This window comes from Myxosarcina sp. GI1(2024), assembly GCF_053543375.1.
This window is the reverse complement of the sequence record NZ_JBKGTY010000003.1, coordinates 793,185-836,084: the sequence shown is the minus strand read 5'-3', so window position 1 is coordinate 836,084 and position 42,900 is coordinate 793,185. Positions and strand designations below refer to the sequence as shown.

Below are 42,900 nucleotides of genomic sequence, written 5' to 3'. Positions count from 1 at the left end.
TTATCTTTTACCCTCTATTTTCTTCCGTTCAGGTTTCAAAATGAGAATTGCTGAGAAGAGGCGTTTAACCATTGGCTGACGGCGAGCGATATTATAGAAGCTGCCAGAGATTTAGAAGTCGAACTGCAAAATTGGTATGTTTTAGATGATTCTACTGAATGCTATAAGGGTTTGCTAAGAACTTTAGAGTTTGTCGGTAATAATGCCCGACATATTCTGGTAAGGAATTTGGGAAGATGCGAAGAGTGGGAGAGCTTCGAGCGGTTTGTTACGCCTGAGTTAGTAAATGAATATCGGTTACGGATAATCGACTTGCCTAAATTGAGATTTGATACGGCGACGACGGTGTATAAAAATGCCTTAAGTTTTACCGCAGCGAGGAGATATTCGGAATTTAGTACGGCTCAGTTAGCGGGATTGAGGGGATATTTAAGACGGGTGTATGCCGTGTTGGAAGATGCTGGGTTTAACGTTGAGAATTTGAGGGCAAGTTAGTGAGTTATGTGAGGAATCAAACTCTATCTGAAAGGCAGGATGAGTTACGAACTTTGATAGACGAGCGGTTAAAAAATGAGGAGCCAGAAATTCGGCAACGGGTATATCAGTGGCTGAATGATAATCAATATTTTACAGATAATGAGTTGTTTGATTTTTACTGCTGCGTAGCTCAGAATTTGGCGGCTGTGAAAATACTAGGTGGTTCGGGAGAGAAGATATTAGCAGCGAAGCAAGAATTAGAAAGAGCAAGTCAAGAATATACAGAAAAAGCGATCGCGGTTTCAACTCAGGTAACTCGACAACTGGAGGAGCAGATACATAAAATAAGGGGAAAACAAAATAATTTAGAGCAAATGTTCGGTGCGGTGCTTGAAGCAATGGCTAAAGAACACGCAGACTTGAAGGCTATTTCTACAGGGTTAGTCAACGCTACTGCTACTTCACTCTCTCGGCAAAGACAACTGTTAATGGAAACTGAAGCAGCTAGAAAGTCAGCTTTCTACTCGGTTGTTATTTCCTGGATAATTCCAGTAATAACTTTGCTAGGATGGTCGCTCTTACTCTTTTTAAGTGACAAATTTTAAAAAATCAATAGTTTGATTCAGAAGTATGGGCAAATAGATGAAAAAAAGTAGAACGTTTTGTCTTAATTTGAAAAGTATTAATTGGTCGAAGGGAACAATTTAGCAGTTCTTGCATAGCGGGTACAGCTGCTCTAGATAGAGAAGTACCTTAGTCATGATGCATACAATCGAACATAATTCTATCATGCTACCGATGTCGGAGTTTTACCGTCATTTATTTTGGCAAAAAAATGAGTAGGGCTGAAGCCCTTCAGACATAACTATATTTACTCGCCAACACTGAATACAATCACTTTTGCTATTTGTCTCCATTTGCGTTGATTGGTATCTAGCGTCGAGCTTTGGTAGCTTGAAAAAATTTATATAAGCTTGGGCGGTTGCCTTTCTACTCTAAAAAGTCTGAAAGTCTGATTTGAGCTATTAATATCGAATGTATTACACAATCATGAGAGACTGGATTGTGAAAAAATCTTTTTCTTGCAGCTTATCGCTAGATGAATTCAGAACAGGTTTTAACAATCGTAGAACGGCTGTTGCAAAAAACACTCAGTCAGATCGAACAGCAAGTGTTGGTTTTGTCTTGGGAAGGTCAATCTTATAAAGACATTGAAGAGAGGACTGGTTATGTAATTGGCTATCTACGGGATATTGGCTCTGGGTTATGGAAAGAGCTTTCTGATGTACTAAACCAAAGAGTGACAAAAAGAAACTTGTCTTTGATATTAGAACAAATCGAACGCGATTACGCATCTGCGTACCCTTCGGATCGCAATTTGGTATTGAGCAATACCAAACTACCAACCGTCAGCAGCAATTTGAAACCAGAATCTAGCGATACTCTTAAAGATCTGAGTTTTCCTAGCGCACCAGTCCCCTTTAATTCTCGCCTGTATATCAAACGTCCTCCTTGCGAAGAATTAGCTTGTGCGGAAATTGCCCGCCAAGGTTGCTTGCTGCGAATTAAAGCACCGCAGAAAATGGGCAAAAGTTCGCTACTCAATCAGGTGATCGCTCAAGCTAATAGTTTAGGCTATCAAATTGCTTATCTAGATTTCAAAGATGCGGAAGAAGCGGTTTTTAGCTCGATAGGATGTTTGCTGCACTGGTTTTGTGCTGCTGTTTGCCAGCAGTTAAACCTGCCTCCCAACTTAGATTATTACTGGGATGAAGACATGGGAGGTAAAGTAAGCTGCAAAATCTTTTTTGAAAGCTATATTTTAGAAAATACCAAACGTTCTTTGGTTTTGACCTTTGACGAAGTAAATCGCATTTTCGAGCATCCTCAAATTGCTATAGACTTTCTACCGCTGCTGCGCTCTTTTCACGAACAGTCTCGCCGCAGTACGACTTGGCAAAAGTTACGCCTGGTTTTGGTTTATTCTTCAGACATTTATATTCCCCTTAAAATCGACCGCTCTCCTTTTAATGTCGGTTTATCTTTAAAACTCCCTTGGTTTAATGAAGCTCAGGTACTCGACTTAGCCAAAAGATATGGGTTGAATTGGCAGGGCGATCGAGAAGTAAAACAATTGATGTCGTTGATTGGCGGACATCCCTACCTCGTCAACATAGCACTGTATTTTCTCGGTAATAAGATTATAGATCTGGAACGGCTGCTACGAAATGCACCTACACCAACTGGTATTTATAGTCAGCATTTGCAGAATTATTTAATTTCGCTACAGCAAGATCCTCAGTTGATGGCAATTATGTATCGAGTAATAAACAGTGACGAACCAATAGAACTAAGCCCTTTAGCTGCCTACAAACTAGATAGCATGGGATTGATAGTGTTAGATGGTTTTTTAGCAAGTTCTAGTTGCGAACTGTATCGAATCTATTTTCGCAGAGTCATAAAAATCTCCGAAGATAATTAGTTGTTGCCTCAATCTGAAAAATATACATATTTAGTATTGTCGAACGCCATCAGCAAGTTTATAGGCGATCTCAATCTTAATGTCAAACCCATATAATATATCTGCAATAAAAAAGTAGCTAATAAAACAAAAATCTATATTATTACTTTGTTTCTGACTTTTATAACTTCAAACACTAAAGCAAATATAAAAAACAAATTTAAAACGTTATTCACAATTCAAAAAAGTAATAAAGTAAGATATTTTAGGATTTTATAAATAATTTCAATCTGACAAACGAAAAAGTAAAGAAAATATAAAAAACTATTTAAAATAAACTGCAAAAATAGTAAAGTGAGAACCATCGCTCTTTATCTCATATCTTAAGCTTTAAAGTACATGACTTTTAAGTTTTAATAAGGTTTCAAATCTCAAATAGCCTGTATTCAAGTTATGTTTGTTGTTTTCAACAGCACTTATCATAGCTATAAAGTACAGATAATGCAGTAGAGGATTGCTCTAAAACTCAAAACCCAAAGCTTTACTCAAACGAGGTGTATTTCGCGAAGCGCGAGAATTGCTATATATTTTCTCGAAGAATTTTAAACAATGCCTCGATTTAAATATTTTAGTAGCGAAAATGTAGAATTTACCGAGCTATCACATCACAAGGATTAGGGAGTATCGTGCGGATTAATTTCTAGCCAGATAATCGCAAATTTGTTAATAACTATAACTGCTTATTGTCTATGTTTTTATGTCTGGAATATTTTCTTTTTTCAACCAAAGGAAGCTTAAAAAAATGAATAAAAATAATCGTTCCGCAAACGATTCTCAAAATAATGATTTAGTTTATGTTCAAGACTGTATTCCTGGAAAAAACAGTAAACTTTATACCCTCGATCTTAAGTCGGGACGAGCTTCTCTAATTGGCGCGATCACTTCTGAAGTTTACGATCTGGCTGTGGTCGGTTCGCAACTGTATGGCTTACAGCAAGGGAAAAATACTCAGCTAGTAAAAATCGATCGCACTACGGGAAAAGCTACTACGGTAGGAGAGATTGGCTTTAACGTCGTCGGCTTGGCATTTAATACACAGCGCGAAACTCTCTATGCTTCAGCCGCCAAACAGCTAATTGCGATCGACCTCGAAACGGGTAAAGGCAAACCTGCGGTAACGGTAAGTAAAAACGAACTTGGCTGCGGCGAAGTTGCTTTTGACAGTAATGGCAAAGCCTATATTACTCTCATCGGTTCTGACAAAAAGAAACTATTAGCCAGCTGCGACCTAGACAGTGGCACAGTCACACTTATTGGCAATACTGGCTTTCCCAATCTCGCCAGCATGGAATTTATCGACAACGTTCTCTATGGCGTAACGGGTAACTTCTTCAATTTGGGTAAAGACGGTCGCCTGATTCGCATCAATACTCAGACAGGCAAAGGCACTGTAGTTACTAAAACTTCTCCTCTCGGTCGCTGGGCGGGAATAACCGTTTATCAAGCCGCAACAGTAAGCCAAACAGCAGCTACTTCAGATAAGTCTAACCAAACATCAACCACAGCAAGAGAAACTATGCAGCTATTAACTATCGATACTAAAGACAATTGTTACGTTATCGACCCCAACGGTATGAACGATCTGCAACTCAACGTTGCCAGTAAATTCACTCTCGAAACAGGAAATTATGAAATTAAGATCGATAGCGGTCGCTACAGCCACAGCCAAAGCGATGCAGGTGAACCTTTTGTCTTACTGTGGATCTATGGAGTCGATGGTAGTACCTTTGTCAATCAAAGTACGGGTTACGAAACGGGGGCAACCTGGACGACATTGAACGGATATCGCGATCGCCTGCGGTTAGAAGTCAAGCAAGAGGCGGTTCTATGTGCCTTATTTTTCGCTATCAACAGCTCGGATCGCAGCGGTTCGATTAAACTCGATATCAACAGCGATCGCTTGTCATTCAAACCGCAACAGTTAACTGTTGACAGTCAACAAAACTCCTACGGACTCGATGAAAAACATCTTTCCAGTCTAAAACAATGGGATCGTAACTTTATTGAACTCAACCCTGGCAACTATCGCGTCAAAATTCGCGAAGGCAATGCCACTTATTGGTCGAACGAACAGAAATTTGAGTTAGAACCCTGGAGTTTAATCTGGGTTAAAGGCGGTAAATTCGTTCCTAAACTTACTGGAACCGAAGTGGCTGAAACCTGGTGTTCTTTAAATGGCTTAAAAGATGAATTTATTCTCGAAGTTAAAGCCAAAACTACCATATCGGGATTCTTCTTCGATACCTATAAAGAAGATAACGAAGGACAAATTATTCTGGCGATCGAGCCTGTAAGCGCAGAGGTAATTACAGAGAAATACCAACAGCAGCAAATTACCGCTACTACAGGTATCAGTGGTACTAGCGATCGCCTCGTAGAAACTACTAGCAGTCGGGAAATTGCCAGTCAGACTAGCGGCAGAACTACTGTAGCTACAGGAGGTAGCAGCAATTTTAGCTTCAGCTTTAACGAAGCGCAAATGGAACAGATGTGGCAGCAAATGGCAGCCAAGATCGAAACTTCGGTAACTGTCACTGACGAACAGGATGAGAAAAAAGAAGCCTATTATTGGGATAACTTAGAAAAGTGGCTTCTTAAAGGCTACCAAACCCAAGCTAAAGATCTGGCGATGCAGGTGGCACGAGTCGAGTTTATGATGAAGTCCATAACTCAACAGATGGAAGCCAGCTTTAACCAAAACTATCTAGCCTGGTCGAACTACTTCGATAGTCGTCTAGAAGAACTAATCGACACCAGAATGATGGATATGGTAGCAGAACAGGTTAATTTAAAAGTAAGCGATCGCTCTACCGAAATTAAAAACCAAGTCGTTCAGCAGCTACAAAGTGATATTGATAAACGGGTTGAGTCGGTAGTCAATCTCAAGATAAGCGATCGCTCCACGGAAATCAAAAACCAAGTATTCCAACAGCTTCAAGAAGATATCGACCAGCGCATTAATACCGTTGTCAATCTTAAAGTAGAAAACCAAGCCACAGAAATAAATAACTCAGTCGTCCAACAGTTGCAGAACGAGATGGACAACCGCATCAATACTGTAGTTAATCTCAAAGTAGAAAATCAATCACAAGAGATAAACAACCAGGTCATCCAGCAGCTACAAAGCGATATTGATAAGCGGATCGATTCTGTGGTCAATCTTAAAATTACCGACCAAACCCCTAATATTAAAAACTTAGTTATCCAGCAGCTACAGGCAGACGTAGATAAACGCATCGACTCGGTAGTTAACCTCAAACTTGCCGACCAAACTTTAGAAATTACCGACTTGGTGACTAAACAGCTACAGTCGGATATGGATAAACGGATCGATGCGGCGGTTGACGTAAAAATTGAAAATCAAAGCCAAAACATTAAAAACTTAGTCGTGCAACAGATGCAAACCGACTTAGATCGACGCATCAATACCGTAATCGATAGCAAGACCGATAATAACGTACAGGTAGTAGTTAACAACGTCATCAATAATGTAGATGATCGCATTGATGTCAAACTAGAAAACAAAATCCTCAACTTCCGCGATAATGTCACCTCCATCGTCCAGAACGAACTCAACCAAAACTACACCAACTCAATTAAAACTACAGTTCTCTCAGATATCAAAAAACAGCAGTTCTTCCTCGATATGCAGTCGATTAAAGCCGAGGTTAATAATTTCTACTCTCGTCTGGGACAGTTTGAAACTCAGCTATACCTCCGCATCGAACAGGGAGACACTCAGCTTTACAACTGGACTCTAGAACAACTGACTGCATTACAAGGCTGTTTGAGCGATCGCCAAACTCTGGCAGAAATGTTCCAATCCTTTGCCACTAAGCTTAAAGACGAACTAGATAATGCTCCCTGCGTTCAACCTAATCGTTTTACCTCCTGGACGAGAACTGAAGGACAAGAGCGTATATCACCCGCCCAGCCGCAACAGTTACCAGGAAACAGTTAGCAGCGAAACGGACATCTGGTGCGCACCTATGTCCTTCACCAAACATTGGTAAATGCCAAATGATAGGTAGTAGATAATAAATTTGCTACCTATCACCTAGAAACCTCTCAAAACATTAAGATTCGTTCTGCCAATCTTCCTCTAAGTTCTTTCTGGTGACTTCAATGCCAATTTTTTCTAAAGAGGCAAACAATTTACTTGCAGCTTTAATTGCTAGTTTGCGATCGCCATTTTCGCAAGTAAGCCTGATTGTTATTTCGTTGTTGTTTAATTCGGCATTAAAGTTAATTTGTCGCTGGTTCATGGATGAAATTTTTAGGACAACTCAGTTGGTTGGAGAATCAAGGGCAATCGGTTCGATTTTAATCTCTAATTTTTGCCATGACCACAAATTTTCTGACAATCCAATCGTACTCGAAGCGCGATCACCAGTACCAAATTACCTTTAATCTATAAAACTATGGCTATACAAAAACTAAAAATTAGCGAATACGTTGATAATATTCAACAATATACAAATGATGTCAATGAAGATGTAGTTAAGGGCATTGTCAAACATTTGGGTATTGCTTTAAGTAGCCGAGATGCTTCCTTAGTTTCCTGTGGCGATAAAACCGAGTTAGACCGAGTTCGAGAAAAATTTCTGAAAAAGAAGCTACAACTTACTGCCAGTAATGAAGATTTAGAGCGGGCTATTAGTGAAGTTTGTACCACCATGAAAAATACCAAAAATAAGTCTCGCGTTACTTTCTACTATTTGCTTGCCGAAAACTTTGACAAATTATCTTTGTTTGAATAATTGAGGAAAATACAATTATGATTGTCAGTTTTAATTCTTCACAAACTAACCTTGCTATTAATATTGTATTTTAACGATTTTTCTTACTTTATGTCTTTTTCATTTTGCTTTTAGTATATAAATAAATTTAAAGTCATAAAATCATAAGTTCAAATTTAGTAGTTTCAATAAACTGAAATTATTGTAAGATATATCCCATCAAAAACCTCGTAAGAAAAATTCCAAAAAAATGAAAACTAATTTATGTTTTCAACATTTTTAACCACCAACATAAAATTTTAATAATGACATCAAATACAGTAAGGCAATTTTAACAGTAAGGCAATTTTATACCGATGCTATAAAACAATCTGAAACCAAACAAAATTTTGTAGCTAATTCGGGAAAGCAAGTAAGATCGAACAATCTTCCCGATCCTGTAAAACAAGCTTATAGCTTCTATAAAGCAAATGTTGAAGATGCAGATTGGGGCAGTGTTAAAGTTTATCAAACTTCTGTTGATACGGTTCCAGTTTATGCTGTTTATCCGAGTACGGATGGAGACGACGGCTACTTAGAAATATACGGTGAAACTGGTGAAGAATTAGCTTGCGGCAAACATAATACTAAAGTAATTGATTGGAGCGATCGCGCCACAGTTCGTAGTAAGGTAAGTTAATTTTTTTTGAATTAAATTACACTAGCAAGCTGGTAAAGCGATCGCATTTGCTACTAAATTGATTTAACTTTCTGGTAACTCTTGAAAATGCTGTTAAAAGTCAGACACTTTGTTACTTCATCCTCGCATTTTAACTGTAACGTTTACTTAATTAAAAATGTAAAAGAACAATTTAAATGTTCGATGTAACTAAGCTACCTGGTATTCAACAATTATGGTCGCAGACTAAAGGCAATCCTAAGATTTGTGTAGCAATTTTAGATGGTTTAGTAGACCAAACTCATCCCTGTTTTGAGGGAGCTAACTTAAAACAGCTATCAACCTTAGTGCAGGGTAAGGCTAGTCTCAAAGGCATCATGTCTACTCATAGAACTCACGTTACTAGCGTTATTTTTGGTCAACCCAATTCCCCCGTTGCTGGAATTGCACCAAAATGTAAAGGATTAATCGTTCCTGTATTTTCCGACCGAAGGCATAGTCTGTCTCAACTCGATCTCGCTCGCGCGATCGAACAAGCAGTTGAAGCTGGCGCACACATTATTAATATTAGTGGCGGACAACTAACCGATGACGGAGAAGCAGAAGATTTCCTCAAGCGTGCGGTACGTCTATGCCATGAAAATAATGTTCTAATCGTGGCGGCGGCGGGTAATAATGGCTGTGAGTGTTTGCACGTTCCAGCAGCACTGCCAGCAGTTTTAGCAGTTGGGGCAATGGATTGGCAGGAGCAGCCCCTAGACATCAGCAACTGGGGTAAAACCTATCAAACCCAAGGAATTCTCGCACCAGGGGAGAATATATTGGGAGCCAAGCCAGGAGAAGACACGATAAGACTGAGTGGAACTAGCTTTGCCACTCCTATTGTTACTGGTGTTGCTGCTTTGTTGTTGAGTCTGCAACGTCAACACGGAGACATCGATCCCCAAAAGATACGCACTGCTTTGTTAAAGACTGCCATACCCTGCAATTTTAATTTAACAGGCGATCGCCGACGTTGTTTGGTAGGAAAGCTAAATATTACTGGCGCACTTAAATATTTAACAGGAGAAATTATGTCGAAAGAATTACAAACTATTGAAGCTTCTGGTTGCGGTTGCAACGACAACGATAAAACTGAAACTGAAGTTTTAGCTAATACTGCAATCAATAATTCCGAATCAGAGCAAGGTTTGGAGGAAGTTAAATCGGCTCAACCCCTGGTAGCTGCTTCGGCTGTTACTAAAACTCAGACGACTTTCAAGCCCTCGGCAAATTTTGTTAGTGCTAGTCAAGCACCGAGCGACATATCCGAAGCGAGCTTAGTATATGCTCTCGGTACACTGGGATACGATTTTGGCAGTGAGGCACGGCGAGACTCTTTCAAACAATATTATGTCTGCTGTAGAACTAGAACCAGGCATTTTAGTTCCAGCCAATCCTTATGATGCTCGGCAGATGGTGGACTATCTGGGGGATAATCTTTCCGAAGCCAAATCTTTAATTTGGACTTTGAATTTAGAACTAACTCCCATTTATGCGATCGAGCCTGTAGGTTCTTTTGCCCGTGATGTTTATGAAGTGTTTCAAGAGTTTTTAGCAGGACAGGTTCAAGCAGAAGACAACGAGGAATATATCGAGCGCGTCAGTATCCCAGGACGCATCACGGGACGGACGGTAAGGCTATTTTCTGGGCAAATCGTTCCCGTAATCGAACCCGAAAGTCCTCGCGGTATGTATGGCTGGAAAGTTAATACCCTGGTTGGTTCGGCTCTCGAAGCAGTACGAACTCAAGAAGGAGATGCTGACGAACAGCAAATGCGTAGATCTCTTAACAGTTTTCTCAACCGCGTTTATTACGACTTGCGTAATTTAGGACAAACATCACAAGACCGCGCCCTCAACTTTGCGGCTACCAACGCTTTTCAAGCTGCTTCGACTTTCTCCGAAGCGCTGGCAGCAGGAATGGAATTAGACAGCATTAACGTCCAAAAAAGTCCTTTCTGTCGTATGGATAGCGATTGTTGGGACGTGCAGTTAAAGTTCTTCGACCCAGAAAACGATCGCCGCGCTAAAAAAGTGTTCCGCTTTACTATCGACGTGAGTGACCTAGTGCCAGTTACTTTGGGCGAGGTTCGATCTTGGTCTACTCCCTATTAATTTTCAATCGAGCTAAAAACCATGAGACTACCAAAACTAGCACCCCCAGTTAAAAGACCCGATCTGATTTTTCCCCATCGGGCAGTAGATATCGTCAATGGTCGGGGTGAAGACCTGATTCACATTCGCATGGACTTAATGCACGGGGCAAATTTTAATGACCCTCCCCAGTTTCGCTATCCCAGCTTCCAGCGAATTATGTCTTCTTGTTGGGACTACCGTTAGTTATTAATCTGCGATCGCTCGCCATATTTTTAACACCCGAATGGTTAATTTTTAGGAGCACAACCAATCATGCCAGAAGAAAAAAAGGAAACTCCAAGCCGTCGCAAAACTCGTGCCAAGAAAAGTACCGCAGAAACTCAACCAGAAGCAGCAAAGGCTTCAGAGCCATCAAAAGTAGCGGAGCGAAAAAAACCTAAAGTTCTAGCAACTGGCTTAGAAGACTACGGCAAGTGGAAAGCCATGTTTAAAAACTATAAGCGTAAAGACGATCTCCCCTTCCGTCGGGGTCGCATTTGGTCTTAACGTCAAGCCTAATTTCAAGGAAATAATATGTCTAGCTTTCACATTTTTGGTCGCATTACCGACCGCAGTTCTGGTTTGGGGCTTCCAAGCCTCCGAGTAGAGATTTGGGATCGAGATGTCAAACATGACGATCTTTGTGGCACTGCGGTTACTGATGCTAAAGGCAATTATCAGGTAGATTTTGACGAATCGGCTTTTAAAGATTCCTACAAAGATACTTTACCCGATGTTTATGTTCGAGTTTTTCAAGAAGATAAATTAGTCGAGAATACCAAAGATGCCGTGCGCCAAAATGTTCCTCCAGGAGATACAGAAATTAACCTGGAGTTGGGAATTGCTACCAATCTGTCCGAAGCAGAGGTTGAGGAACAACTTCCTAGTAAGGTGCACTCTCGACCCAAACCAACCATACTCGCCACTGGCTTAGAAGACTATGGCAAGTGGCAAGCCATGTTTAAAAACCACCAGCGTAAAGACGATCGCCCTTTCCGTCGGGGTCGCATCTGGGCATAGCCCGATAAAAGCATTATGAAACCGTCAACTATCCCCCAAATCCAACCTCATTACCACATAGAGGTTGTCGAACCCAAACAAGTATACCTGTTGAGCGAACAGTCTACCCATGTGCTGACTGGACAGCTTTACTGTCAAATTTTGCCATTGCTTGATGGAGAGCATACCCTGGAGCAAATCGTGCAAAAGTTAGAGGGGGAAGTCTTACCAGAACATATAGACCATGTCATAGATCGCCTGAAGCGTAAAGGCTATTTAACTGAAGGGCAATCCAATTTGTCTCCGCCAGCGGCAAGATTTTGGAGTGCTTTGGGTATCGCACCGACTCTGGTAGCACAGTGTTTGTCAACGGCACGAGTGGCTCTGACGGCTGTAGGAGAAGTAGATACGGAACCTTTGGCTGATGCCTTGACTGCGGTAGGAATTCAAACTCAGGTGGAAAATGGTCGTCTACTAGAGTCCCCAGCATTAAGAGTGGTGCTAACGGATGACTATCTGCGACATGAATTAGCAGAAATCAACCAGCAAGCCTTACAAAAAGGTCAACCTTGGTTATTGGTTAAGCCAGTGGGGCAGGTACTTTGGTTAGGATCGATTTTCCTACCAGATAGAGGCTGTTGGGATTGTTTGGCGCATCGACTGCGAGGCAACCGCGAGATCGAGACTTTGATTTTGCGACAACAGGAAAAGCCGAATGGATGTTTGCCTAAAACACAGGTAATGTTGCCTTCGACGCTTCAGACGGGGTTGCAGTTAACAACGACGGAAGTAGCCAAGTGGTTAGTCAGACAACAGTTAGAAACTAGCTTCCCCACTTTAGCAGGAAAAATTGTTACTTTTGATTGTCTTACTCTAGAGCTTAAAACACACGCCCTACCCCATCGTCCCCAATGTCCTGCCTGTGGCGAACCGAAACTGCTGCATCATCGAGGCTTTGAACCAGTGCGTCTCAATCCTTGCCCGAAGCAGTTTACAGAAGATGGCGGTCATCGGACGGTAGCTCCCACTCAGACTGTTGAGAAGCATCGGCATTTGATTAGTCCCATTACTGGAGTAGTAACGGAGTTAGTTAGAATATCTGACTCAGCCAATCCGTTAGTGCATACCTATCGCGCCAGTCATTGCTTTGGTAACGCTACTTCACTTAAGGGTTTGCGACACGCTTTACGCTATAAAAGCTCTGGCAAGGGAAAAAGCGATCGCCAGTCTCAAGCTAGTGGTTTTTGCGAGGCGGTAGAACGCTATTCTGGTATCTTTCAAGGAGACGAACCCAGAATTAGGACAACTTTAGCCGAATTGGACGGCGCGATTCATCCCGAACGGTGTTTGCTGTTTAGCGATCGCCAGTATGCCAACCGCGAGACTTTAAACCAACAACAAACAGTGGCTCACGATTGGATTCCCCAACGGTTCGATCCCAGTCGGGCGATCGATTGGACACCAGTATGGTCGCTGACAGAAGAGGTTCACAAGTATCTGCCTACGGCTTTTTGTTACTATGCCTATCCCCTACCCAAAGAGCATCGTTTCTGTAAAGCAGACTCCAACGGTGATGCTGCTGGCAATACATTAGAAGAAGCAATTTTACAGGGCTTTTTAGAACTAGTAGAACGTGATAGCGTAGGCTTATGGTGGTACAACCGCCTCCAGCGTCCCCAAGTCGATCTGGCTACCTTTAACGAGCCATACTTTGTAAAACTACAAGAATTTTATCGTCAAAACAACCGCGAACTTTGGGTGTTAGACGTAACTGCCGATTTAAAAATTCCTGCTTTTGCTGCGGTGTCTCACCGTACCGATGGCGGAAAAGAGCGAATTATTGCTGGATTTGGTTGTCATCTCGATCCTGCGATCGCAATTTTGCGTGCGCTTACAGAAATCAACCAACTCGGTTTGGAGTTGGACAAAATTTCGGCAGAGGAACTAGGAGAATTCCAACAATGGATGCAAACGGTAACGCTAGAGAATCAGCCATATCTCGCACCAGATCCTAACATTCCAGCCAAAGTAGCCAGCGACTATCCCCAACGCTGGAGCGACGATATTTATACAGACGTAATGACCTGTATGGAAACTGCTCGACAAACGGGGTTAGAAACTCTGGTGTTAGACCAGACACGCCCCGATATTGGCTTGAACGTAGTCAAGGTAATCGTACCTGGAATGCGCCATTTTTGGTCGCGGTTTGGGAAAGGGCGACTCTATGACGTACCCGTGAAACTTGGCTGGCGAAATACACCGTTACCAGAAGATTGGATGAATTCAACCCCAATGCCCTTTTAGCTTTAGCAGCAACTACCATTCGCTTCAAAACATAGTGCTGCTAGATAAGCTTCTTTCTAAGAAGAGGTTAGACCCACCTCGAAGCGGTCACATTAAATTAACATCCACTTTGGAGAAATATCTGATGAACAAAAAAAACATCATCCCCCAACAGGCACAGCCTGTAAAACGAGTTACTCAGGGAACTAAAGCCGACTTACTAGCTGAGTTGTCTGAAGAAAACCTCGGCAACATAGCAGGCGCGAGTGCTTCTATGAAAACAGCCGACATGACTCTGGCTTGTTATTGTGCTTGTTCCTATGACGGAGACGACGCAGAATAATTGCTACTCCGTCTTAATCTGCTGTTCGAGAATTTTTAAGCTCTCATGATTTTTTGGCAAGAACCTGAAGCTCAACTATAACTGGCAGCAGAGTTACTTGAGTAATGTCCACTCGTGTAGTTCGAGGATGATGTTACTCAAGTATATCGCTTCTTAAATAAGCAAAAAAAAGGAGAAACTCAATGAATAAAAAAAACATCATTCCCCAACAGGCACAACCCGTAAAACGAGCTAGGCAAGGAACTAAAGCCGATTTGCTAGCTGAGTTGTCTGAAGAAAACCTCGGCAACGTAGCAGGCGCGAGTGCTTCTTTGGTTACAAATAACGTAACCTTGGCTTGCTATTGTGCTTGTTCTTATAACGGCGATGAAGCGGAATAGTTGCTATCTTTTTGTCTTACCAATACCAGCAGCTTCAATGTCGTTATTTTCGAGCAATAACTTGAGGTTTAACTATACCTGGTAGCAAATAGAAAACTCTTAAGAGTTTATAACTGGTGCGTTAGTGTAATTAGCTAACGCGCCAAAACCATCAATAATTTTGAGATTTGACGAGCAACTCGCATCAGGATAAGTCATTATGCTAGATCTTGGCAATTTAGAAGTAAAGGCACTGGCGATCGCCACTCCAATAGTAGATACAGCAGATTTAAGCCTCATCAAACTCGATTGGAGTCAAGCGGTAGTTAGTCTATCTCGCTTTGCCTATCAACGCCAAGTAAATAGTGGCATGGTGTTAGAGTCTCCCTTATCTAAATTTCTCGTCAGATTGTTAGACTGGCGGGCTAGTGGTTTACTGGCTCTTTTGGCTCAATCCCAGCCACTTAACGCCCTCAACTCCTTTGCCGATCTATCACCTGAAGTTATCCAACAGTTCGTACATTTGCTCTGGGCGACTGGGTTTCTTACTACAAAACCAGAACCGCAATCGCTTCAGCTTTGGGAATTTCACAATCTTGTATTTCACAGTCGCAGTCGTTCGGGTCGCCACGATTATCCACTGACTCATGAGGAGCGTTTTACCGATTTACTGCCTCAGTTTCCCACAGTAAAACCACCCATGAGCGACAAAGTTGTCTCTTTGCCGCGTCCTAATTTAGCAATTATTACTCAAGGAGATTTAACTCTGACTGAGGCGATCGAAACCCGACAGTCAATTAGGGAATACGACGACACCCATCCCATCACCATAGAACACTTAGGCGAACTGCTCTATCGTACCGCTCGTGTCAAAGACATTTATAAGTTAAACGGCTCGCAACTAGACTGTGAGCTTACTCATCGTCCCTATCCCAACGGCGGTAGCCTTTACGAACTAGAAATTTATCCCGTAGTGCGTCACTGTGAAGGACTTGAATCGGGTATTTACCATTACGATCCTCTCAATCACCAGCTAGAAAAGTTTACTGACCAAAATACCCAGGTCGATTCGTTAATTACTCACGCTTACAAAATTAATTACTCACGCTTACAAAACCAGTGGCGAACGCGATAAGCCTCAAGTGTTACTGGTAATCACAGCCCGTTTCGGAAGACTTTTTTGGAAATATGCCTTTGGGGCTTATGCCTTAATAGCCAAGCACGTTGGCGTGCTGTATCAAAATCTCTATCTGGTATCGACCAGCATGGGGTTGGCTTCCTGTGGATTAGGCAATGGGGATAGCGAAAGCTTTGCCCAAGCTACAGGCTTAGACTACATTCAAGAATCTTCCGTTGGCGAGTTTATGATAGGTTCTTTTCCCCGTCCCAATACTCAGGCAAACTTGGATACCGATACCTTTAAATCTAAAAGCAAAACTGGTGCTAAAAACCCACCAACACTACATCCTCACGATCTTGACGATCGCCTCCCTGGACTTGCTAATTTACGCGATCGCACTTTAGGCGATCCTCGTGTCACAGTTGTGATTCTCGACAGCAATCCCGACGACACACTATCTTGCTTCGGGGGAGCGAACATTTCTAAAGTCTTTCCCCACTGGCACAAACCTCCAGAGCCAATTTCTGCCCAAGCTTATGCCATTTACCGAGACATTGACAATAGCGATCTAAACAAAGAGGAAAAGCTGGAAAAAATACGAGCGATGCTTCCCGAAACTATAATTAATCGCATTAAGGGTGATTGCCACGCTTCCCACATCACCAGCACCATTGTCGGACAACAAAATACTCCCGCCCCTGGTCTAGCTCCCCATTGTCGGGTTATCAATATTCCCATCAATACTACAGGTGACAATGATGAATTTATTTCAGTTCTCAACTTAACTCGCGCCTTCGAGCTAGCTATAGAATTAGGAGCAAACATCATTCATTGTGCTGCTTGTCGTCCTACCCAAACTGGTAAAACACAAGATTTATTAAAAGATGCAGCAAAAAAATGTCTCGATCGCAACATATTAATCGTCGCTCCAGCAGGAAATGATAAAGGCGAATGCTGGTGTATTCCCGCAATGTTACCAGGGGTTTTAGCTGTGGGAGCGATGAAAGATGATGGTACACCCTTCGATTTTAGTAACTGGGGCGGTAACTACCAACTTGAAGGTATTCTAGCTCCTGGCGAGAAGATTCTAGGCGCGCAACCAGGTACGGAAGAACCCAAACGCCTCACGGGAACCAGTATGGCTGCACCAGTAGTAACGGGAATTGTCGCGCTGCTGATGAGCTTGAAACTGCAACAGGATAAACCGATTGATGCTGAAGCAATTCGTGCTGCTCTGCTGAACACGGCAATTCCCTGCAATGCTGATGAAATAAAAGAACCAGAACGCTGTTTACGGGGTAGGCTTAACCTTCCTGGTGCGATGAATTTACTATTCGAGCAACCCTCCGTCACTATTTCGTTTACGGGAGATCGCGTCACTCGCATTGTTGAAAACGATCTGGTAGAAGCCTCTGGTAAAACTGAGGATATAAATAATGCAACTGCAATTAATCCCAGCCTGCCAATTTTTAGTTCTAGTATGCCTTCAAGGGGCAGTAGTTTATCAAATCCAGTTGGTGATGAGGCGATCTGTAAGGTAAGCGATAGCATAAATCAGGTAGAACCTGCTTCAGCACCTATTTCTCCAACACAAATTACGCCTGCTTCGGTTCCATCTAGTCAAGATGGAGTAACACCTAGCACCGCCCACACTGGACAAATCTACGCTCTCGGTACACTCGGTTACGACTTTGGTAGCCAAGCCCGTCGCGATTCCTTCAAACAGCTTATGTCTGCCGTCAATTTGGATAGTCTGTTAGTTCCAGCAAATCCCTATGATGCACGCCAAATGGTAGACTATCTCGATCGGAACCCTTCTGAAAGTCGCAGTCTGATTTGGACTGTAAATATGGAGCTAACTCCTATTTATGCGATCGAACCCCAAGACCCCTTCGGAGCGGAAATTTATGAAATGTTACTGTTGCTGCTAGCAGGACAAATCGAGGCAGAAGATAGTGATGAATTTGTCGAGCGAGTTAGCATTCCCGCACACTCAACTTCGCGCACCGTAGAGTTATTTTCTGGACAAGTAGTACCCGTAATCAAGGTACACAACGTCCGAGGCATCTATGGCTGGAAGGTAATACATTAGTAGAGGCGGCACTGACAACGGTAGCAGAAACAGACAGGATAGACGATATAAGGCGGTCGCTAACTAGTTTCTTAAATCGTGTTTACTATGACTTGCGTAATTTGGGACAGACTTCGCGCGATCGCGCTTTAAACTTTGCTGCTACTAATGCCTTTCAAGCCGTTTCCGTCTTTAGCTCAGCGATCGCCGACGGACGGGAGTTAGACACCATCCAAGTAGAGAAAAGTCCTTACTGTCGTTTGAATAGTGATTGTTGGGATGTGAAACTCAAATTTTTCGATCCCGAAAATAGTCGTCGGGCGCGTAAAGTATTTCGTTTCACCGTTGATGTGGCAGATTGGATTCCTGTAACACTAGGGAAAGTGAAATCATGGTCAGTACCAAATTAAACAAAATTCTTAATGAGGGAATTAGATCGTGATATTAGAAACAATCAAACAATTTTTTGACAATGCTCTAAAAAGATCTGACGATGGGACAAATTTCGAGCGCTCTTTAGGAGAGCGAGTTGAAGTAAGTAAGCTACCTACTGAGGCAAAACAAGCCTATAGTTTCTACAAGGAAAACGTAGAAAATGCCGACTGGGGAAGTGTTAGAGTCTATCAAACTTCAATTACAGTTCCAGTTTATGCCGTTTAAGATGACGGCTATTTAGAAATATACAGTCAAACTGGTGGAGAAGTGGTTGGCGGTAAACATGATACCAAAACCATTAATTGGCGCGATCGCGCCACCTAATTCTGTTATCTGACATCCCATAAAACAAAACTTTTATTAATTAAAATTTCTGACTTTTCCGATCTTTCTGACTTTTTAGGTAATTCTTTATTTGAGATCGAATTGTCAGACAATTAAATTTTTAACAAATTTTTTTTACTTTCAAGAGAAATAATTACGTATACTTACATACAAATAGACTTACCTTTAGATTTGTATGCTACTAAAGCTGCTCAAAACTTTTTAGCTGTACGGCAAGCGAATAAATATTATTTTTATTTGGTAAATGTCAAGACAGTTAATCTAGGTCGAACTTAATATCTGGTAGAAAAATCGACAAAACTCAAGAAAGCTCGTATCGAAAGGCATTCTTTGGGCAGTTTTCGATTGTCATATATTTCAACCTTGCTTCAACTAGCGATCGCCAAAATACAAAACACCGTCCAACTAAAAACTATGGTTCTTACCAAAAAACCAGCCAAGCCAAATCCTAAAAAATTTCGGCTTCGGACAACATTAATAATTCCTTTTGTTTTACAAATTATTGCTGCGGTAGGTTTAGTGGGTTATTTTTCCTATCGTAATGGCAGTCAAGCAGTTGAAGATCTTGCCAACCAGCTAACAGAGGAAGTAGCAGATCGCATTGAAGAACACGTGAATAAATATTTTGACAAACCCCACAATGCACTGCGGGTTCTTGATGATGGAATAAAAAGTGAAACTATCGATCTAGAGGACTTCGGGCAGTTGCAAAGCTACTTTTGGCAGTTAGTAAGAGCAAATGACTTTGAGAGTTACCACTCTTACGGCAACGAAGAAGGTGAGTTTGTTGGTGTAGAATACCGCAAAGACCGCAGCTATCAACTCAAGATTCGCACACAAGCTACCGAACCCATTCGTAAGGTTTATGCTTTAGACGGCTTGGGCAAACCAGAAGAGCTACTCAAAGAATCTGAATACGACCCCCGCGATCGCCCCTGGTATCTAGCAGCTAAACAGGCAGGTATAGCAACCTGGAGTCCGATCTATCCCTTCTTTTCGCGTCGCGACACAGATGCGTCATTAGGAATGTCGGCAGTTAGACCAATTTTCGATCGCAACGAGCAACTTTTAGGAGTTTTGTGTATTAATCTCACTTTAATTAGAGTTACTGATTTTTTTCAAAACCTGGAAATTAGTCCTAATGGTCAAGGCTTTATTATCGAGCGTTCGGGGGATCTAATAGTTAGCTCGACCAATACACCTACATCTCAACGCGATGGTGAGGGAGAGGATGCGGAAATTCTGCGCGTCTCTGCTTTGGAAAGCGAAAACAAAGTTTTACGGGCGACGGCAGAAACTATAGTAGAGAATTCTGGAGGTTTTGCAGCAGTCAAAGAGCGGGAGCAGCTAAAGTTTCAAATTGACGGCAAGCAACACTACGCTCAAATTCTTCCTATTCGAGATGGACGCGGGATTGACTGGCTAGTAGGAGTTGTCGTACCCGAAGCCGACTTTATGGCGCAAATTTATGCCAATACTCGCAATACTATTTTGCTGTGTCTGGCAGCTTTAGGAGTGGCGATCGCTATTGGTATTTTGACCGCACGTTGGATTAGTCGTCCTGTTTTGAGAATTACCGAGGCTTCCGAACAAATGTCAGGGGGAAAGCTCGATCGGCGAGTTAAAGAGTCAAGCCACATTGTCGAGATGGAAACGCTGGCGCGATCGTTTAACAGCATGGCGGCACAGCTTAGAGAATTGTTTAATAACTTAGAAGATAAGGTACAAGAACGAACTGCCGACCTTGCCAAAGCTAACCAAGAAATTACTACTCTCAATCAAAAACTAAAAGCTGAAAACCTGCGTATGGGTGCAGAATTAGATGTAGCACGACAGCTACAGCAATTAGTCTTACCCAAACCCGAAGAACTAGAAGATTTGGAGGGAATTGAGATTGCTGGCTTTATGGAACCTGCCGATGAAGTCGGCGGCGATTATTACGATGTCTTACATACCGAAGGTGTAGTTACTATTGGCATCGGCGACGTTACAGGACACGGACTAGAAAGTGGCATCTTAATGCTGATGACCCAAACTGCCGTCCGTACCCTCCAAGAAATTCGCGAAAGCGATCCCGTGAGGTTCTTAGATACTCTCAACCGCACCATCTATCGCAACGTCCAACGGATGAACACCGATAAAAATCTCACCTTAGCGATTCTTAACTACGCCGAAGGCAGAGTCAGCATTAGCGGACAGCACGAAGAAGCAATTGTAGTGCGTGCGGGGGGCAACATCGAACGCATCGACACGATGGATTTGGGTTTACCTATTGGACTCGATGATGATATTGCCGATTTTATCGACCATACATTAGTAGAGTTAAATCCAGGGGATGGGGTCGTAGTTTATACAGATGGCATACCAGAAGCCTTTGACATGGCAAAAAAACAATACGGTATGGATAGGTTTTGTCAAACTATTGCTAAAAACTGGCATCTTTCTGCCAAAGAAATCGAGCAAGCAATTATCGAAGATGTCAGAGTTCACATCAATAAGCAAAAGGTTTTTGATGACATCACCTTAGTAGTTCTCAAGCGACAACCTACTGCTGTTGAAGAGCAAGTACAAGCTACTGCCGTTGGGGAAGTTTAGAAGTTAGTTAAAATGCCAATTTTTCAAAAATTAATAGCATGAACAAAATATTTGGTGATTATTTTGAAGAACTTTCTGACGAATTGGATTCTTTAGAAATGACTTTTACACCGAGCGATCGCTCGATTAAAAAAAGATGGAAAAATAATCGTTTGTCGGCGCAATTTATTGCCGAATATTTCTCCGCTTTTTTACCAATAGATGAAAACGATACTAAAGATGCAAGGCGAATTGAAGAAAGTAAAAGTGCGATTACGTATGTGGCCAACGAATTGTTAGAAAACGCCATGAAGTTTAACGACGATCGGAGTAATTTTAAAGTTAGACTCGGTATCTATTTTTTGGAAGATATGACTATTGAAGATACAGAGATTATGGCTTTACTATTTGCTACCAACAGTGTTACGCCTCAAAATGCAGACAAGTTTCAAGCATTTTTAGCCGAATTACTCGCCGCCAATCCTGAAGAGTTTTACGTTACTCAGGTAGAGAAAAGTTTGGAAGACGAACACGGCGAAGCTTCTGGGTTGGGTTTTTTGACGATGATTAATGATTATGCAGCCAAATTAGGCTGGAAATTTGAGACAATAGGAAACCGCACGCCAATCCATACAGTCACCACTATGGCGAGAATAACGATATAAGTCGCTTTTGACTAAAATAGCTAGCTTGAAGCAATTTAAACAATAGTAGTTTAGTAACCAATAAACATGGCAATAGAAGAAATTAAAGCAGAAGATTACTTCGTACAGCACGATCCAGATACATCTACCGTAAAATTTTCAGGGTTATTGAGTCTGGGAGGACCAAAAGAATATGCACCCATAGCCGACTTATTAAAAAATATTGCCGATTCCGAACCTCCAGAAATAACTCTCGATCTCAGAGAACTAGAGTTTCTTAATAGTTCGGGTATTAGTATGTTATCTAAATTCGTTCTAAGCTTACGTAAAAAGAAAAACGTGCAGCTAATAATTTTAGGCTCGAATGATATGCCCTGGCAGGGAAAATCTCTTAAAAATCTGCAAAAGTTTCTGCCTAGTTTGAAGTTAGAAATTGAATAAGCAACTGCGCGAACTATATGTTTTTGGAAAAGATTTTTATCTGGGAATTAAATAGCTGGACTGGTGTAGCTCTTTATTCGCTGCTAGCTGCGATCGCCACGATTATACTTTACTTCATCTCTTTTTATATACTGCGATCGCTGTTTCGTAAATTCGAGCAAGATATTGCTTTAGTTACTCTTAATGTCTCTACATATCCCGCTCTAGCGGTTTTTTTGCTTTCTAGCCTCAAGCTAGTTTTTAGTAGTTTAGCCGATTTAGAGATAATCAAAGATCTCGAACAGCTATTCACCGCAGGTCTAATTATTGCCGTTAGCTATTGGGCGATCGAACTCTTTACTAAAGTTGTTATTTATTACCTTAAAGATTACACTCTCCAAACCGAGGTAATGTGGGATGACGTACTATTACCTCTACTCGATGCAGTTATCCCTATCGTAATTGTCGTTCTTGGTAGCGGACTAGTTCTCAAATCTTTTGGAGTCGATCTTACAGGTATTTGGGTGACTTTGGGGGGAGCTACTTTTGTCATCGGCTTTGCAGTTAAAGATATTCTGGCAAACTTTTTTAGCGGTATCGTCTTGCTAATCGATACTCCTTTTCAGTTTGGGGATGTGCTGCGTCTTGAAGATGGTTCTATTGGAATGTTACGCAAAATTGGCGTTCGGGTAACTCAACTTTATATGTTCGATAATCATTGTGATATGTACATCCCCAACAGTGTTTTGCAGAGTCAAAATATTACTAATCTTAGCCGCCCTACCTCTTACTATTACTGCTCCGTTTCGGTTGAAATTCCCGTAGAATGCGATTTAGATCGCGTTCAAACAACGATGAAAAGAATTATTTTGGCACATCCCGATACACTAGGAAATATCGATCGCAAGCTAGAGTTTATCGACGATTTTTATCATGGCGGATTAGATGGAATTGATTTTACCGAACAACAAGAGATTGGCAGAGCCAGATTAGAAGCAGAGCAAGAAGTTAATTTTAAACTAGAAGAAATTTCCGCTTATCTAGAAGCTTTAGTATTGACAATTCAGTTTGCCGAAAAAGGAGGATTGACACAAGACGAAATTACCAATATTCAGCAAGAATACCGAGAAATATTATACTTATTTGGTTTAGAAACTGGAACAGAAGAAAATCTCCAAGAAGTCAAAGAAGATGACAGCTTAATCGAACTAATCAGAGAATGGTATCGTACTAATTTAAAAGATCCCAATTTACTTGACGACGACCAATCTTTGATCTCGGAAGAATGGGAACGCAAAATTAATTTACTAATTAAAAGAGTTCAACGTTTGTGGCAAAAAATTTCTAATCCCCAAAGAGAAGAAACGCGATTGGATGACTACGTTTTAGATTTGATTCAGTGGCTCAAAGATAAATTTAAACAGCCTAGAAGTAAATGGCAAGAACCGCAGGTAAAAATGATTGAAATGGAACACGATGAAGGTAGTATTTATGTCAAATTTACTCTTAACTTTTACGTTGACGATATTAAGTTAGAAAACGGCAAACGGGGAAGCCGTTTAAAAAGTCAAGTTTTTCAAGAAGTAATACGCTACTTCAAACAAATTTATCCCAATTTAGAAGAAAAACTAGAGAAGCATTTGGCATCTACTTAGTTTTAATAATATTTGAGCTAATTACTTTTGTTGTAGAGACACATCGAACCAATTATTCCTCCACTCATTAAATTATGTTGTTTTTTCATGACAATTCATATCTATAATCGCACATTGATTTTGGCTGTTACGCCAGGAATAACATCTAAAATTTAATCGACATGATATTATGATTTTTCTTTGTTAAATAGCTGTATTCAAAGCAACATAATATCAACGAGTTTCTTATGGAAAATAGACAACTCTTAGCACAGACAATGGCTTGCCTTCTCTGTACTACGCCAGAGACTACTTTAGGAAAACTTCTTAATTTTTGCCTAGCTGCCAAAGTTGAAGCCACAAACTCCCACAAAACACCTCTAGCTTTTGCCGAAGAATTGCTCGACCATCCTGAGAAGCTTTCTAACTGGATTTCCGACATAATCGATAGCGATGATGACTATAGCACCGATAAAATGGTTGCCGTTTCAGAGATGCGCCTCAAAAATCCTCAAAAATTTATGGAACTTTTATTTGAAGAACTTCAAGCTGTCAGGATTAACGAACCTGAATGAGCGATCGCTTTTTAGATTATTTTCCTTCTTCTCCTAGTTTCTCATCATTCAGTAGGGCGAATCACGATTCGCCACTACTCCTGCATCCCCGCGTATAGTAATCTGGCAAATAATCTCGCGCCGTCGTCATTTTTGAGTTCGTGATAATCAGGTGGTTGTCGTTCTCCAATTACCCGTAAATCGCGCAGTAGTTCGGGATGAAACTGACAGGTAAAAGAACGGCGAATTATCTTGCTTTCAAAGTCTTTATAGTTAATGCAGGTAGCAGAACATTCAGTTACTATCTCATCTGTTTCCGTTGAAGCAGTGGAACAAAGAATTTCTACAGCAAAAGGAAGTTGCATCAGCCAGGATAGAGAACTTCCTGCTAAAATATGACGATAGGGAATAATCGTATCGTGAATAAGACGATAAGCCCAGTTAGCTAATAAAATTGCTTCTTCATTCACTTCATCGGAGTGGAACATGGAAATATTTAGTTCGTGTTCGTATTCGATGGAAGTATCGATTACCCCTTCAAATTCATCGGCAGTTACTTCGTGGGCGGTAATTAACTCCTGGGGAATGCTTGAGGTTTCCCAGTCGGGGGATTGATAGTGCCATAGCTGGCGGTGTCCGATTTCTTTAAATTCATTTTCTCCCACGGCAAATTCGGGATGATCCCAGTTGTCAGCAGTTTGTCGTCCGTTTTTCTTGGTAACGAATAGAGAATTTCCCACCGCTTCAATTTGCTGACAAACTTTTTTGAGAGTATGCAAAGCGCGATTATCTTTGTCTCTGTCTAAAGACTCTAATTCTAGAACTTGTTTGACTGCTTTTTGAATCAAGTTAATGTGTGCCTGTGCTGCTAGCTGATGTCCCAAACAGATAAAAATTGCTGGTGCGCTAGTAGGCGATCGCGCCAGTAAAATCTTTTCGGTTAAAGTATGCAGATCGTCGAGAGAAATCTTTGCACCATCAAAACTGTGTTTATCTCTTACTGAAGAATTTCCCCCTTCTACAACTATGGCAATTCCCGAACTAATCACAGGTACGACCGCATCGGGGTCGAGTAGTCCCGAAGACCACACGGGAAAGACAATCGAATCGCAGTCGGCAATTTTCTGAGCGATATAGGCAACATTCAAGGAAGCTCTAACTTCCTCCCCGTGAGGATTTTCTCCTACGTGCTGCCAGGGTTCGATAATGGCGATCGCGTTTCTGTACAAGCGGGGATGCCGCATGAGAAAGTCAAGTTGGGCTTGGGAATCAATTACTTTTTCTAAAGGTTTGCCTTCACCCCACTTAAAATTAGCATTTTCAGCTTGCAGGGTTTTATCTGGTAAAGGATCTGGAGAATGGCGATCGCATAAGAAACGACCGAGTAAAATATGAACCGACTCGAAATACGAACCATCTTCGGCAAAATAGCCTGGTTTTAATCGCCAGTTGGCAGTGCTTTGCTTTATTGTATTTGAAACCATCTCAAAGTTAATTTATAGTTTGTTTGTGAAACGGACATGAGCCATTACTATTTTCTACATTAGTTTTCCAAGGTTCTGATAGATAAAAATAGTTGGGCTTGAGGATACGGTTATTCATTTCTACTGGATACACTGGAGTGGTCGAACCAGAAACGGGGGGTACGATCCAGCCCCAATCAGCATGAACGGGACGTAAAGAGCGTTGCTCGTCTGCCATAAACTGCATAAAGTAATCGGTCATGGTGTGATGGTCGATTAGCCTGACACCATGCTTTTTAAAGGAATGAACTACGGCTAAGTTTAACTCTGCTATAGCAAAATCTTTCCAGAGAGTATCGTTACTGCTGCAATCTAAACCCATCTTTTCGGCAATAGTCGGCAGCATATTATAGCGGTAGGCATCGCTAAAGTTACGTCCGCCAATTTCCGTTCCCATATAGAACCCGTTAAAGGGCATACAGGTATATTGAATACCGCCCAAGTCTAGAGACATATTGCAGACGGCAGGAAGAGCGTACCATTTAAGTCCCAAGTTTTTAAACCACTGATAGCGAGGATGGGAGAGAGGTACGTCTAAGATAATTTCAGAGGGAAGTTCAAACAGACGGGGTTCTTTACCTGGTAGCTGAATAACGATCGGTAAATAATCGAAGGCGGTGCGGTTTTCTTTTGTCCAACCAAGTTTAAACGCTTGTTCGGTAAATTCTAGGTTAGCAGGATCTCCTAAAATAGTGCCGTCTGGCTGCTTGTATGCCGCATAGCGCAATAGCTGAGAGTTCCACAAACGCCTACCATCGGGTTTAAATACGGTCATAACCGCTCTAATATCCCCGTTGTTAGTGCCAATTTTGATATGTTCGACGATCGCTTCAAACATCTGCTCTTCAGTTTCCAAATGTCGCAGATCTCGTACCAGTAGACTTTGCCAAAAGTAACGTCCTACACAACGGCTGCTGTTACGCCATGCCAACCGCGCCCCAAAGGTAAGTTCGTCTAGGGTATGCTCGTATGTGCCAGTAGTTTCTATTGACTGGTTGACTTCCTGCCAACGGGGTAAAAAGACTTCTGGTAGCCCCCGTTCTAAGTAACACTGCTTGAGAAAGACTTCTGCTTCTTCGGCTAAAGAATTAACGGGTTGAATTTCAAAGCTATGGGTTTCGATGGGTGTCACTCCACCCGCTAGCTGCACTACAGAACGCTGGGGTAAGCGGTCTTGCGCTTTGCCTTCTTCATCTAGTTTGGAAGAAAATAATTCTTGGCGAATGGCATCATCTTGCCATCCTGCCTCTACCAGATGCGATCGCACTGCATCCATATAGGCACTCGGACCACAAAGAAAAGCTACCGCACCTCCGCTATATTTATAAGAATGCTGTACTTCTTCAACACTCAATCTTCCTTCTGTGCGCGTAGGACGTAGCTTAACCGATAAATTGGGATGTTCTGCGGTTAAATTTTCTAATTTCTGTTTTAAAATAAAATCTTCAGCATTTGGTGCAGACCAATCTAAATGAAACCTTCTGTTATCTCTCTGTGCGGCTAAGGTTCGCATCATGGCTATGGCGGGAGTAACCCCAATACCGCCAGCAAAGAAGTATACGGGCTGTTCGTCGGTTAAGAAATAATCACCGCGAGGTTGAGAAATGCGGAACAGAGAATGAGCATCTGCGCGATCGCACAGCCAACGGGAAAATAAGCCCATTTCTTCTCTTTTGACAGTAATTTCATAAGCTTGAGTTTTATCTGCTGCTGAAGATAAGCTATACGCCCTCGTTACCCAAATTCCGTCTACTCTCCCCTGAATTAAAATATGCTGTCCTGGTTTGGATACAGTTGTTGCCTCACTTACAGAGCGAAACTGAAAGCTAAAGATACCCCGTCCTAAATCTTGTTTGGATACTAACTCAGCTACAGCTAAATTTGCCGAACCCAATAGCTCTTCTACTAAAGGCTGACAGCCACCACAGATCATCGTTACCTTTGTCTCTTCGGCAATTTGTTCTAAAGTATCCATCCCCCCTTCGATCGCCTCCTGCAACTTACCACAGGTGATTTGCGTGCAGTTACAAACTATACCTTCAGGCTCAATTAGACTAGAAGTTTCTTCAATTTGTAACTCTCCTAATTCGCGGAATAAATTAATTTGCCAGCGTGGTAAAGGCTGATGTTTAAACAATAGCTCGGTTGCCCAACGCCTTCCCGTCCACAAACCCCGAACGGACATACTTATCAATCTACTATTTTTTAATTTAAGAATTCTTTCGCCGCCCTTGGGTAATTCGTGACGCACTTCTTCAACTTCGCCACTAGCTTCACCCACTATTTGCCATTCAACAGCCTTATTATCTAAAGTGCGGATTCCTTGTAACAAGCGATCGCCACTTTGCAATAATTTTGTAGTCAAGGCTGGTTTTCCTTCCAGTATTCCTTCACTAGTAGTAAGAACACCCCTACCAGACAAAATATAAACGTTGATGAAATCTAAGACGTGCTGTTCTAACCAATTACCCAAAGTGATGCTGTCTTTACCTAACCACTGGCTAGAATCTACTACAGATAAATCAAACTGTTGTAAGCTCGATAGTAAATCCAGCCAGGAACGAGCCGCTGTTTCTGCCATACCTTTTGCCGTCAAGTCATACAGTGCGGTCGCTCGCGGCACGTCAATGTACTGCACTTCATAAGGAACATCAGCTAAAATTTTCTCTAAATGCTCGCTCAAACCCTCGATAAATTCTTCAAAGTCAATCGAGCCATCTTTGTTGGTATCGGCTTCATCAATAATAGTTTGTGCTTCTTCTCTGCCATAACCCAATTTCAGCAGATAGGGAAACATCTCTTCGGTATCAATCTCACCACTTTTATCTACGTCGATCGCTTCAAACCGACTCATAGCAAACTTACGGCTATCTAAATTACTTTTTAAAGCTTGAGAAATCTCCCTGGCTAAATCTGCTCCCGTTAACTTGCTTCCACTTAAAACTATTCTTTGACTGTTGCTATTTTCATCTTGTAGCCAGTTACATATACCGTCTACTAGATCTTGAGAACACAACCAAGGCAAGGCATCATTTCCTAATGGTAAAGATAGAGTTCGACGATTTTTAATCTCTTTATTGTTTCGCAATAGTTCGTCAATTAGAGGCGCATGACGCACGATTAAAGTTTTTTGCTGGCATGAAGTAACTATAGCTTCTGCTGCTGCCAATTTTTTGCCTAAGTCGCTATGTTCGGGACAGATAGGCGCAACCCAAATTAGACATTTAGCTAGATGATGAATCTCAACAAAAGAGTGAGTAAGTTCGACTACCTCAGACAAATCTGACGACGTAACCAACATAAAAGCGACTGCCGAATCTTCAGCATCGCGATCGATAGCTTGTTTGACTTGAATTTCTGAAGCTGTCAGTCGAGCGAGCAGTTGTTTGGCTGGTGTATAAGCTGGGTTTGATGCTCTTATCACTACCTTTCGATTCGTTACTAATTTTGCAATCATAAACTATTAATATAAGTTCGCTTGTCAAACGATCGACAATATGAGTCTTAATAAAATTACACAGTTTGTTTTGTTAGCTGAAATAGCCAAACCACTTTTAAAATTAAGATACTAAAACTTTAATTGGTTATTTTGCTTTCAAAAAAACTCCTTACTTTCTGACTTTTAAGACAAAGCAAAAGTAAATTACAAAAATAATCTAAAAAAGTCAGATCTTAATATTCTCTAGGTTTTCTCTCTTTTTTTCTACACAAAAATACTTTAAATTAACTCTAGCCATTTTTAGCGATCGCAATAATCATCAACTATTACAGAAACTCAGTCATGGATGAAAAAAAAGCAGCACTAACTAAAGCAATAGCTATCCTCTTATCTGTTACACCTGAAACAACTCTCGGTAAGTTTCTCGCACTGTGCTTAGAAGCAAAAGTAGATGAAGATATTGCAGGTGAAACACCTTTGGCAGTAGCTCAAAATTTTATCGACAAGCCAACTTCTCTACCTTATTGGACGCAGGAAATTATTTGTGCCGACGGCGAACTCAAACCAGAGGAATGGAAGGCGTTGGGAGAAATGCAAATTACCGATACAGACGCTTTTTTGGCTTCTTTGTGGTCGGAGTTAGAAACCATTGATATAGGCTAAGCTATTCTCTCTATTAAAAAAAGCTTTTAGCTACAAGCTTTAAGCTCTAAGCTTAATTAAAAACTATTCATTGCTATACAATAAGATAGGGAACTTAAACTCAAAGCTAACAGCTAATAGCCACCGCGAAGCGGTTAAATTTGTACCTTACAAAGATAAAGAGTCGCGATCGCGCTTGTGTCAAATATTTAAGGCTCCGTTATTTCTGAGCCAATTTTTTTGTGTTACGGTTAATCCTCGCACATAGGTAAAAACTGACCCCTCTACGCGACAGCGAGATAAATCGACATTTTCTAGCTGACTATTTTCTAAATTAGCCTGTCGCAAATCCGTATCTAACAAACTTGTATTAGTTAAAGTAACGCCTTCTAGATTAGCCCCAAACAAAGAGGCGCGATTTAAATTAGCATTAGTGAAGTCAGCTTCAGTTAAATTTGCCAACTCTAATTCGGCATTGGTTAAATTAGCCGATCGCAAATTTGCTTGGCTTAAATTAGCAGCAATTAAGTTGGCTTTACTTAAGTTTGCTTCGATAAAAATAGCTTTATTTAATTGCGCTTTTTCTAAATAAGCTGTCTGCAAGCTGGCATGAGAAAAGTCTGCTTCTTCACCTCTAATTAAATCGAAATTGACACCGTTAAAATTGGCTTTCGTACAAACAGATTGACTCAAATTAGCGTTATAAAAATCAGCGCGGTCGCAATTAGCATTAGTCAAACTCGCTCCCTGTAAATCTACGCCCATAAACTTAGCATTTTGTCCATAAATGTTTTCTAAATTAGCCTGACTTAATTTAGCGCAACTAAGATCTGCTGAAGCTAAATTTGCTTCGCTTAAGTCAGCCCAAAGCATACTAGCAAAATGTAAATATGCCTGTTTTAAATTGGCTTTATTTATAATTGCTCCGTTTAAGTCCGTCCAAATAAAGCTAGATTGGCTAAGATTTGAGTTGCTTAAATTAACTGCGCTTAAATTACTATGATTAAAAATAGCACCGCTTAAGTTGCTATTATTAAGATTAACTTTACTAAGATCGACATTAGCGGTACTTAAACAATTTAAACAGACAAAATAAGATAGAATACCTTTGCTGATTAACTTTAACATTATTCTAAAGCCCGATCGCACTTACTTTATGAAAGAAACTACTCCCGCAGCCATGCCTCCCTGTTTCGATAGATGAGATGGTGTCAAAAGTTTGATGATTTACTGAGAACTAAAGCGCAAAAAAGGGAATTCAGACATTATTTAGGAGGATTATTAGGGGAAAGTGAGCGAAAAAATGTATCTCAAATGGCTAAAGACGCAGTAGAGGTCACATACCACAAATTACACCATTTCTTAACTGAAGCAACTTGGTCAGCGAACAAGATAAATGAACGTCGCTTAGAAGTGATGAACAAGTGTAATCAAACGAGAATCAGTAAGGGATTTAGTCTAATTGTTGATGACTCTGGGCATAGAAAAAGTGGTAACTTTACCGCAGCAGTAGGTCGTCAATATATTGGGGAAATTGGGAAAACAGATAATGGCAATGTTGTAGTAACAACTCATCTATATGATGGCCAAAAAAGCTTACCTTTAGACATAGAACTATATCAACATGGTAATTCGTTGCCCGAAGGAAAGAAAGACAGAGAATTCAAGAAAAAACCCACCTTAGCCTTAGAATTAATCGATAAAAGTTTGAAGAGGGGATATCGACCAGGACTAGTATTAATAGATTCGTCCTATGGTAACAACACAACTGTTTTACTCGAACTGGAAAAAAAGAAATTAAAGTATATAGGAGGAATCGCTAAAAATCGTAATATTTTGGTTAAAACTCCATCAAATCAATTAGAAAAAATCAGAGTAGATGAATATGCTCAATGGTTATCTGATGAGGAATTTAAGGAGATTCAAATCCAGGGTGAAAAACCTAGAACCGTCTGGGTAGCAATAATAGAAGCAGAAATATCAAGGCTAGAAGGAATCAGAAAAATAGCTATCGTCATGAGTGCACCAATCTTTGAAGATGCTGAAGATATTGACTACTTACTCACAAATGTTGAGGGAGAAATAGTAACCGAGCAATGGATAGTTCAAACTTATGCTCAGAGAAACTGGATAGAAGTTTTCTATCGAGAAGCCAAGGGATGGTTAGGATTAAAAGAGTATCAAGTTAGAGATAAGAAGAGTTTGGAAAGACATTTTATTCTAGTTTTTTGTGCCTATACTTTTATCCTTTGGCATAAGCTTACTGGAGGTTTAAGAAGACGTTGGGCGAACAAACCTTTGGAGACATTTCCTGAAGCATTAGAAGCTTTTCGTACAGGTATATCTTATCGTTTTGTCCAATGGTTGAACCAAAATCGCGACGTATTCGTAGCTTATAAAGCTAGTTTGGGCTTTGTTTGGGCTTGATTTTTGTTTAAGTACCGTTAGTAAAATCCCTAAGATTGGCTGCATAGCGATCGCAAATTGACTGGGGATCGATCTTAACCCAAGAAGCCTTTCGAGTTTTGCCTTGGCGCGATCGCCAACCTGTTGTTATAGACATTTTTTTAAATCAAAACAAAAATGTCACAAATAAAGTTTATATATTGACACTTTTTAAGTATACAATAGTTAGCTTTTAGGTATCTATAGATTAACTTTTGTTTAAGGCTAGTAATCTTCTGACTTTTCAGATTTTACTCGATTGTCATCCCATTAAAAGACTGCTTTTTTATTTTTTTCTTGAAAAAGACAGAAAGTAAGAGAGTTGTAGTAAATTGTTTTCTTTGAAGCCAAAAAATGTATTCTATAAAAATGTAATATGACAAGTTGAAAATTCTTAAAGCTTGTATTTATTAACTAGTAAACACTCTATTAAATGAGCTTTTGTGTTCTGTTGGCGATCGCGATTAAAAAAACTATTCCTTTTTAATCGATCTTTGTAGTGGTTTTAAAAAAACTAATGACTGAAATATCAAAACCAACTCCTTTAATTTTTGATGATGATGGTAGTCAAGATGGAATGACGGCATTAGCCTATATGCTGGCAAACCCTGAATTTGATGTCGAAGCTATTACCATCGCTAATGGAATTGCCCGTCCAGAAACCTTTGCTGATAATCTTAAGCGGATGTTGGGACGTTTGGATTATACAGACATTCCTATCGGAGTAGGGCGATCGACTCCCTTAGCAGGAAACAATGAATTCCCAGATTTTATTCGCGACGGTGCGGACACTTTCTGGACTCCTTTTGTAACTTTACCCGAAGAAGTACCTGCAATTGAAACCGAGTCTGCGGCAGAGCTAATAATTGAAACTATCAACAGTTCGCCAGAACCAGTAGCAATTTTGGCAACGGGACCCCTAACTAATATCGCCGAAGCTTTGCGCCAAGAGCCTTCAATTATCGATAATATTTCGGTTCTTCAAGTTATGGGTGGCGCACTAGACGTTCCTGGGAACTTACCCGTACTTCCCGACCCGCCATTTTCCACCAACGAAACAGCCGAATTTAATATCTGGGTCGATCCAGTTGCAGCCCAAGAAGTTTTCGCAGCAGGAGAAGATGGTTTAGAAATTCAACTCACTCCCCTAGATGCTACCAATCAAATTGAATTCGATCGCGAAAATTATCAAGACTGGTTGGATACTGGAACGCCCGAAAGCGAAATTGCAGCCGAATTTTTGGACTTTGCACTGGAAATAATTCAAAGTGACAATGACCCCAACCCCGTTTGGGATTTGGTAGCGGCGATTAATCTAGCCGAACCAGACTTTTCTCCTGAAACTCCCGTACACATTGATGTAGATACCGCATCCGACCCAGGAGAAAACCAAGGACAAACCTCAGTCGTCGAAGATTTGCCCCCTAATGTTTTGGCTTCTTTAAACCCTAGCTTTGCCAACATTCCTTTTGATGCGGGAGAAGTTTTTTCTTACTTGGAATTGCCAGTCGTCAACTTTAGTGCAGACCGCACCGCAATTACCGAAGGTGGACAAGCGCAACTTTTGACCTTCCATCTTAGCGAACCTGCACCCGAAGGAGAGTTAGTTATCAATTTAAATATAGATGACCCCGACGGAGAAGGGGCAGATACCGAATTTCCCTCCGAACTAATAAGCAACATTGTCGATTTCGGACAGGTAGAGGAGAACGGCGTAATTACCGCCAGCCTAACTATTGCTGAAGGCTCGACAGAAGCCACTTTTGGCATTGCCGCTTTAGAAGACGAACTCGATGAAGGGAACGAAACTTATTCCCTGACATTACTTGAAGACGAAAGCTACCGAGTAGATCCTGCATCTACCGCTATTATTACAACTATTGAAGAAGCGATCGCAAGTAACCAAACAACTACAGTCAGTTTAACGCCTGAAAGCGTAATTGCCACTGAAAGAGAAACTTTTGCCTGGAACTTCAGTTTAGATCGACCCGCACCAGAGGGGGGTTTGTCTTTAGTTCTGTCAATTACGGATAATAACGACCCTGCACCAGGGGATGTGGAATATAACATCGACGGCAGCAGCAACATTGCTGACTTTGAGTTTGTGACTGCTAGCGATGAATCAATTTCCCAAATCTATGCTTTTGGCGATAGTTATTCAGATGATGGACGTTCCCTGGAAATTTCGACCGAGGCGGTAAATGCAGGAGTCCCCGATGCTTTTATCTTGCCAGCCGACCCAGAATTAGGTCTTTACGACGCTGAGGGACGTTGGACTAATGGAGAGACAGCAGTTGAAGTATTGGCGCAAAACTTAGGAGTCGGTCTAACAAACTATGCCGTTGGTGGTGCGAAAAGCGGTAACGGCAATTACTACAGTTGGTTAGATTCTGTGCGAGATACAGGAGTATTCGGTCAAATTGACCAGTTTACCAGCGAATCATCAGGAACAGCAGATCCCGACGCTTTGTACTTTATCTTTGCTTCAGCCAACGACTTTTTTGAATATGCTGATTTCGGTTTGCCTGGAACAGTTGAAGAGTTAGCAGCCCAGACTGTAGAGAATATTGCCGATAGCGTCACCGAACTAGCGGAACTAGGCGCGGAACAGTTTTTGGTCGTCAATTCTTCCGATCTCGATATTTTGCCTGGTGTAATTGAGTTCGGACAAGCCGAAGAAGCAGAATTGTTTGTCGATGAAGTTAACAGTCTGCTTCCTCAAGAATTGGCATCCCTGGAAGCAGAACTAGATGTCGACTTGCTCTGTACGACCACGTTGCCATTAGCGATGAGATTCGTGCCAATCCTCAAGATTACGGCTTGAGTAACGTAAACGATCCCTATCAACCAGTTTTTCCCGTCGAACCTCCTGGAGATAATCCCGACGAATATTACTTCTGGGACGAGTATCATCCCACCCGACGTACCCACGAAATTATCGGTGACGATATGGCGAATTTTGTAGATAGCGAATTCGAAAGTGATGTCTCCGTTGGTTTCAACCTCACTATCGCTGAAGGTGCGACCGAAGCAACTTTAGTTTCTCAGGCTATAGCTGATGGTGTGCCAGAAGAAACAGAAATTTTTACTACCGCGATTGCAGACGGTGAAAACTACCGCGCAAATCCCGCTCAAAACCAAATAGTTACTACTTTACTAGATGAGGACAGTATGACTCAAACAACAGTTAGTTTAACCCCTGAAACTTTAATTGCCACCGAAGGCGAAACCTTTGCTTGGAACTTTAGCTTAGACCAAGCCGCACCAGAAGACGGTTTATCTTTATTTTTGCCAATTACTGTCAATGACGACCCCGCACCTGGAGACGTTGAATACAACATCGACGGCAGCAGCAACATTGCTGACTTTGAATTTGTCGTTAACAACGATGTTTCTATTGGCTTTAATTTAACTATTGCCGAAGGTGCCACAGAAGCTACTTTAGTTTCCGAAGCCGTAGCTGATGACATTACCGAAACCGATGAAACTTTTACTACTGTAATTGCCGATGGCGTAAACTATGTTGCCGACCCCGAACAGAACGAAGTTACTACCGTTATTACCGAACTACCCGTAGTCAGTTTAGTCACCGAAGAAGTAACGGTAGCTGAAGGGCAAACTTTTGCTTGGGACTTTAGCCTCAACCAACCAGCACCAGAAGGGGGATTGTCTTTATTCCTTCCCGTTACTGCCAATAACGACCCCGCACCTGGAGACGTGGAATATAACATCGACGGCAGCAGCAACATTGCTGAGTTTGAGTTTGTAGTTGAAGATGATGTCTCTATTGGCTTTAACCTCACTATTGCTGAGGGTGCCACAGAGGCTAGTTTAGTTTCCCAAGCCGTAGCCGATGGCATAGCCGAAGAGGAAGAAAACTTTACCACCGTTATTGCTGATGGCGAAAACTATCGCGCCAACCCCGCTCAAAATGAGGTAGTTACAAATCTCATTAATTTACCCACTCTTAGCGTCGTTGCCGAACCCACCGAAGTCGAAGAAGGGTCGCAATTATTCTGGAACTTCAAGCTTACCGAAGCAGTTGGTGAAGGTGGTTTAGCAGTGGCACTAGATTTAGTAGAAGACACCGACCCCTTACCAGGTGACATTACCTACTTCGTAGACGACAGCGAAAACATCACCGACTTTGAACTAATTATCAATGAAGATTCGGGTCTAATCGAACAGGCTATTGTCACTCTAGCTGAAGGCGCAACAGAAGCTACTCTGGTCAACGACATCATCGCCGACAATGCTACCGAAGGGGAAGAGAGCGTCAGCTTTGCTTTGGCTGAGTCGGATGAATATGCTATCGACTCCGAAGATAACGCTGCTAGCTTTACTATTCTCGACACTTCTACCGACCTACCCACCATTAGCGTTTTTGCCGAACCTACTGAAGTCGAAGAAGGCTCGCAACTGCTATGGAACTTTAGTTTAACCGAACCAGTAGGCGAAGGCGGTTTGGCTGTGGCTTTAGATTTGGTTGAGGACACCGACCCCCTGCCAGGAGACATTACCTACTTCGTAGACGACAGTGAAAATGTAACCGACTTTGAACTAATCATCAATGAAAATTCGGGTCTAATTGAACAAGCCATTGTCACTCTAGCTGAAGGCGCAACAGAAGCTACTCTGGTCAACGACATCATCGCCGACAATGCTACCGAAGGGGAAGAGAGCGTCAGCTTTGCTTTGGCTGAGTCGGATGAATATGCTATCGACTCCGAAGATAACGCTGCTAGCTTTACTATTCTCGACACTTCTACCGACCTACCCACCATTAGCGTTTTTGCCGAACCTACTGAAGTCGAAGAAGGCTCGCAACTGCTATGGAACTTTAGTTTAACCGAACCAGTAGGCGAAGGCGGTTTGGCTGTGGCTTTAGATTTGGTTGAGGACACCGACCCCCTGCCAGGAGACATTACCTACTTCGTAGACGACAGTGAAAATGTAACCGACTTTGAACTAATCATCAATGAAAATTCGGGTCTAATTGAACAAGCCATTGTCACTCTAGCTGAAGGCGCAACAGAAGCTACTCTGGTCAACGACATCATCGCCGACAATGCTACCGAAGGGGAAGAGAGCGTCAGCTTTGCTTTGGCTGAGTCTGAAGACTATAGTATTGATTCAGAAGTAAATTCCGCCAGCTTTACCATTCTCGATACTTCCACCGATTTAGATACTTCAACCTCTACCTCAATTTCCTTTGAACTAGACGATTTGTTAGTTCCCGCACGCGATGCAGTAATTGATGTTACCTTCGATCTCGACTATGTTTCGAGAATTGAAGATAGCGAGTTTCTACCCGTCGGAGAAATAGCAGATTCTATTGAGAACTATCTGGCTGACGAACCTGCTGACGGCGACTTCTTTGAAGTGATAACCGAAGATTTGGCTGAATTTCTGGTAAGTGATGCTGGTTTGGGTATCGGCTCGGTAGCGGAATCAATTACCGTAGAGTTAGATGTCGAACCTAATGCTGCGATCCCTTTCCCTTTCACGGTTACATCTACGGTTGAGATTGCATAAGCTAATCTTGGAATGATTAAAAAGCGATCCCACTTCTAGTTTTAGAAACGCGGTCGCTTTTTGATTGAGATTTCAGGCGATCGCACTTTAAATTGCAAAATGCAACTAGAAGGCGATGGGGTCTATTTCTCAATTACGGCGACCCCTTCACATTGGATAGAATAAAATCGGACAAGATTGAGCGATCTTTATTTAAAGCAATTAACTCATCGTAAGCGGAATGACTTTTACAAAAGGATAGTTAAGTATTTTTCTATCTACTGTGACTACAGAACTATCATATACTCTAGCTGTCGCCACAATTATTCTATCTGCTGGATCTTTATGAAAATCTCCTGGTAGAGATTGCGCCTCGACTGCGATCGCAGGTGTAATACTAATAAGAATAGTTCCTTCTTGCGCTAATGCGATTTCAAACCATTCTTGAATAGGTAAAGGCAAAATTATTCTTTCAACGCTAACCAGTTTGGCTATTTCATAAGACTTATGGTAGAAATTCCCAACCCACCTGGTCTTTCTTTCTCAATAATCTGGCGATGAAAACTAGTTAGCTTAGGATCGTTTTGATTCCACCAAACAAATAAATATATGAGTATCCAGAATAATCATCAAATCTCTTCATAACATTCCATATTCCAATCTTCTATGGAAATAGCAGGCTGTTCGGGGTCAGCATCTAGACGTAAGGTTGCTTGTTTGCTAACGGATTAGAAGCGTATTTGTGGCTTGCTCGATTGAGGTTGAAGTCTTGGGCAAACTTATTATTGATACCTTCATTCAAAATTTCTGAAGCTAACTTTTCTACAGATATTTGTTTTTCCGCAGCAGGTTTAATTAAAAGTTCTTGAGCCTCTGTACTAATATTTACATTTGTTCCGATCATGTTCAATTCCTTTTAAATTAATCTATTGACAGTAAATTAAAATTACGGACATTGACGACGCTTGCCTTCTCAATTTCATTATATGCGATCGCTATTCTCCTACATCATCACACAAAGCGCGATCGCTTTCCTCTACTTCGGCATTGTGGTGTAAATAATCTCTAACTAAGTTACAAGCGTAAGTAAGTTCGTCAAGATTGAGAATTTGCTTGATATCCCAAATCATTGCGGTTTTATCGGCACTACCTGAAACAATGTATTTACCATCGGGACTAAATTTAACTGCCCTTACCTTGGCATCGTGACCATACAAAGTTTTAATTAAAGTACCATCTCTACGCCATAGCTTAACAGTGTGATCGCTGCTACTGGAAATAATATACTTACCATTGGGACTAAAATCTATGTCAAAAACTTCCCCTTGATGTCCTTCAAGCTTAGTTAGCGATTTTTCCTGCCAATTCCATAATGCTACTTTGGTATCGGTGCTGGCGATCGCAATTATCGTACCATCAGGACTAAAAGTTTCCGACCAAGCTCTAGCTCGTGGAACTCTTGCGATTCGTTTACCATTGATATCGTAAAGTAAAAGTCCCATTCCCTGTGTCGCTACTGCGATAAATCTATCATCTGGACTTAATTCAATCCCTATAACTCCTTTTTGGATATTCCAGGTTTCTAGCAGTTGACCATCAATAGTCCATTGTTTTACCGTGCCGTCAAGACTACCAGAATAGACTTTTTTGTCGTCTTGAGAAAATTGTACTTCTCTCACTTCACCTCTATGAGCTTCAAGAGTATTTCGTAATTTGCCATCCCCATTCCACAGCTTAATCGTGCCATCTACGCCAGCACTTGCCAAGGTTTGTCCGTCGTTACTCCAGGCTAAATCTATAACCGTTGCTTGATGTTCTTCAAGAGTATTAATTAGTGTTCCATTCGAGTGCCATAGTTTAATCGTGCCATCTTCACTGCCAGAAGCAATTATTTTGCCATCAGGACTAATACCGAGGCTATATACCGTAGCAGCGCGATCGCTTAATACCTTTCTCAAAGGATAACTAAGTTGCCAAAATCTAATTGTGCCATCTCCTCCAGCCGAAACAATAGTCTTGCCGTCGGCACTAAATTCAATATCTTCTACACTTTCTTGATGACCTAAAAAAGTACCTAATCTATTTCCCTTAAGATTCCAGAGTTTAATTGCACCATCAAGACTAGAACTGGCAAAGACATTACCATCAGGATGAAATACAATCTTTGAAATCGAGCCATTGTGACCATCAATACTAACTAATTCTTCTCCTTGCTGATTCCAAATTTTAATTATTCCTCGATCGTCAGCAGAAATTAAGTACCGATTGTTAGCACTAAAATCTAATGCTGTAATGCTTCCTTGATGACCTATAAAAGTAGCTATTTCTTGACCTTTATTAGTCCATAGCCTGACCTTTGCACCATAACCGCCTGAAGCGACCGAGTTACCATCAGGATTATATACCACCTTCAAAGGAGTTTCTCGATGCTTTAAAGTTGCAATCTCCTTTCCTTGGACAGACCATATTTTCACAATATTATGTGCATAAGCAGAGACAATTTGTGTGCTATCGGGACTAAAATCTATTGAATCTATGTCTCCCCGATCGAATAGGATTTCTCTAATTAGTTTTCCGTCCGAGCGATAAATTTTTATGTTACCTTCTACATCGGCAATTGCTAATAGATTACCATCGGGACTAAAAGATATTGCAAATGATGATTTTAAATTTTGAATAGGAGAGGCAAACTCTATTTCTCTACCATTCCTTTGCCATAGTTTTATACTACCAGTCGCACTCGCCGATACTATTTTCTCTCCATCAGGACTAATATCGATATCCAAAATACTTGTAGTTTCTCCCGACAGACGATTATATTCTAAAGTGCCGAATAAAGATTGACTGACAGCTTCATCTACTTGAAAGTGTAAAGTATCACTTACACCTATTCGAGATGATTTTTTCTTGGCTTTAATAGCAGCTACTAAAGCGTCTAAACGTTGGTTGGAATTAAACAAACCTTCAGCCGAAGTAACTAAAGCCTTAATTTCTCCTAAAGTTGCTCGGCGATATTGGCTGAAAGCAATTAAACTCAAACCAGAAGTTATTACTAAACCTGCACTAGCTATAGTTAATAGCCATCTTTGTAATTTGTTTGCCTTTAGTTCTTGAAGTCTTCTTTTTTCTGTTTCGGCTAATCTTACTTGTACTTCTTTTAGCCTAGCTGCTTCTAAAGTTTTTTGTACTTCTTCTCGATCGACTTCTTGCGAAGCTGCTAGAAATTGATAGTCCAGATCGCCGAGGCTTTTTCCCTGCGACCATAGTAAAGCATCCTGTAAAGCTTTTCCTTTTAATAAACGAGATTTATCTAATTGTTCTGAATTAATCCAAGCCTGAAAAGTTTGTGAATATGGACGTAAATTTTTTAGCTGAGTTTCGACCCAGCAAGAATTAAAAATTGCTGCATAAATAGGGTTTTTAACTTTAAGATATCCTTGTTCTTTAACTATCAAGCCAGATAAAAATAGTTCGATGTGTTCGCGACTGTCATCGGCTGTTATTTTTTGCCCTGTCAGAATTTGCTGATAGATACCTAACAATCTTCCCGTTAGCTTTTCTCGATGAAATAGGCGATCGCGGATTGTCCGAAAGTGTTCTGGTACATCTTGTGATTCCCAATTATTAATAATTTGCGTTTTTACTATATTTTCTACATATAAACTTTCAGCGTTTTTAAATACAATTGAGCCATTGCGATCGCGGGATGCAATTAAATCGCAAAGTTTTTGGGTCAAAAAAGGCTGTCCTCCCGTCCAGTAAAGAATTGCCTTCATCAGCTTGTAAGAATCGCCACTGTGTTTGAGTCCCGCCAGCAGGGGTTTTACCTCATCGAACTGAAAATTATGCAAAGCGATCGCGTGACCGATGTTAAAGGGGGTACGCTGGCGATCGCGAATCAGATCCGATGGTGCCGCAACTCCGCTCAAGGCAAAGGTAATTCTTTGATAATTAGGATCGATCGTTCTACGTTCGTGACAGTAACGAATTAAAGCAAACAGGTCGTCAACGGTAAAATCGAGACTGAGAACTGTATCTATTTCGTCGATAAAAATAAAAATTCTCTCGCCAGGAAAATGAACCGTCAGTAACTCTTCAATAAAGCGACTCAATCTTTGTAAATAAGAAAAATCCTCCTGTTCGTTCCACCAATTTTTAAATTTGAGAATATCTTTTAAGCCCAATTCCGTGTATACTTGAGCTACCAAACCCTTATACCATTGCAACGGGGTTATTTGTTCGCTACCGATACTAGTCAGCTCGATGATGACACAACGATAACCTTTTTGCCTCAAACGATAAAAAGTCTGCACCAACAGAGAAGACTTTCCCATCTGACGGGAATTAAAGATATAGCAATAGTCTCCCTTTAGTAAGCGATCGTACAGTTCCCAATCTGCCGATCTTGCTACATAGCTAATTGCATCAACTGCGAGACTTCCTCCTACCTGATAGCGATAGTTTTTCATCTAATCTTTTAAAAATACAGCTTCTTCAATCTTCTAATAGTACGAAACCTAAAAAAAGTCTGAAAAGTATGAAAAACAATTTCGTTGAGACGAGCGATCCCTTTGTTCCTTCATCATATTCCAGAAATGTTTAACAGTACCATTATTGCTAAAATTTGTCACGCGATCGCGATTTCTACTGGTGCAGCCTGTTCATCTGGAGTATGTAGCACAGTCTCATGTTCTCAGAGCTATGAATTTATCTGAAGATCTGATTGAAAGCTCGTTGAGAATAGGATTGGGAAAATTCACGTGTGATCGCGAGATTGAAGAAGCCGCAGAAATTCTCTCTGAAGCTATTAGAAAAGTTCGCCAAGTAATGTTTATTTAGATCTTAAATAAATTTTCAAACAATACAATCAAAGACGAAGTATCGATTACTACTCTAGTCATTAATATCAGCTGTTTCTTCTAAGGGAAAAACGTAAGGATTCAGGTATCAGGGTTGACAAAAAGGAAAAAGAGATTAAAGTAG

29 protein-coding genes and 3 pseudogenes are annotated in these 42,900 nt (G+C 41.2%); 24 read left to right on the top strand and 8 right to left on the bottom strand.

Translation table 11 applies throughout. The features are described from left to right. Positions 1 to 171 precede the first annotated feature (171 nt). The 4 genes from ACLFKQ_RS17475 to ACLFKQ_RS17460 all read left to right on the top strand — a co-directional run bounded on the left by ACLFKQ_RS17475 (position 172) and on the right by ACLFKQ_RS17460 (position 6,959). Positions 172 to 495, top strand: coding sequence for a hypothetical protein (locus ACLFKQ_RS17475; RefSeq protein WP_449001030.1), 324 nt, complete (start codon positions 172 to 174; stop codon positions 493 to 495). A 53-nt stretch (positions 496 to 548) separates the two neighbouring features. Continuing rightward, the gene (locus tag ACLFKQ_RS17470; RefSeq protein WP_449001029.1) at positions 549 to 1,082 is read left to right on the top strand and encodes a hypothetical protein; all 534 of its coding nucleotides are present in this window, start codon (positions 549 to 551) and stop codon (positions 1,080 to 1,082) included. Between the two features lie 494 nt (positions 1,083 to 1,576). Next, positions 1,577 to 2,959, top strand: coding sequence for an AAA-like domain-containing protein (locus ACLFKQ_RS17465; RefSeq protein WP_449001028.1), 1,383 nt, complete (start codon positions 1,577 to 1,579; stop codon positions 2,957 to 2,959). A 781-nt stretch (positions 2,960 to 3,740) separates the two neighbouring features. Continuing rightward, the gene (locus ACLFKQ_RS17460) at positions 3,741 to 6,959 is read left to right on the top strand and encodes a hypothetical protein (RefSeq protein WP_449001027.1); all 3,219 of its coding nucleotides are present in this window, start codon (positions 3,741 to 3,743) and stop codon (positions 6,957 to 6,959) included. Between the two features lie 115 nt (positions 6,960 to 7,074). On the opposite strand, the gene ACLFKQ_RS17455 is transcribed toward ACLFKQ_RS17460, so the two are convergent. Then, positions 7,075 to 7,263, bottom strand: a complete 189-nt coding sequence (locus ACLFKQ_RS17455) for a hypothetical protein (RefSeq protein ID WP_449001026.1) — start codon at positions 7,261 to 7,263, stop codon at positions 7,075 to 7,077. 156 nt (positions 7,264 to 7,419) lie between these two features. Here ACLFKQ_RS17455 and ACLFKQ_RS17450 point away from each other — a divergent pair, with 156 nt between their 5' ends. From ACLFKQ_RS17450 to ACLFKQ_RS17380, 15 genes and pseudogenes are all read left to right on the top strand, one after another. Next, a complete protein-coding gene (locus tag ACLFKQ_RS17450) occupies positions 7,420 to 7,758 on the top strand; it encodes a DUF2853 family protein (protein ID WP_449001025.1) in 339 nt (112 codons plus the stop codon). Between the two features lie 834 nt (positions 7,759 to 8,592). Next, positions 8,593 to 10,552 (top strand): annotated as a pseudogene (locus ACLFKQ_RS17445) (S8 family peptidase). 21 nt (positions 10,553 to 10,573) lie between these two features. After that, complete coding sequence (locus ACLFKQ_RS17440) at positions 10,574 to 10,777, top strand: cyanobactin biosynthesis system PatB/AcyB/McaB family protein (protein WP_449001024.1); 204 nt, start codon at positions 10,574 to 10,576, stop codon at positions 10,775 to 10,777. 69 nt (positions 10,778 to 10,846) lie between these two features. Beyond that, positions 10,847 to 11,080, top strand: coding sequence for a cyanobactin biosynthesis PatC/TenC/TruC family protein (locus tag ACLFKQ_RS17435; RefSeq protein ID WP_449001023.1), 234 nt, complete (start codon positions 10,847 to 10,849; stop codon positions 11,078 to 11,080). A 27-nt stretch (positions 11,081 to 11,107) separates the two neighbouring features. Next, positions 11,108 to 11,593, top strand: coding sequence for a cyanobactin biosynthesis PatC/TenC/TruC family protein (locus tag ACLFKQ_RS17430; protein ID WP_449001022.1), 486 nt, complete (start codon positions 11,108 to 11,110; stop codon positions 11,591 to 11,593). A gap of 15 nt (positions 11,594 to 11,608) precedes the next feature. Then, entirely contained in the window at positions 11,609 to 13,876 is a 2,268-nt protein-coding gene (locus ACLFKQ_RS17425; protein WP_449001021.1) for a TOMM precursor leader peptide-binding protein, read from the top strand. Positions 13,877 to 14,000: 124 nt separating this feature from the next. Continuing rightward, a complete protein-coding gene (locus ACLFKQ_RS17420) occupies positions 14,001 to 14,198 on the top strand; it encodes a DUF5837 family cyanobactin class RiPP (protein WP_449001020.1) in 198 nt (65 codons plus the stop codon). A gap of 182 nt (positions 14,199 to 14,380) precedes the next feature. Beyond that, entirely contained in the window at positions 14,381 to 14,578 is a 198-nt protein-coding gene (locus ACLFKQ_RS17415; RefSeq protein WP_449001019.1) for a DUF5837 family cyanobactin class RiPP, read from the top strand. Between the two features lie 199 nt (positions 14,579 to 14,777). Further along, a pseudogene (locus ACLFKQ_RS17410) lies at positions 14,778 to 18,158 on the top strand (PatA/PatG family cyanobactin maturation protease). Between the two features lie 28 nt (positions 18,159 to 18,186). After that, positions 18,187 to 18,408 carry a hypothetical protein gene (locus ACLFKQ_RS17405; RefSeq protein WP_449001018.1) on the top strand — a complete coding sequence of 74 codons (222 nt, stop codon included), beginning with the start codon at positions 18,187 to 18,189 and terminating at the stop codon, positions 18,406 to 18,408. 534 nt (positions 18,409 to 18,942) lie between these two features. Beyond that, the gene (locus tag ACLFKQ_RS17400) at positions 18,943 to 21,123 is read left to right on the top strand and encodes a SpoIIE family protein phosphatase (protein ID WP_449001062.1); all 2,181 of its coding nucleotides are present in this window, start codon (positions 18,943 to 18,945) and stop codon (positions 21,121 to 21,123) included. 38 nt (positions 21,124 to 21,161) lie between these two features. Beyond that, positions 21,162 to 21,767: a slr1658 superfamily regulator gene (locus ACLFKQ_RS17395; RefSeq protein ID WP_449001017.1), complete on the top strand. Its 606-nt coding sequence runs from the start codon at positions 21,162 to 21,164 to the stop codon at positions 21,765 to 21,767. 66 nt (positions 21,768 to 21,833) lie between these two features. Continuing rightward, a complete protein-coding gene (locus tag ACLFKQ_RS17390; protein WP_449001016.1) occupies positions 21,834 to 22,187 on the top strand; it encodes a slr1659 superfamily regulator in 354 nt (117 codons plus the stop codon). A 17-nt stretch (positions 22,188 to 22,204) separates the two neighbouring features. Further along, entirely contained in the window at positions 22,205 to 23,821 is a 1,617-nt protein-coding gene (locus ACLFKQ_RS17385; protein WP_449001015.1) for a mechanosensitive ion channel family protein, read from the top strand. A 227-nt stretch (positions 23,822 to 24,048) separates the two neighbouring features. Continuing rightward, positions 24,049 to 24,375, top strand: coding sequence for a hypothetical protein (locus ACLFKQ_RS17380; RefSeq protein ID WP_449001014.1), 327 nt, complete (start codon positions 24,049 to 24,051; stop codon positions 24,373 to 24,375). Between the two features lie 74 nt (positions 24,376 to 24,449). Here the strand turns inward: ACLFKQ_RS17380 and ACLFKQ_RS17375 are convergent, their stop codons facing one another. Both ACLFKQ_RS17375 and ACLFKQ_RS17370 read right to left on the bottom strand, forming a co-directional pair. Further along, positions 24,450 to 25,838, bottom strand: coding sequence for a hypothetical protein (locus tag ACLFKQ_RS17375; protein ID WP_449001013.1), 1,389 nt, complete (start codon positions 25,836 to 25,838; stop codon positions 24,450 to 24,452). Positions 25,839 to 25,845: 7 nt separating this feature from the next. Beyond that, positions 25,846 to 29,301, bottom strand: coding sequence for a nitric oxide synthase oxygenase (locus tag ACLFKQ_RS17370; RefSeq protein WP_449001012.1), 3,456 nt, complete (start codon positions 29,299 to 29,301; stop codon positions 25,846 to 25,848). Positions 29,302 to 29,658: 357 nt separating this feature from the next. Between ACLFKQ_RS17370 and ACLFKQ_RS17365 the strand changes: the two genes are divergently transcribed. Beyond that, entirely contained in the window at positions 29,659 to 29,979 is a 321-nt protein-coding gene (locus ACLFKQ_RS17365; protein ID WP_449001011.1) for a hypothetical protein, read from the top strand. A 180-nt stretch (positions 29,980 to 30,159) separates the two neighbouring features. Here ACLFKQ_RS17365 and ACLFKQ_RS17360 read toward each other — a convergent pair whose 3' ends face one another. Further along, positions 30,160 to 31,086, bottom strand: coding sequence for a pentapeptide repeat-containing protein (locus ACLFKQ_RS17360; RefSeq protein WP_449001010.1), 927 nt, complete (start codon positions 31,084 to 31,086; stop codon positions 30,160 to 30,162). A 28-nt stretch (positions 31,087 to 31,114) separates the two neighbouring features. On the opposite strand from ACLFKQ_RS17360, the pseudogene ACLFKQ_RS17355 reads away from it, so the two are divergent. Then, positions 31,115 to 32,385, top strand: a pseudogene (locus ACLFKQ_RS17355) (IS701 family transposase). 7 nt (positions 32,386 to 32,392) lie between these two features. Here the strand turns inward: ACLFKQ_RS17355 and ACLFKQ_RS17350 are convergent. Then, positions 32,393 to 32,521, bottom strand: a complete 129-nt coding sequence (locus ACLFKQ_RS17350; protein WP_449001009.1) for a hypothetical protein — start codon at positions 32,519 to 32,521, stop codon at positions 32,393 to 32,395. A gap of 399 nt (positions 32,522 to 32,920) precedes the next feature. On the opposite strand from ACLFKQ_RS17350, the gene ACLFKQ_RS17345 reads away from it, so the two are divergent. Together ACLFKQ_RS17345 and ACLFKQ_RS17340 are read left to right on the top strand one after the other, a co-directional pair. Further along, on the top strand, positions 32,921 to 35,227 hold the full coding sequence (locus ACLFKQ_RS17345; protein WP_449001008.1) for a nucleoside hydrolase: 2,307 nt from the start codon (positions 32,921 to 32,923) through the stop codon (positions 35,225 to 35,227). Then, entirely contained in the window at positions 35,224 to 37,938 is a 2,715-nt protein-coding gene (locus ACLFKQ_RS17340; RefSeq protein WP_449001007.1) for a hypothetical protein, read from the top strand. The genes ACLFKQ_RS17345 and ACLFKQ_RS17340 overlap by 4 nt, the downstream gene beginning before the upstream one ends. A 201-nt stretch (positions 37,939 to 38,139) precedes the next feature. On the opposite strand, the gene ACLFKQ_RS17335 is transcribed toward ACLFKQ_RS17340, so the two are convergent. From ACLFKQ_RS17335 to ACLFKQ_RS17325, 3 genes are all read right to left on the bottom strand, one after another. Further along, the gene (locus tag ACLFKQ_RS17335) at positions 38,140 to 38,379 is read right to left on the bottom strand and encodes a type II toxin-antitoxin system VapC family toxin (protein ID WP_449001006.1); all 240 of its coding nucleotides are present in this window, start codon (positions 38,377 to 38,379) and stop codon (positions 38,140 to 38,142) included. Positions 38,380 to 38,614: 235 nt separating this feature from the next. Further along, entirely contained in the window at positions 38,615 to 38,821 is a 207-nt protein-coding gene (locus ACLFKQ_RS17330) for a hypothetical protein (protein ID WP_449001005.1), read from the bottom strand. 91 nt (positions 38,822 to 38,912) lie between these two features. Further along, on the bottom strand, positions 38,913 to 42,386 hold the full coding sequence (locus tag ACLFKQ_RS17325) for a WD40 domain-containing protein (RefSeq protein WP_449001004.1): 3,474 nt from the start codon (positions 42,384 to 42,386) through the stop codon (positions 38,913 to 38,915). 145 nt (positions 42,387 to 42,531) lie between these two features. On the opposite strand from ACLFKQ_RS17325, the gene ACLFKQ_RS17320 reads away from it, so the two are divergent. Then, on the top strand, positions 42,532 to 42,756 hold the full coding sequence (locus ACLFKQ_RS17320; protein ID WP_449001003.1) for a hypothetical protein: 225 nt from the start codon (positions 42,532 to 42,534) through the stop codon (positions 42,754 to 42,756). Positions 42,757 to 42,900 lie beyond the last annotated feature (144 nt).

What these genes read in the sequence shown, in the direction of transcription:
- ACLFKQ_RS17465 (WP_449001028.1), top strand. Translation starts at nt 1,577, where the DNA reads ATGAATTCAGAACAGGTTTTAACAATCGTAGAACGGCTGTTGCAAAAA.
- ACLFKQ_RS17460 (WP_449001027.1), top strand. Translation starts at nt 3,741, where the DNA reads ATGAATAAAAATAATCGTTCCGCAAACGATTCTCAAAATAATGATTTA.
- ACLFKQ_RS17455 (WP_449001026.1), bottom strand. Translation starts at nt 7,263, where the DNA reads ATGAACCAGCGACAAATTAACTTTAATGCCGAATTAAACAACAACGAA.
- ACLFKQ_RS17450 (WP_449001025.1), top strand. Translation starts at nt 7,420, where the DNA reads ATGGCTATACAAAAACTAAAAATTAGCGAATACGTTGATAATATTCAA.
- ACLFKQ_RS17440 (WP_449001024.1), top strand. Translation starts at nt 10,574, where the DNA reads ATGAGACTACCAAAACTAGCACCCCCAGTTAAAAGACCCGATCTGATT.
- ACLFKQ_RS17435 (WP_449001023.1), top strand. Translation starts at nt 10,847, where the DNA reads ATGCCAGAAGAAAAAAAGGAAACTCCAAGCCGTCGCAAAACTCGTGCC.
- ACLFKQ_RS17430 (WP_449001022.1), top strand. Translation starts at nt 11,108, where the DNA reads ATGTCTAGCTTTCACATTTTTGGTCGCATTACCGACCGCAGTTCTGGT.
- ACLFKQ_RS17425 (WP_449001021.1), top strand. Translation starts at nt 11,609, where the DNA reads ATGAAACCGTCAACTATCCCCCAAATCCAACCTCATTACCACATAGAG.
- ACLFKQ_RS17420 (WP_449001020.1), top strand. Translation starts at nt 14,001, where the DNA reads ATGAACAAAAAAAACATCATCCCCCAACAGGCACAGCCTGTAAAACGA.
- ACLFKQ_RS17415 (WP_449001019.1), top strand. Translation starts at nt 14,381, where the DNA reads ATGAATAAAAAAAACATCATTCCCCAACAGGCACAACCCGTAAAACGA.
- ACLFKQ_RS17400 (WP_449001062.1), top strand. Translation starts at nt 18,943, where the DNA reads ATGGTTCTTACCAAAAAACCAGCCAAGCCAAATCCTAAAAAATTTCGG.
- ACLFKQ_RS17395 (WP_449001017.1), top strand. Translation starts at nt 21,162, where the DNA reads ATGAACAAAATATTTGGTGATTATTTTGAAGAACTTTCTGACGAATTG.
- ACLFKQ_RS17390 (WP_449001016.1), top strand. Translation starts at nt 21,834, where the DNA reads ATGGCAATAGAAGAAATTAAAGCAGAAGATTACTTCGTACAGCACGAT.
- ACLFKQ_RS17385 (WP_449001015.1), top strand. Translation starts at nt 22,205, where the DNA reads ATGTTTTTGGAAAAGATTTTTATCTGGGAATTAAATAGCTGGACTGGT.
- ACLFKQ_RS17380 (WP_449001014.1), top strand. Translation starts at nt 24,049, where the DNA reads ATGGAAAATAGACAACTCTTAGCACAGACAATGGCTTGCCTTCTCTGT.
- ACLFKQ_RS17375 (WP_449001013.1), bottom strand. Translation starts at nt 25,838, where the DNA reads ATGGTTTCAAATACAATAAAGCAAAGCACTGCCAACTGGCGATTAAAA.
- ACLFKQ_RS17365 (WP_449001011.1), top strand. Translation starts at nt 29,659, where the DNA reads ATGGATGAAAAAAAAGCAGCACTAACTAAAGCAATAGCTATCCTCTTA.
- ACLFKQ_RS17360 (WP_449001010.1), bottom strand. Translation starts at nt 31,086, where the DNA reads ATGTTAAAGTTAATCAGCAAAGGTATTCTATCTTATTTTGTCTGTTTA.
- ACLFKQ_RS17350 (WP_449001009.1), bottom strand. Translation starts at nt 32,521, where the DNA reads ATGTCTATAACAACAGGTTGGCGATCGCGCCAAGGCAAAACTCGAAAG.
- ACLFKQ_RS17345 (WP_449001008.1), top strand. Translation starts at nt 32,921, where the DNA reads ATGACTGAAATATCAAAACCAACTCCTTTAATTTTTGATGATGATGGT.
- ACLFKQ_RS17330 (WP_449001005.1), bottom strand. Translation starts at nt 38,821, where the DNA reads ATGATCGGAACAAATGTAAATATTAGTACAGAGGCTCAAGAACTTTTA.
- ACLFKQ_RS17325 (WP_449001004.1), bottom strand. Translation starts at nt 42,386, where the DNA reads ATGAAAAACTATCGCTATCAGGTAGGAGGAAGTCTCGCAGTTGATGCA.